Below are 57671 nucleotides of genomic sequence, written 5' to 3' on the forward strand. Positions count from 1 at the left end.
CGCAAAACTGACGACAGTGTGGCGCGCACTGCTGTCACGCGATGCGCGCGATGCAAACGACGCTGCCTGCCTGCAACGCATGGCATTGGACACGCCACGCGGCATCGGTGAGCGCATGCAGGCGCGGCTGCTGGCATATGCATTGCGCAAGACCAGATCGCACTGAGAGCGGCTTTGCCGGGATGTGCCGAGAAACGATGTCATGGCGCGTTTATCGCATTGTGACCCACGACGGCAACACTGCGGAAAGCGTTGCGTCAAATTTGGCCGGGATGATGGCGACCACCTTCTTTCCGGCTTCGGTGCATGCGCTTTCTACACGCTCTTTCGGCTTTGAATCCAGGCGACGACAGCAAAGCGAAGCCATCGCGCACCAAGCGAAGCAATACGAGACACGCTGCATTTTTCAGCGTGTTGATGATGGCCAGCGTCACTTCACATGCCGCACCTCGCCTCACCGATCTGCAGTACATCGGTAGCCACAACAGCTACCACGCCGGCTTCGCCCCCAGCGAAGCGGCACTGCTGAAACAACTGAGCCCGGAATTGTTCGCAGCACTGGATTATCGTCATCCAGCGCTGACGCAACAGTTGGACGATGGCGTCAGACAGCTAGAACTGGATGTGTTTGCCGACGCGAACGGCGGCCGCTACGCGCACCCGGCGATCGTCGCGCAGATCGCCAAGGCCGGGTTACCACCCGCACCGCCAAGCGCACCAGCTGGCGTGATGGACAAGCCCGGCTTCAAGGTCATGCATGTGCAGGATGTGGATCAGCGCAGCAACTGCCAACCCCTGATTGCCTGCCTGCAGGAAGTACGCGCGTGGTCGAAGCAGCACCCCAAGCATGTGCCGATCTTCATCCTGCTGGAAACCAAGCAGGCGCCGGTGCAGCTTGCCTTTCCGACCGTGCAGCCGGAGCCGTTCGATACAGCTGCGCTGGATGCGCTGGATGCCGAACTGCGCTCGGTATTTCAGCCCGGCGAGTACCTCAGCCCCGACCAGGTCCGTGGCACGGCAGCTACGCTCAACGCCGCTGTGCTCGCGCATGGCTGGCCATCCTTGCACGAAGCACGCGGCAAGGTCGTGTTCCTGCTCGACCAGCGCGCGGTCGGTGCCAGTTACCTGCCCGGGCATCCCTCGCTGCGTGGACGGATGTGCTTCACCAACGCCGTGCCGGGCGAAGACGATGCGGCGTTTACCGAACTCAACGATGGCCCCGTCGAGAAGATCAACCAGCTGGTGAAAGCAGGCTATCTGGTGCGCACGCGGACCGACGCAGACCTGAAGGAAGCGCTGCACAACGACACCACACGCCGCAACAGCATGCTGGCCAGTGGCGCGCAATTGCTCAGCACCGACTTCCCCGCACACGAGCCAGCCAGCAACGGTTACGTGGTGCGCTTCGACGGCGATGCGGTCGCACGCTGCAATCCGCAGCTTCCGCACGCGCATTGCAAGGGTGTCGACCTCACGCACTGAGTGGGGTCACGTCCGCAATCGCACCACCCACGCCAAACACACAGACCTGTCGCAATGGAAGGCGTCGGCGATGCACGCCTGCGCCCGCGTTATCGGGCCTGGCACCCCACGTTCTCCAACTACGCGAGCCAACTGCATGCAGCACCCCCGCACCTTCCATCGCCTGACCTGCGCCATTGCACTGGCGCTGTCCGCACCCGCGTTTGCCGAGACTCCCGAGCCCGCTACCACCACACTGGATTCGGTCAACGTACAGGCCAAGCACGCTGCCACACCGGGATCGCTCAACGAACAGCGCCTGTCCAGCAGCGTCAATAGTGTGATGAGCAAGCAGCAGATCGATGCCATTCCGTCGGGCGGCATCGCCGATGTCGTGTCGCACATGCCGGGCCTCTCGGCATACAGCGACATGCATCTGGGCCAGGCCACCACTGGCGAAAATGCCTACGTCAGCATCCGCGGCATGGATGCCAGCTACAACGCATATACGCTCAACGGCTTCGGCATGCCCGAGACCGATTCGTCCACGCGCGCCATCTCGTTGAACATGCTGGCACCGTTCGGCATCCAGTCGGTGCAGGTGTCGAAATCGCCCACACCCGATATGCCGGGCGATTCGATCGGCGGTGCGATCGACATGCGCACGCCCAACGCCTTCGACTTCGATCGCGACGTCTATGCCAAGACCACCGCGCAAGGTCAGTTCAACGCGCTGGCCTCCGACCTGGGCGGCAAGGACACCGGCGGCACCTTCCAGCAGGAGCTGGCCTGGAAGTTTGGCGACGGCCATGCCTTCGGCCTCTACGCCTCGGCCTATTACGGCAAGAACAACAACATGGCGCAGGCGCCGGCGCCCAACAGCAAGTACGTGCCGGCCGATCCTGCATTCGCCAGTGCAACGGACCTGCGCGATGTCGGTCCATTGATCAGCACCCGCTACAAGTACAGCCTCTACACCAGTCAGATCGAACGCTATGGCGGCAATCTCTCGCTCGATTGGCAGGGCGACAACAGCGCACTCTATGCGCGTGCCATCTACGGCAGCTACGGCGTGACCGGGCAGCAGGATCAGTCCAGCGCACGCCTGGAGACCTATCGCAACCAGCCTACCGCTGTACGCGGCGGCTACTTCAACACGCACGATATCGACGAGAAGCTGGCAACGCTGCAACTCGGCGGCCAGACCACGCTGGATCGCCTGCGCTTCGACTATGGCAGTTCGGTCGGTCGCGGCACCCGCAGCCGACCGGACTATGTGTCGGCCAGTCTGTATGGTTTTACGCCAGGCAGCTTCGCCTTCGACCTCAGCAACCCACGCTATCCGAGCATCGCGCCAAGCTCGCCTGCATTGAGGGACTTCTTCTACAACCTGGATTCGTCGCTGCTGTGGAAGGTGCAGGGGCATGACGCCGGCAGTCACGACAACCGCGTCAACGCACATACCGATATCACTTATCAGGTCGATGGCGATGTGCTGGACAGCGTCAAAGTCGGCTTGTCTGCCGATCACTCCGACCGCGGCGCCTACGATCATCCGTTCTTCCACAAGGACGGCAACTTCGTCACCAATGGGCCTTATTTTGGCGGGCCCAATTACGCGTTTCCCACTGCCGGCGGCCCGCCGCTGAGCGCGATCCCGGGACGTGTCACCAATAACGCGTTCGATGGCCGTTACGCAGGTCCCTTCAAACTGCTCGATCGCAACTGGATGCTCGCGCAGGCGTTGCCTTACAAGTACGTCAACGAGCCCAATGGCGCGGGCGTCTACACCGCCAACGACTACAACGCCAACACCACCTCCAGCACCGAGGCGATCTATTCCGGTTACGCAATGGCCGCGCTGCATATCGGCTCGGTGAGCGTGCTGCCCGGTGTGCGCTACGAGTTGACGCGCTACTCGGCCCAATCCTGGCAATCCAGCGGCGATGGCAGCACCGGCAGTTTCGTCGGCACCGGCAGTACCTATGGGCAAGTGTTGCCGGGCATCAGCGTCAACTATCGGCCAGACGATCTCACCGTGTATCGCGCGTCATTGCGCCGCAGTTTCAGCCGCCCGGCGTTCGGCCTGATTTCCGGCGAGACGGTGTACACCATCGACGACACCCAGCAGGTGGTCGGCATCTCCAAGCCCAATCCCGATCTGCATCCGAGCAAGGCCGACAACGCCGATCTCTCCGCCGAGTTTTACGACCACAACGGCGGCGTACTCAGTGCATCGACCTATTACAAGCGCATCACCGGCTTCATCTACACCTCGCAATCGGCGACCAGCAACGACAACACGCTGGGCGGCCTGGTACCGACCGGCACCACGTTCGAAAACGGCGTGCCGGTGACGATGCCGCAGAACGGCGGCACCGCCAAGCTCTATGGCCTGGAGTTGGCGGCGAGCAAGCGCCTGCAGGACTTGCCGGGCATCTGGAGCAATTTCGGCGTCACCGCCAACCTCACGCTGCAACACAGCCAGGCAGACAGCAAACGCAGCGATCAACCGGAAAAAACCTGGCTGCCGCGCGCACCGGAGCGCATCTACAACCTGGATCTGTTCTACGACGATACGCATCTGCGCACCGACCTGAGCTACAACTACACCGGCCTGCAATTGCTGGGCTTGACCAGCGACCGGCTCAACTACTACCTGCAACCGGTGAAGTCGTTGGACTTCAATGCGACCTACCATTTGCCGCACCATATCGATGTGGGGGTGTCGGCCAAGAACCTGCTCAATGCGGCAACGTTCTACGAAACGCAGGGCAAATCCAGACGCTACATGGCCTACGATCCCGGCGCCGATGGTGCGTATGTACAGACCGGCCGGGTGTACATGCTGACGTTGGGCTATACCTACTGACGGCAGACCTGCAGACAGATGCGGCGCGATGTCTGCAGCTGCAACGACCAGGTTTGCGCTGATCCAATCGATCGCCTGACGGACACACAGGCGATCGATTGTTGCGCGGTGCACGACTCCCTCCACCGCCCGGGTAGACGCATGAGCAGCCGGCGGACGCGTCGAATCGGCAACTGCGCGGAGGCGAGATAGCAGGTATCCACTTCTGACCCGCATCGATACCGCGTTCTCAGTCAGTCCCGGTGCAGCCATTTCACGCAGACCACGCAGGCAGCTCGGGCAAGGTGCGCGCATGCCTCTTTCGGACCTGCTCATGCCCTCACGTTCCCACGCTCGCGCCTGCCTGCTCGCTCTCGCCCTGGGCGCTTCACTGTCTGCACTGGCGCAAGCGCCGCAGCCGGCCGCTGCACCTGCAGCAACGCCTGCGGCGAATGTCGTGCCGAGCGGCCCGCGTTCGGATCTGCACGCGCAGGTACTGCTGGATCGCGCGCATTTTTCGCCGGGACAGATCGATGGCAAGCGCGGTTCCAATCAAAAGCGTGCCGTCTCCGGGTTTCAGGCCGCGCGCAACATCAAGGTGACCGGTGAGTTGGATGACGCGACCTGGCAGGCCTTGCAGGCCGACGCCACGCCGGCGTTGGTGCAATACACGCTCACCGCTGTCGATGTCGCCGGACCGTTCCAGCCGATTCCCAAGGGCCCGGCCGAGCAGGCCAAGCTGCCTTCGCTCGGCTACACCTCGGTGGATGAGGCACTGGGCGAGCGGTTTCATGCCGACCCCGAACTGCTACGCCAACTCAACCCCGGCGTGGACCTGAGCAAGGCCGGTAGCGTGATCCAGGTTCCCAACATCGACGGTGTCCCGCCATTGGCCAAGCCGGCCAAGCTGGTGGTCGACAAATCCGAGTCGACGCTGCGCCTGTTCGATGCCGACGGCAAGGTTTATGCGCAGTTCCCGGTGTCTTCCGGCAGCAAGCACGACCCGTTGCCGATCGGCCGCTGGAAGGTACTGGGCGTCGCGCGCGATCCGGTGTTCAAGTACAACCCCAAGCTGTTCTGGGACGCAAAAAAGGGCGATCAAAAGGCGACCTTGCCGTCGGGTCCGAACAATCCGGTCGGCCGCGTGTGGATCGACCTGTCCAAGCCGCATTACGGCCTGCACGGCACGCCGGAACCCGGCCATGTCGGCAAGACCGAATCGCATGGCTGCGTGCGCCTGACCAACTGGGACGTGGTCACTCTGGCCAGCGTGGTCGGCCCGTCCATGCCGGTGGTGATGCAGGAGTAAGCATGAAACTGCTGATGATGCTGGTGGTAGGTATGCTGCTGGGTGCAGCCGGCTATTGGTGGCTGGAACGTGAAGCGCCGCAGGCGGCAGTAGAGCCAGCGCCCACTGCTGCACCCGTGGCAACACAGCGCGACGCGGCGCATACCGAACTGGCAGCATCTGCTGCTCCGGCAGTCGCGCCCCTGCCAGCCGTTGCCGCTGCGCCGGTAGCCGATGCGGCGCCAGTCAATACGCCTGCGGCGGCAACGCCCGTGCCACCAGCTGACGCCGCAGTTTCAGGTGCTGGCTTGTTGATTCCGGTACAAGGCATCAGCAGCAGCCAGCTGCAGGACACTTTCACCGACGCACGCAGCGAAGGTCGCGTGCACGATGCCATCGACATCCTCGCACCGACCGGAACAGCGGTCCTCGCAGTGGCAGACGGCACCGTCGAGAAGCTCTTCAACAGCGAACGCGGCGGCCTGACGCTGTATCAGTTCGACCCGAGTGGCACGTATTGCTACTACTACGCACATCTGGAGCGCTACGCTGACGGTGTGGCGGAAAAACAGTCGATCAAGCGCGGCCAGATCATTGGCTATGTGGGCAGCACCGGTAACGCAGACCCTGCGGCACCGCATCTGCATTTCGAGATCCATCGCCTCGGGCCGGAAAAAGAATGGTGGAAGGGCGAAGTCGTGAATCCGTATCCCGTCTTGCATGGCGATCAGACACTGCAGTGATGCACTGACGCGGTGGCGTACACAAAGGCCTGCGCCTCATGCGCAGGCCTTTGTACTTAAGAGTGGCTAACAAAACGTAGCGAGCGGTCGTCAGGTGGGTGCGGGCGGCGCGCTCAGAACCGGAGTGTACGAGCGGTACATGAGGATTCCGAGCACCGACCGCGCCCGCCTGGCGGCTGCGCAGTAGGTTTGTTAGCCGCTCTAAATCAACATCCCACCAGACACCTCGATGCGCTGCGCATTGATCCAACCGGTGCCCGGCGCCAGCAACGCAGCCACCACCGGCCCGATATCGTCCGGCAGCCCAGGGCGGCCTAATGCAGTGACCGAGGAAACCATCGCGTTGACCTGCGCGTTGTCACGCACGCTGCCGCCATTGAAGTCGGTTTCGATCGCACCCGGCGCCAGCGTATTGGCACGGATGCCACGCGCGCCCAGCTCTTTGGCCAGATAGCGGGTGAACACTTCCACCCCGCCTTTCATCATCGCGTAGGCCGACGAACCGGGCAGCGCAAAACGTGCAAGGCCGCTGGACACGTTGAGGATGCGTCCTCCATCGGCAATCAGCGGCAGCAACGTCTGGGTCAGGAAGTACGGTCCCTTGAGATGGATGTTGAACAGCGCATCGAATTGCGTAGGCGTGGTCTCGGCAATGGGCGCATGCAAGCCGGTGCCGGCGTTGTTGACCAATGCATCGAAGTGGCTGCACCCCCAACTGGTCAACACTTCCTTCAGTTGAGCAGCAAATGCAGCGAAGCCCTCGACATTGGCAACATCCAGCTGCAAGGCATGCGCGCGGCGCCCCAGCGTCTGGATGTCTGCGACGACTGCAGCAGCCTCGCCTGCTTCGCTGCGATAGGTCAGCACAATGTCGCTGCCGTCGGCAGCGAGCGCGAGTGCGGCGTTGCGGCCCAGGCCGCGGCTGCCGCCGGTGATCAACGTGATGGGGGTGGTGTTCGGCATGCTGTACTCCGGGGGCGAGGGATGATGCCGAGAACGACCGCACGCCTGTACGGATGTCAGGCGCGTCGGTGCTTGGCATCGGTGTCTGCCAGTGATGTTGTAGCGCGCGTTTGCGCGCCAGCCTGCGACGGTATGGGTATCGCGTCGTTGTAAAGACTATTGCGCTTGCCGCGCCGCATAAATCAGCTCAGGCTGATTGCACCGTTCAAGAGTGTCGACCAATCGATGGACAGCATGGAGTCGTTGCGCGCATTCCTGCGTGTGGCCGAGCTCGGCAGTTTCACCCGCGCCGCCGAAACCTTGGGCCTGCCCAAGGCCAGCGTCTCCACTGCCGTGCAACGGCTTGAAGCGTCGCTCGGCACCCAGCTCTTGCATCGCACTACACGCCGTGTGCAACTCACTGGCGACGGCGCCGCGTTCTATCAGCGCGGCCGCGATTTGCTCGATGACATGGACGAGTTGCAAGGCATGTTTCAGCGCGACCGTAGCCAGTTGAGAGGGCGCTTGCGGGTGGACATGTCGTCCGGCATTGCGCGCAATTTCGTGATTCCCGCCTTGCCGGTATTTCTGGCACTGCATCCACAACTGGAAGTGGAGATCAGCGGCACCGACCGCCGCGTGGATGTGGTGCGCGAAGGCTTCGATTGCGTGTTGCGCGTGGGCACGCTCGAAGACACCAAACTGGTCGCGCGACCGCTCGGCGCGTTTCGCATCATCAACTGCGCCAGTGCGGATTACCTGACGCGGCGTGGCATACCGCGCTGTCTGGACGATCTGGCGCAGCACGATCTGGTGCATTACGTCACAACGCTGGGCCAGCGGTCGTCCGGCCTCGAGTACCACGACGGACAAGCCTACCAACTCCTTCCGATGCGCGGCCCGGTGACGGTCAACAACGGCGATGCCTATCTTGCTGCCGCATTGGCGGGCCTGGGCATCATCCAGGCGCCGGCCAGCCCGTTACGGGCGCACCTGGATAGCGGCGCCTTGATCGAGGTGCTGGCCGCCATCGCGCCCGAACCGATGCCGGTCACGCTGCTCTACGCGCAGCGTCGCCACCTGCCGCAACGCGTACGCGCGTTCATGGATTGGGTGGCAGAGGTGATGGCGCCGCATCTGGAACCGCTGTAGCCCTGGTCCACCGTCGATGCGATTGCCGGCACGTCTTCGCGTGTGCGTGTGCAGGTAAGCCTATGCAACGTGCCGACACGTGCGGGAAAGGCTTCCGCTTGCGCGCCAGGTCGGCACCACCGAAGCAAACTGATGTCAGCACGCAGCGCAGGCAGTAGAAAGCGCAGCAGATCTACGATCACCCAGAAGGAATGCAGACACAAAAAAACAGGCACCTTTTGCAAGGTGCCTGCAGCGTTGCAACAACAGGCCAGGCGCTGAAATCGCGCCCGACATGGTCTGCGATCAGAACGTGTAGTTGAAGGTCAGCATGCCATTACGCGATGCGCCCCATGCGCCATAGCCGCCGTTGAACTGCGAGTAATAGCGCTTGTCGAGCAGGTTGTCGACATTGAGCTGCACCGAAAACTGCGGCGACAACCGGTAGCGCGCGAATGCACTGACCAGCGCATAGGCACTTTGCTGGAAGGTGCCGTACACCGGGTCCACGTAGTACGAGCGGTTCTGCCAGTTGACGCCGCCGCCCACGGTGAGATCGCTCCACACGCCTTGCGGGGTGTAGCTGTTGAACAGCTTGATGGTGGTGCGCGGCAGATGCGTGTTGATCGAGGTGCCGTTATCGTCGCGGGCGGTGTAGTGCGAGGCGCCGAAGGTGGTGTTCCAGCTCTCGGTCACACGCCCGGAGATCTCGAAATCGAAGCCTTCGCTGACCACGCCATTTGCGGCCTCATAAGCAGACTCGCTGCTGCCCGGCACAAAGCCGCCGGTGGCCACGCCCAGGTTGTCCTGCTCGATGCGGAACACCGCCAGCGAAGCGTTGAGCTTGTCGTCGAACCATGCTGCCTTGACGCCGGCTTCGTAGCCCTTGCCGCTCAACGGATCCAGGTAGCCGCCATTGGCATCGCGCAGTGTCTGCGGGTTGAAGATTTCGGTGTAGCTGACGTATGTCGACCAGACATCGTTGATGTCGTAGACCAGGCCGGCGTACGGGGTGACTTCGGTCTGGGTGTCGGAGAACGGCACCAGGCCTTGCGTCGTCGAATCGAAGTTGCGGCCATCGATCTGCCAATCGGTATAGCGCGCTCCCACCAGCAACGTCAGCGGATCGGCCAGCGAGAAGCGCGCCGCCACGTAGGCGGCCTTCTGCTTGATGGTGCCGTCGCTCTGCACCGTGCGCGGGCTCCAGTTGGGCTCCGGGTACGCGCCGGTCCAGCCGAAGTAGCTGTCCAGCGGCGCCGGGAAATCGAAGGTGCCGTTATTGACGTACTCGCGGCGGTTGTAGCTGGCGCCGGCCACCAGCTGATGCTCGCGGCCGAACAGCTGGAACGGGCCTTCCGCATAGACATCGGCGCCATCGGCCTTGCGCTCGGTCTGGTAGTTGCCCGAGTACGGCACCACGCCGCCACCGGTGGCGCGGTCGAAGCCGAAGATCGTATAGAACGGGTAGAACAGGTGATTGGCCGCTTCGGTCTTCTCGTGGCTCACATTCGCCTTGAGATTCCAACCGTTGTCGAAGCTCTGCTGCAGGCTGGCGAAGGTGCGCTGCAGACGCGTATCCCAGAACGTCCAGTCGGCCGCCGGGTTGAACGAGCGGTCGTAGTTGGTGCGGGTGCCATCGCTGTAGAACAGCGGGAAGCCGCCCCAGGTGACATCGTTCGATTCCTTCTTCTGGTACTCGTAGCCCACGCTCAGCAAGGTGCTGTCGGTGAGGTCGGCATCGATGATCGCCGAGCCGATCTTCTTGCGCATGCTGTAGCGGTCCATATCCGACTCGCCATCCTGGTACACGCCGATCACGCGCGCGCGCACGGTGCCTTCCGGGCTCAGCGGCACGGTGACATCGGCCACGCTGCGGGTCTTGTTGAAATCGCCGCCGCCGACCGACACGGTGCCGGTGAAGTCACGGCTGAGCGCATGCTTGCGCACCAGATTGATCGAGGCCGACGGATTGCCCGAGCCGGTGAGCAGGCCGGTGGCGCCGCGTACCACTTCGATACGGTCGTACAGCGCCACGTCCAGCGCCGAGTCGCCGTAGCTCCAGGCCTGCTCCATGTAGGCCGGGATGCCGTCGAACTGGTAGTTGTCGATGTAGAAGCCGCGTGCGAAGAACTCCAGCCGCTCGCTGTCGCTCTGCGCCACCGAGATGCCGGTGACGTTGTTGAGCACGTCGGTGATGCTCTGCAGGTTCTGGTCGTCCATGCGGTCGCGGGTGATCACGGTGACCGACTGCGGAATCTCGCGCAGCGACAGGTTCATACGCGTGCCGGCGGTGGTCTTCTCCACCGTATAGCCCTTGGCCTGCTCGCCCTGCACGATCAGCCGGTCCAGGGTGGTGACCTCCGCATCGGCGGCGGCAACGGGCGTCTCGGCCAGCACCTGGCCGGCGGCCATCGTGCACAGCGCAGCGACCAGCGCACGCGGCAGGACATGGCGACGCGCGCCCACGGAAGCAAGACGCAATTCAGTACTACGGATCATCGGGGACTCCAACGCAGACGGACCAGACCACGCGCTGCGAAGACGCCGCGCCGGCAACAAGGGGGAGGAACGGTGTGCCGGACGACCGGCAGTGCGCCATTTTAATGGGAATGATTCACATTTTAAACAGCTGGATTGACATTTTTTTAGCATTCGCTTGACATAAGCGAGCGCTACCGCCTCTGACCCACAGATCGATCTGCACGACCGCAGTCCGCCATTCGCCATACTGTCCGGCCATTCAACGCGGCCAGGAGCTGGCCGTCGCGAAGGAGATCAGCAAGGCCTGTTTCGATGGATTGCCTGCGCAGACCAGGCAACTTCTGATACTGCCACGCAGCAGGCACGATCCCATCCCACCGATGCTGGGCGCACAGTGGCAAGTACTGGCCATCTCCGCGCATCGGCGCCGGCCAACGTCGCGCAATGGCACGCGCAAGGGGTCCGTTGCACGCTGACCCATCGCGCACGAGGCCCCACAAAAAAAGCCGGCTTCCGCCGGCTTTTTCTTTCAGACAACACGCAAGGCCTTACAGCGCCTTGGCAGCCGCAACCACATGCTCGGCGGTGATCTTGAAGTACGCATACAGCTGATCCGCCGGCGCCGAGGCACCGAAGGTGTCGATGCCGACCACATCGCCATCCAGGCCCACGTACTTGCGCCAGAAGCCGGTCACGCCCGCTTCCACCGCCACGCGCTTGCGCACCGCATTCGGCAGCACCGACTCGCGATAGGCCGCATCCTGGCGATCGAACACATCGGTCGACGGCATCGACACCACGCGCGCCTTCAACCCGGCCGCATCGAGCGTCTGCTTGGCTTCCACCGCCAATCCGACTTCCGAACCGGTGGCGATCAGGATCACATCGGGCGTGCCGCCTTCGGCATCGGCCAGCACATAGCCACCGCGTTCGATCAGCTTGATCTGCTCGTCGCTACGCGGCTGGTGCTGCAGGTTCTGGCGGCTGAACACCAGGCAGCTCGGGCCGTCCTTGCGGGTGATGGCGGCCTTCCAGCTCACCGCCGACTCCACCGCATCGCCCGGGCGCCACACGTCGTTGTTGGGGATGTAGCGCAGCGAGGCCAGGTGTTCCACCGGCTGATGGGTCGGGCCGTCTTCGCCCAGGCCGATCGAGTCGTGCGTATACACATGGATGGCATGCGCCGGATTCAACGCGCTCATGCGCACGCCGTTGCGCGCGTAATCGCTGAACACCAGGAAGGTGGCGTCGAACGGAATGAAGCCGCCATGCAGCGCCAGGCCGTTGGCAATGGCGGTCATGCCGAACTCGCGCACGCCGTAATACACGTAATTGGCATCCGGGTCGTCGGTGGCCACCGACTTGCTGGCCTTCCACAGGGTCAGGTTGGAATGCGCCAGATCGGCCGAGCCGCCGATCAGTTCCGGCAACAGCGGCGCGAACGCTTCGATCGCCAGCTGCGAGGCCTTGCGCGAGGCGATGGTCTGGCCGTCCTGCTGCGCCTTGGCGATGTAGGCATCGGCCTGGGCGATGAAGTCGGCCGGCAGCTCGGCGTGCGAGCGACGGGTCAGTTCGGCAGCTTCGGCCGCGTATTGCTTGCCGTACTTGTCGAACAACTGCTCCCACTCGGCCTGACGCAGGGTGCCGGTGCCTCCTGCACGCCAGCCGGCGTAGATCTCTTCGGGAATTTCGAACGGGCCGTACGGCCACTCCAGCGCCTTGCGCGCGCCTTCCAGTTCTTCCTTGCCCAGCGGCGCGCCGTGCGAGGATTCCTTGCCGGCCTTGCTGGGTGCACCGAAGCCGATCTTGGTGCGGCAGCAGATCAAAGTCGGCTTGTCGCTATTTTCCAGCGCCGCTTCAATCGCCGCCTTGATCTTGTCGGCGTCGTGCCCGTCAACATCGCGGATCACGTGCCAGCCATAGGCCTCGAAACGCGCCGGGGTGTTGTCGCTGAACCAGCCATCGGTATTGCCGTCGATGGAGATGTGGTTGTTGTCCCAGAACGCGACCAGCTTGCCCAGGCCCCAGGTACCGGCCAGCGAGGCGGCTTCATGCGAGATGCCTTCCATCATGCAGCCATCGCCCATGAACACCCAGGTGCGGTGGTCGACGATTTCCAGCTCCGGGCGGTTGTAACGCTGCGCCAGCAACTTCTCGGCCAGCGCGAACCCGACCGCATTGGCAAAGCCCTGCCCGAGCGGGCCGGTGGTGGTCTCCACCCCGGGGGTTTCGCTGCGCTCGGGGTGGCCGGCGGTCTTGCTGTGCAGCTGACGGAACTGCTTGAGCTGCTCGATCGGCAGGTCGTAACCGGACAGGTGCAGCAGCGCGTACTGCAGCATCGAGCCGTGGCCGTTGGACAGCACGAAACGGTCGCGGTTGAACCACTGCGGATTGTTCGGGTTGTGCCGGAAGAAATCGTTCCACAGCACTTCGGCAATATCGGCCATGCCCATCGGCATGCCGGGGTGGCCGGATTTGGCGGCTTCGACCGCATCGGCGGCGAGAAAACGGATGGCGTTGGCCAGCTGGCGGCGGGTGGGCTGGGTCATGGGCGTCTATGGAAGCGGAGGGGAACACCGCTGGAAGCGGAGCCGCTTATTCTCCCACAGAGCGCGTTAGGGAGCCGGGATTGGGGATTGGGGATTGGGGATTGGGGATTGGGGATTCGGAATTTGAGATTGGTGAAGCCGAGCCAGAGCCTCTGCAGCCTCGTCTGCTAGACAGCGGTGCAACTGGCGGCGCAAACGCGTTCGCAGCACCGCAAACCTGACCTGGCACCTGACGGTCGCAGCAGTCCGCTCTAACGAATCCCCAATCCCAACTCCCGAATCCCTACTCCTCGCCCTTGGCAACCAGGGTCGTCAGCGCCAGATCCCCAGTCACATTCAGCGCCGTCCGACACATATCCAGGAAGTGATTGACGCCCAGGATCATGCCGATACCGACCGGATTGACCCCGACCATCGCGCAGATCAGCGCCACCACCGGCAGCGAGCCCGACGGCACACCCGCGGTGCCGATGCCGCCCAGGATGCAGACCAGCATCACCATGAATTGCTGGCCGAGGCTCAGGTCCACATTGAAGAACTGCGCCAGGAAGATCACCGTCACGCCCTCGAACAACGCGGTGCCGTTCTGGTTGGCGGTGGCGCCCACGGTCAGCACGAAGCGAGACACCCGCGGCGGCAGGCCCATCTCGTCGGCCACGCGCAGGGCGGTCGGCAGGGTCGCGTTACTGGACGCGGTGGAGAACGCCATCATCGTGGCCTCCTGGGTCTGCCGGAAGAAGCCGATCGGCGAGCGCCCGGCGAACTTCACCGCCAGCCCGTAGCTGACCACCATGTGCAGGCCCAGCGCCAGCACCACCACACCCACGTAGGCGCCCAGGCGGATCAACAGATCGAAACCGAACAGCGCGGCCAGGTTGAACATGAAACAGGCCACCGCATACGGCGCCAGCCGGATCACCAGGCCGATCAAGGTCATCGAAATTTCGAAGATGCCTTCGATACCGCGCTTGAGCGTGGCCACCTTTTCATCGGCGGTGAGCACCATGCCCACGCCAAACATCACCGCAAAGAACATCAGCGACAGGATCGCGCCATTGCTGGACGCTGCGGCGATCACGTTGCTGGGCACGATCGACAACAGCATGTCCATGCCTTGCGGCTGGGTGCCGGAGCTGGAAATGATCTCGCGGGTGCGCTCGGCGTTTTCCTGGATCAACTGGTTGGCCAGTTGCGGATCCACGCCTGCGCCTGGTTTCAGCACGTTGACCAACACCAGCCCCAGCAACACCGCCACGCCGGACAGCACGATGGTGTAGCCCAAGGTGCGCCACCCCACGCGCCCGAGCGCGCGGATGTCGCCCATTTCGGAAATGCCCATCACCAATGCCGAGAACAGCAGCGGCACGATCAGCATGAAGATCAGATTGAGGAAGATCTGCGAGAACGGAGTGGTGACGTACTTGGTGACCACGCGCACCCAGTCGGCATCGCTGCCGGCCAGGTAGTAGACGGCCAGACCCAGCAGCAGGCCGACGGCGAAGCCAATGCCCATCTTCCAATGCAGGGGCAGGCCCGGGCGGCGTGTGGCTGAGGATGCAGTCATCTGGTCGGGCCTTGATCTGTACACAAAGGCCGGAGCTTAACAAACGCCATCGATGCGGCCACCTACCCGGCATGCCGCTACGCGCCTGCGCGAGGGTAGGTGTCCCTCTCGACGTCAGGTGATGCAGGCGCGGGAGCGGGAGCGGGCGAGAGTCCTGCAACCAGTCTGCTGCCCTAATCGCTCTGCAATTTGCGCATCCACATCATCTAATCAGCTTGAAGTGGCAAAGATTTCGAGTCTTGCCGTTGCTAGATGCAGCCAAAAGCCTGGTTGGTCGAGGGCACGGTGCCTTATTAGCTTTAGATCAAAAACCTGGTTGGTCGAGGGCGCGGTGCCCTCGCCGCTCGCGGGACACGCCGTGAATCCGTCCGTGGAGGCTCGGTGGCGGCATCCATGCCGCCACACGGTCCCGCAATCGGCGAGGACACCGCACCAGAGAGTCTGCAGGTTGCTTCGTTGAAAGCCTGCCTTCCGTTTGCCTTGCGTTGAAAAGCTGATCGGACAAGCCGTTATTGAACCAACGCACGTCTTGCCTGCTCGTAACCGTGCACACCGACCATCCCGACTGGTCCTTGCCCGCCTACCGTCGCGGGACCTTACGCGGCATGGATGCCGCGTAAGAGCCTACACGGACGTACTTGCGGCGTGTCCCGCGATGGTAGGCGGGCAAGGGCCCCTGCAGCAAAGCCGCAACCCCAGAGCTCTGCTTTCATCAACACGTCAGCAACCCACGTGTAACCGGAATCAACGAGTCGCAACGCTACACGGCCTGGCGACCATCCAAGAACCCGTTAGACACTGTCGCTGCAGCGCAGCCGATCAACGCGCCGGCGGATACAGCGGCGCCAATATCTCCGGTTCCGCAGCCGTTGCGTGGCGCCAACGCGGGCCTTTGGAAAACGCCTCGCGCAGTGCCGCACGCGCAGCGGCCACATCGCCATCGCCGCCCCAGCGCGCGCGCTGCATCTGCGCCACTGCTGCGCGCTGGGCCGGGTCGCTCAACGCGGCCAGCACGCTATCGATGTCGGCAACACCGGCCATGCCGCAGAGTACCGCCGCCACATCGTCCATCCCGCCGGTATCGAGCGCACGCCGCAATTCGGCCACACCATGGGTGGCACGCCGACCGGAGCCGGGTGCATCGCTGCCATTGGTCACCGGCGCACCGCGCGAACCGCCGCGACGCAGCAGCAACGCCCACGCAAGCGTGGCGATCCACAACAACGCGAAACCGATTGCCGCACCGATCCAGCCCCAAGGCCGTTGCGCAACGGCGGGTTGCTGCAGGCTCACCGTGCTGGGAGCTGGAGTTGGGGCAGCGTTATCCGGCGACGGATTGGCAACCGGCGCAGGCGCAGGCGCCGCAAACGCACCGCTACCCGCAGCCACATCCAATGTGAGATCCGGCAGCGATGCAGTCTTGGCCGCCGCCGCGTCCACATCCCACCACGCCACCTGCAAACCCGGCACCACCAGCGGACCGGCGCGGTTGGGCACGATCGAATAGCGCCGGGTCAGCCGCAGCTGCGGCGAACCGTCCAAGAAGCGTTCTTCATACTGCGCCGGCTCGGCGAACACCTGCGCGTCGGGCACGCTAGGAGTGGGCAGTTCAGGAAACTGCGCCTGGGTGGCGCCGCGTGCGCTGGCTTCCACCACGATCTGCGCCGCCTCGCCGGCAGTCGCGCGCTGCGGCGTGGTGGTGTAACGCAGTTGCAGACTGCGCAGCGGCAACCACGGTTGCGGCGCGTTGGCCGGCTGCGCACGCACCTGCAGTGGAATGCTGGCGCTGCGCGCGGTCAGCTCGCCATTACCGCGACCGAAGTAATCATCGAAAAACCCACCGACCGAACGCCCATTGAAACGCGCCGACGGCAACAGCAAGCGCCCACTGCGCTCGGGCACCAGCAAATAGCGCCGCTCCACCACGTTGTACTGACGATTGTTGACCAGCTTGACCGAACTGACGTCATCGCCAATGCGCTGCAACGATGCGCCATCGGGCGCTTCCAGATCCAGCTCGCCAGACGCAAGCTGCGTAGCGAAGTACAAACGCACCACCACGCCCACGCTTTGCTGCACGTAGGGCTGCGGGTCGTCCACCTGCGTTTCGACGAAGGCGTCTTCATTGCCCTGCGCCGCGCTCGGCCCGGCTGGCGCGCTGCCACCAGCGCTGCCGGTGCCCGCATTGTTTGCCGCCCCAACCACCTGCAACCGCAGCGGCTCGGTGCGCTCATTGCCGACGCGTATCGCCGGCACGATCAGCTCACCGCTCCTGCGCGGCGTCAACACCACGCCGAACAGCGCACGCATCGTCACCGATCCATTGGTCACCTGCATCTGCTGGTTGGCGCTCTTGGCACCCAGTGCGAAATCGTTGCGCAACGGCGTGTAATCCGGATCGACGCCGCGTTGATCGGTTTCGATATTCAACATCACCACGTCGCCGGCATTGGCGCTGTCGCGGTCCAGCCAGGCGCGCGTCACCGCACCGACGGGTGCGGAAGCGAGCATCACCATGCTGGCCAGCATCGCGATCGCCGCGCGGCGTAAGTGGTGTGTGCCAATCATCGTCCGTCCCGTTGCCTGCGTTCGTGTTCCAGCCTGAATTTGGTGCGCAGCAAGCTGCCCGGATCGTCCGGAACGCGCCGCAACCAGGCGTCCACCGCCTGCCGTTGCTCGCGCTGTTCCGGCGTCTCGCTGACGGCTGCAGCTTCCTGCTTGCCGTTTGCATCGGCGCTCTTCTCGCCGGCCTGCGCCATCGCCTGCTGCATCTTTTGCCGCTGCGCGGCATCGGCCTGCTGCTGCGCCTGCGCATCGGCCGATTGCGGCGGCGCGTCCTGCTTGCTCTGCTCGCCTTGCCCGCTCCTGGATTGCTGGTCTTGCGACTTTCCATCCTGCGGCGTCTGCGCCGGAGAGGGCTGATCCTTGCTGTCCTGTTTGCCTTGGGCGTCCTGCTTGCCCTGCCCGTCCTGGCCAGCGTTTTGGTTGTCTTGTTTGTTCTGTCCGGACTGATTTTGGCCGGGCTTGTTCTGACCGGATTGCTTCTGGTCTTTGGACTGGCCCTTGCCGTCCTGACTTTTGCCGTCCTTGTTGTTCTGCTGTTGACGCTTGCGCGCCGCATCCACCGCCGCACGATTGGCGATGGCGTCCTGCTGGTCGGGGTGTTGCTTCAACGCACGGTCGTACGCCGCAATCGCTTCGTCGTACTGCCCCTGCCGGGCCAGCGCGTTGCCAAGGTTGTACAGGCCCTCATCGGTGGGCACACCTTCAAACGCTTTCTGTGCCGCAGCGAAATCGCCTTTGCGATACGCCTGCACGCCTGCATCCAGACGTTGTTGTTGCACCTGATCGGCGCGTTGCCACAACGTACGTTCTGCTGCGTGCGCGGGCTGAGCCAACGGCAACACACACACCAACGCGAGTACCGCCACAACCGCACGACGTCGGAACGCCAGCAGCGCCAACAGCATCACCGGCAGCAGTAGCCAGTAGCCTTCGTCCAGCCAGGTCTTGCCGCCATTGGACTCGGCCGCTTCATCGGCCAAGGGCTGCTGCGTAGGATCGAGCACCCCCAGCGCACGCAAATCCGAATCATCCGCTGCAATGCGCGCATAACGCCCACCGCCCTGCCCGGCCAGATCGCGCAGGCTGGCTTCGTCCAGTTTCGCCTGTGCGATTTCGCCCGTATTGGTGCGATAGGCAGCGCCGCGCTCGCTACCCACACCGAGCGCAGACACGCTGAATCCACGCGAATGCGCCAGCCGTGCAGAACTGCCAGCCCCACGATCCGCACTATCGCCGACCAACAGAATGTCGCCTTGCTTGAAGCCCGCCTGCAGCAGCAACTGCGTGGCCGCATCGATCGCCGCATCGGCGCGCTTGCCATCCACCGGCATCACCGATGGCGACAACGCATCCAGAAACAACGCCACATTGGCCGTGTCTTCAGTGAGCGGTGCTACGGTGAAGGTTTCGCCTGCATAGACCAGCAGCGCGACTTCGCCACCGGCGCGCTTGCGCAACAGCGTGGCCAGTTTCGCGCGCGCCTGCAGCAAGCGCGATGGCGGCAAATCGGTGGCATTGATGCTGGACGACAGATCCAGCGCCACCACCAGCGGCATGCTGGAGTGATACACCGGCCGCTCGACCTGCCGCCAGCTCGGCCCGGTCATTGCCACCACCGCAAGCGCATACGTCAACGCAGCCAGCACGAAGCCGAGCCATCCGCGCTGACCACCGGAGACCAGTAATTTGGGCAGCAGATGCGCATCCACACTGTGCCGCCATACCTCCGCATTGCGTCGGCGCAGATGCCACAACAGCGCTGCCGGCACGATGGCCAGCAGCGCCCATAGCAAGGTCGGGCGCAGCAGATGCAACGACTGCAATGCCGCTGTCAGCTCGGCCAGCGCGTTCATCGCCATCTCCGCGGCAGCACGTAGGCCAGCAGCGCAATCACGATGGCAGCGCCCAACGGCCAGTAATAGCGCTCCACGCGCGGCTGCACCGACGGCCCCATTGCCTTTACCGGTTCCAGCCGATCCAGTTCGGCATAGATGCCGGCCAGTTCCTCGGTGTCGCGTGCGCGGAAGAAACGCCCGCCGGTCTGTTCGGCGATCTTGCGCAACCCGGCTTCATCGATATCGTCATTGCCACCGGCTGGAATCGGCACGCCGAACAACGAATACCCACCGCTGCCGCCGAACGCAATCGTGTGCACGCGTACGCCTTCGGCCTTGGCAAGTTCGGCGGCTTTCAGTGGATTGAGCACGCCAGCAGTGTTGACGCCATCGGTGAGCAGCACCACCACGCGTTGCCCCTGCTTCTGCTCGCGCAGCCGCTTGACCGACAATGCAATCGCATCGCCAATCGCGGTTTCGCGCCCGGCCAAGCCCACCACACTGTCGGCCAGCTGGTCGCGCACGGAGGTCAGATCCGCGGTCAACGGCGTCAGCGCATAGGCGCGTTGGCCAAATACCAGCAAGCCGACACGATCGCCTTCGCGGCGATCCAGAAAGTCCGACAACACCGCCTTGGCCGCCGTCAGGCGATCGACGACGCTGCCGCCGAGCACCATATCCGGCTCGCTCATGCTGCCGGACAGATCCACCGCCAGCATCATCTGTCGCGCCTCGCGCGGCGGCTGGATCACCTCGCCCAGTTGCTGCGGACGCGCAAGCGCCGCACATAACAAGAACCAGCCCAACCATGCCAACCAGCGCGGCATCCGCAACGCCGGTAAACGTTGCGCCTGTGCAACCGCCCGCAATTGATCGGCGTATGGCACGCGCAGCGCAGCCGCATCGGCACGCCCCTGCGGCCAGAACCACATCAGTAACGGCAGCGGCATCAACCACCATGCCCACGGCCACGCGCAGTGCGCGAGCGCATCCTGCCATTGCGACCACTGCAGCCAGTTCATCGCTTGCCCCGCATCAGACTCAGAAAACGCTGTCGCGCCAGTGTCTGCACCGCATCCAGATCGGCCACCGCCGGCGCGCGTTGAAATCCGCCATCCAGCACGGCGCGGCCCGGCCCTTGCGAAAATGCATGGGTCTTGCTTTTGCGGCCATCCAGAAACTGCAACCACGCCTCGCCCTGCAACCGATCGGCCTGCGCATCGACGCTGCGCGCCGCACGCCGCAACAACACCGACAGCGTCGCCAATCGCTGCGCGGGAGTTGTCGCGCTCTGTAGTTCGGCATCGAATGCCGCCAACCAACGGCGCTGCTGACGGCGACGACGCCACCACCAGAACCATGCGGTGCCGAGCACCAGCACCACTGCGGCGATCACCAACCACCAACCCATCGCCAACGGCCACCACGGCGGCGGGGGCGGCAGATGGACATCGCGTAGCGGGAGCGATTGCGGCGCCATCGTCATCGACCCCGCACGGCGTTACTGCCGCCCAACCAGGCATCGCTGGCATCGTCGGTGGACAGGCGATGCAAGCGCACACCGCGTGCCTGCAATACCGACGTCAGTTGCTCCAGCGGCGCCACGAATTCGGCCTGCCAGCGCGCACGTCCGGCCTGCGTGGAGAGATCGATCGCAATACGCTCGCCACGCACATCGAAGGTGAGTGCACGTGCAGGTGGTGACAATTCCAACGGGTCGACCAGCACGATCACCACGACCTCGTGATGCAATGCCAAGCCCGACCAGCGCGCCGCGGAGATCTTGCTGGCGCTACGTGCATCGGCCAATACGGTCAGCCGCGCGCCGGGGCGCAGCAAGCGTGCAGCATGATCCAATGCGACATCCAGCCCGGCATCGCCCGACGGCGGCTGCGCGTACCAGCGCGCCAATGCGTCCAGCACCGGCAACACACCGCGCTGGCCCGAACGCGGCGCGATCGGTGCCTCACTGGCGGTGCCACGTAGTGCGGCAATGCGGTCGCCCTGCCGCTGCGCCAACCACGCCGCAACCGCGCCGGCACGCGCCGCCTGCACCGATTTGTAGCGCACCCGCGTGCCGAAAAAGAGCGATGGCGCGGTGTCGGCCACGATCAGGCTCAAGCGTTCGCGCTCGGCCTGGAAGAGTTTGGTATGCGCTCGCCCGGTGCGTGCGGTGACGCGCCAGTCGATATGCCGCGCATCGTCGCCGGCGACGTACTCGCGCGATTCGGCGTATTCCATCCCACGCCCGCGCGTTGCCGCCGGCACCGGCCCCACCAAGCCATGCCGGCCACGGCCTGGCTGACCGCGATGGGTCACGGTACCGCGCAGCGCGATCAACTCCGCAAGCGTCGGGCGCAGGCCATCGCCGGCGACGGACGACGGAACAATTGCAGAGGGCGGAGACGGCATCGAAGACATCGGATTCTGGCGAGAGGGCGGCATACCTCAGCGACACGCTACCCGATCAGGGCAGCGGAATCTTTTCCAGCAAAGCGGCGACCAGGCGTTCGCCATCCCAGCCTTCGGCGGTGGCTTCGTAGCTGGGCAGCACGCGGTGGCGAAGCACGTCCGGCGCAATCGCGCGGATATCGTCCGGCGTCACGTAGTCGCGCCCCGCCAGCCACGCACGCGCACGCGCGCAGCGCTCCAGCGCGATCGAACCGCGTGGGCTCGCGCCCCAGGCAATCCGCCGCGCCAATGCCGGGTCGTAGCGCTGCGCATCGCGCGAAGCCAGCACGATCTCGATCAGATAGCGCTCAAGCTGCGGCGCCAGATGCACATCCAGCACCACACGTCGCGCAGCGAAGACGTCTTCCAGCGGAATCTTGTCGGGCACCGTCTCGTGCTTTTCCAGCGTATCGCGTGCGGCCTCGCGCGCCAGGCGCAGAATCTCCGCCTCGGCATCGGCCTGCGGATAGCCGATACGCACATGCATCAGGAAGCGATCCAGCTGCGCCTCGGGCAACGGGAACGTGCCCTCCTGCTCGATCGGGTTCTGCGTTGCCATCACCAGGAACAGCTGCGGCAGCGCATAGGTGTGCCGGCCCACAGTGACCTGGCGCTCGCCCATCGCCTCCAGCAGCGCCGACTGCACCTTGGCCGGCGCGCGGTTGATCTCGTCGGCCAGCAAAATCGGATGGAAGATCGGCCCCGGCATGAACTCAAACCGGCTGTCCTGCGGCCGCCAGATCTCGGTACCGGTCAGATCGGAAGGCAGCAGATCCGGGGTGAACTGCACCCGCGCGAAATCCGCTTCCAGCCGCGAGGCCAGCGCCCGGATCGCGGTGGTCTTGGCCAACCCGGGAGCGCCTTCGACCAGCAAATGACCATCGGCCAGCAAAGCGATCAGCAGCCGTTCGACCAGCGCAGACTGGCCCACGATGCGCTGCGTCAGCGACTCGCGCAGCAAGGTGAATTGACGATGCAGCCGGTCCTCGGTGGGCGCGGCGGCGGCTTCTGGGGGTAGCAGCGGCGGTGCGTTCATAGGCTCAGTGTGACCGATTCGAGCGCGATTGGTTCACTGAAGGGCATCGCGATGTTCAGTGAATGCCGCCAGGCATGACAGGCGTCACCAACCCGGCAGGAAGCGCCAGCTGATCGGATCGAACACTTCGGCAGCGCAACGAGGTCTCAGGCTTGGTCAATCTTTGACATCAAAGAACCTAGAGACCGACAGCAGCCGGAGCTCGGCAAATCGCTTGTGATTGTTGGCGGTGCACTCCCCCACCGCAAAAAGACAAGGCCGCTTTCGCGGCCTTGTCTGTATCGATTGTATCTTACGGAGTGGCGCTAGCCACACGCAGTACCTTCGGAGTCACGAAGACCAGCAACTCGGCCTTCTCCTTGCTACGCCCACGCTTCTTGAACAAGTTACCGAGGAACGGGATGTCGCCCAGGAACGGAACCTTCGCAATGCTCTCTCGATCAGTAAATTCGTAAACGCCACCGATCACCACAGTCTCGCCATCTCCAACAAGAACGGCAGTATTGACTTCCCGTCGATTGATTTCCGGCACGGTGCCATAACCCTGCAGCACAATAAACCGTGCCACTTCATCCTTCTTCACATTCATATTCAAAAAAACACGATTGTCATTGGTGATCGTCGGCGTGACCTTCAGCTCTAGCAGGACTTCTTTGAACTGAACGTTTGCCTGAGCCTGACCACCGTTACTCGAGCCACTGATTGTCACATAGCCGATTTCACGGCCCTGCTTAATTACGCCTTCACGTTGATTCGCAGTCACGATCCGCGGGTTGGAAACAACCTCGCCGCGCCCCTCCTCCTGCATTGCCGACAATTCCATGTCGAGAGCAAAATTCCGCCCTAGCAAGGTATACGCAATTGAACCCGCAGTACTGGTCGTGAATGTCCCGGCAGGAAGATTAAAGTTCAGTCCCGCCGGTACGTTGTGCAAACCGTCATTGATAATGGATACGTTGTTCGTCGTACTACCGCTGATAACGCCAGTGTTGTCACCATACTGACGACGGCCCGCAATACCAAACCGAGCTCCAAGATCCCGCGCGAACGTATCGGTCGCGATCACGATGCGACTTTCAATCAAAACCTGATCCACCGGACGGTCGATATGCGAGATCAGCTCGCGCATCTGCGCGACCTTCTTCGGGATATCGCTGATCATCAACGTATTGGTGCGCTCATCGGCCACAAGCCGACCGCGAGGAGACAGAAAACCGTTGTCCTGCTGCCCTGCACCACCGCTACCACCCTGACCGCCACCACCACCACCGATTCCCTTGGCCTCGGTCAACGCCTTAAAAATGGCAGTTGCATTGTGGTAATTGATCTGCACGTAATCGGTAATCAGGTCCTCGCGATTCTCGATCGCGATGCGGGCGTCTTCTTTATCCTGCTCGAACTTGGCCAGCTCCGGCTGCGGTGCGACCCACACCACGCCGCCGTCGCGGCGCTTGTCCAGGCCCTTGGCGCGCAGCACGATGTCCAGCGCTTGGTCCCACGGCACGTTCATCAGGCGCAGCGTGACATTGCCCTGCACGGTGTCGGAGGCGACGATGTTGAGGTTGGACTCCTCGGCGATCAGCTGCAGCACGGTACGCACCGGCACGTCCTGAAAGTTGAACGTCACCGGGCGGCCGCTGTAGCCGCGCGCAGCGATCTGCGCTGCTGCCTGGGTGACCGCTGCGGGGCTCACGCCACCAACCGCCGGCTGGCCTTTGCGTGGGGTGATCTCGACCACGTATTCGTTGCCGGTCTGATAGGCCAGCGAATCGAACGCGCCCTTGGTCGACAGCACCAGCTGCGAACCGGAACCAGACGGCTTCACTTCAACGCGCTGCACCGGCGTTGCGAAGTCGGTGACGTTGAGCGGGCGCTGCAGTTCGGCAGGCAACCGGGCGTTACTGATGTCCACCAGCACGCTGTCGCCCTGCGTGCGCAGATCCGGGCTGGCGCCCTGGCCGTCGAACTGCAGGATCAGACGGCCAGAACCATCTTCGCCACGTTTGAAATCGATCTTGGACACCGCCAGACTCGCCGGAGCGACTTTGGCCGGATCCTGCGCAGGCTGCTTCAGCGCCGCCGCTGCGAACGCGCTGCCGCTCGCCACTGCCAGCGCGAACCCCAACGCACAGGCCTGGAACATCGCGTGGCGTCGAACCGGACGCAGCCGCCGGGCATTGGAAAACGTCATCGTGCTATCCCCTATCACTTTATTGATCATCCAATGCGAGTGCGGCCGGCCGTTCAAGCCATCCACCCGCACCGTCCGGCACAAGTTCAATCAGCTCGATGCGGTCTTCGTAGACCCCGGTCACCCGGCCATCGCTCTGTCCCAGATACACACCCGGCCGCACCCGGTAAGTCACCTTGTCAGGCGCCATCACCAGCGCGATCAGGCCCGACCCACCGCCAATGGTCCCCACCATGTCGAGGGCGTCGAGCGGATAGGCTTCCAACGGTTCCTTGCGCCGGTTCGGATCCGGACGCGTACCGTTGCTGCCTTCCGCAGTGACCCAGGCATCGCTGAACGGGTCGCGCATCACCTGCGCGGCGTATTCGAATGTCTCGAACTGCTGCATCACCGGCAATGGCTCCAACGGCGGTGCCGGACGTGCGCGCACCTCGGCAACCCAGGCTTCCAGATTCGGCGCATCGCCCGGTGTGCTGGTCACACCGCGCGTGCACGCCGGCAATACAGCAATTAACGCCACGCAGGACAGGATCTTGAGCAGTTTCATGGTCATTGGCCGCCCTTCTTCGCAGCGTCGGCCGCAGCCTTCTCCTGCTCTGCCATTTCCTCATCGTCCAGATAACGATAGGTCTTGACCGTGCCGGAAAGTTCCAGAGCCCCGCGCGGGGTGATACCGGCCTTGGGGTCCTTCGGCTTGAGGTTGATGTCGTGCATGGTCAGGATCACCACGCGCGGCAGCGAGGCGACACCGCTGACGAAGGCACCGAACTGGTGGTAACTGCCCACCATGCGCAGCGCGATCGGCTTCTCGGCGTAAAACTCCTTCGGCGATTCCGGACCCGGCTGGAACAGCTCGTTGGACAGGCCGCTGGACAACGCGGTCTGCGAGATGTCGATGATCAGGTCCGGCATTTCGGTCTTGCTGGGCAGCTGACGCAGCATCTGCTGCAGCACCTGTTCCATCTGTGCGAGCTGCTGCTTGAGCGGCTCCAGATTCACCGCGCGTCCCTGCTGGGTCTCGAACTCGGTGCGCAGCTGTGTTTCGGTGCCTTCCAGGCCTTCGAGTTCATCGCGCTTGCCGCTGATCAACAGGAACCAGGCCAGCACCAGAATGAACAGACCAACCACCACGCAGAACACGATGCGTGCCTGCTGCGGCCAGCCGCCGATGTTGTTGAAGTCCAGATCGCTGAGCTTGAAGGATTTCTTACTCATGACGCTGCCCCCTGCTGCGGCCGATTGGCGGGCGCCGGCGCCGGCTGCGGTGCTGCCGCAGGTGCGCTCGGCGGCGTTGCAGGCGCAGCAGGCGTGGCACCAGCCGGCGTTGCGCCCGGTGCAGCGGTACCCGGCGCAGCCGGATCCACCACCGCGGGCGCGGCGCCGTTCTTGTCGGCCTCGTTCGGATTGGCCAACTTGACCTTGAGCGTGAACACGTACGGCAGCGCCTTGGTTTCCATCGACGATCCCGCAGGTTGCCCGGCCTTGTCCTGGCTCTTGGCCTCGATGATCGACAGATCAGGATTGGTCATCCAGCCCGAGCCTTCCAGGTTGCGCATGTAGGCACTGACACGCGCATTGGATTGCGAGCGGCCTTCCAGGGTCAGGATGTCGCCGTCCTGCTTGATGTTGGTCAGCGCCACGCCATCGGGAATGGTGCGCACCAGCGAATCGAACAGATGCACCATCTGCGAGCGATTGGCCTGCAGTTCCTCGATGACCTTCTTGCGCGCAAGCAGGCGGTCCTTCTTCTTGTCGAGTTCCTTGATCTCTTCGTTCTGTGCCTTGACCTTGTCGATCTCGGTGGTCAGGAACGCATTGCGTTCGGTCTGGCCACTGATCTGCGCGTCGTAGTAGAACCAGATCAGTCCGGACAGCAGCACGCCAGCAAGCGCTGCGAAGCCGAGCATCGAATAGAACTCACGCTCACGCGCCTTCCGGCGCTCGGCGCGCCAGGGCAATAGATTGATTCTTGCCATCAGTCAAAGCTCCTCAGGGCCAGGCCGGTGGCAATCATCAATGCAGGCGCATCCAGCGCCAGCGCATGGGCCTGAACCTTCGGGCCGAGCGTCATCTGTGCAAGCGGGTTGGCGACCACGGTGGTCACGCCGAGCTGCTCTTCCACCATCTCCGGCAGGCGCGACAGCGCGGCGCAACCGCCGGCCAGCACGATGCAGTCGACGCGATTGAATTCGCTGCCCGCGTAGAAGAACTGCAACAAGCGGCTGATCTGTTGCACCGTCGCCTCTTTGAACGGCTCCAGCACTTCGACCTCGTAGCTCTCCGGCAAACCGCCCTGACGCTTGGCCAGGCCGGCTTCTTCATAGGTCAGGCCGTAACGGCGCATCACTTCATCGGTGAGCTGCTTGCCGCCGAACACCTGCTCGCGGCTATACAGACTGCGACCGGAACGCAGCACGCTCAGCGTGGTCATGGTCGCGCCGATGTCCACCAGCGCAACCACTGCATCGGCGGCCACCGGCAGCTCGCTGGCGACCAGGGCAAACGCGTTTTCGACCGCAAAGGCCTCCACGTCCATCACCTTGGCAACCAGGCCACCGAGTTCCAGCGCGGACTGGCGCAGTTCCACATTCTCCGAACGCGAGGCAGCCAGCAGCACCTGGACCATGTCCGGGCTGTTGGGCATCGGGCCGAGCACTTCGAAATCGAGATTCACTTCCTCGATCGGGTACGGAATGTAATTGGTGGCCTCTAGTTCGACCTGGGCTTCCATATCGCTGTCGTCCAGATCGGCCGGCATCGGGATCAACTTGGTGATCACCGCCGACCCGGCCACGGCCGCAGCCGCGTTCTTGGCCTTGCTGCCGGAACGATTGATGGCGCGGCGAATGGCTTCGCCCACCGCCTCCACTTCGACGATGTTCTTTTCAACGACCGCGTTCGGCGGCAACGGTTCCACCGCGTAATGATCCACGCGAAAACGATTCCCGCTACGTGACAGCTGCAAGAGCTTGACCGCAGTGGAACTGATATCGACACCAATCAGTGGCGATTGACTCTTGGGTAGAAGCCCCACGGAAACTCCCCTGCCGACGGGCACTTGGACGCATGTCTGCGCCCTCGTATTAATAATCAAATTTTAACAGTTGACAAGCCCTTCACGCGCAAAGCAATCGCCCCACGACGTAATCCCCAGCGCGGTCTTCTGCGATCCCCAGAGTTCGGCCCCAGCCAAACCCGGCGTCATCTATACTCTGTGACCAAGAAATCTGCAATCGGAATCTCTCTTACATGCCCCGTATTCGCCGTTGGTTGGGCTGGATCCTGGCCACGCTCGTCGTGCTCGCACTGCTTGGCGCTATTGCTGCCGGCGGCCTGTATTACGCCATTTCCTCGAAGTTGCCGGACGTGCAGTCGCTCAAGCAGGTCGAGCTGCAGGAGCCGATGTACGTCTATGCCAGCGACGGCCGCCTGATGGCCGTGTATGGCGAGACCCGGCGCTACCCGATCCAGATGAAGGACGTGCCGCTGCGCCTCAAGCAGGCCTTCCTGGCCACCGAGGATGCGCGCTTCTATCAACATGGCGGTGTGGACTACAAAGGCATCGGCCGTGCGGTCTGGCTGCTGGCAACCACCGACGCCAAACGCGTGCCGGGTGGCTCGACCATCACCCAGCAGGTGGCGCGCCAGTTCTTCCTCAGTTCCGAGTACAGCTACACCCGCAAGCTCGCCGAGATCCTGTTGGCGCGCAAGATCGAGAGTGAACTGAGCAAGGACGAGATCTTCGAGCTGTATCTCAACAAGAGCTTCTTCGGTAACCGCGCCTACGGCGTGGGTGCCGCGGCCGAGTACTACTACGGCAAGAAGATGAGCGAGTTGAGCCTGGATGAGATGGCTTCGCTGGCCGGTATCCCCAAGTTCCCCTCCAGCGGCAACCCGATCAGCAACCCGGAGCGTGCGCAGGAACGGCGCGATTACTATGTGCTGCAACGCATGGCCGAGCTGGGCTTTGTCACCCAGGCCGAAGCCGATGCCGCCAAGGCGGTGCCGATGCACGCCAAGCCGCACGAGCCGCCGGTCGAGGTGTACGCGCCTTACGTGGCCGAGTTGGTGCGTCAGGAAATGATCGCCAAGTACGGTGGCGACGTGCTCAACAAGGGCTACCACGTCACCACCACCATCGACGCGACGTTGCAGACCGGCGCCGATGCGGCGATCGCAGAAGGCCTGCGCCTGTACGACCACCGGCATGGCTGGCACGGCGTGGAACAGCATTTCGATGTCGCCGCCGATGCGGATGCACCGGCCCTGGCCAAGCATCTGGCCGGCGCGTTCACCCAGGGCGGCCTGCGCGCGGTGATCGTGGCACGCACCAATGCCGACGGCGGCGTGACCGTGGTGCAGAGCGACAAGACCGAGTTGACCTTGCCCGCGAGCGCCAGCCGCTGGACCAACAAGACGCCGGCCAAGCTGCTGACGCGCGGCGACCTGACCCGCATCCGCGCCGGTGAGAAAGACGGCGAGTGGATCATCGACCAGTTGCCGCGCGGCCAGGCCGCGCTGGTGTCGCTGGACGCCAACAGCGGTGCGCTGCGCGCACTGGTCGGCGGTTTCAGCTTTGCCGGCAACAAGTTCAATCGCGCCACCCAGGCACGTCGCCAGCCGGGCTCGAGCTTCAAGCCGTTCGTGTATGCGGCCGCGTTCGAGAAGGGCTTCAATCCGGCCTCGATCGTGCTGGATGCGCCGGTGGTGTTCCGCGACCGCCGCGGCAAGACCTGGTCGCCGCAGAACGACGGCGGCGGTTTCCGCGGCCCGATGCGCCTGCGCGAGGCATTGGTGCAATCGCGCAATCTGGTGTCGGTGCGGCTTTTGGACGCAATCAGCGTCGATTTCGCACGCAAATACATCAGCCAGTTCGGTTTCCAGGAAGCGGAGCTGCCGCCCAACCTGTCGATGTCGCTGGGCACCGCATCGCTGACGCCGCTCTCGGTCGCGCGTGGCTATGCGGTGTTCGCCAACGGCGGCTCACGGGTGGAGACCTGGATCGTGGACGAGGTCAAGGACCGCGACGGCAACGTCATCTTCAAGGAAGTGCCGGCCGTGGCCTGCCGCACCTGCGCGACGCAGGGCGGCACCGCCGCACCGGTGAGTCAGGTGGTGGACGGCTTCAACTTCGGCGCGCCGGCGTTGCCCAAGTCGATCGAACCGGCTACCGCAGCGCCGGCCACACCAGCGGAGACCACCCCGGCAGCCGTTGCCGAAACCAAGATCGCGCCGCGCGCCATCGACGAGCGCACTGCGTATCAGTTGGTCTCGATGATGCGCGACGTGGTCCAGCGCGGCACCGGCACTGCGGCCAAGGTGCTGGGGCGCGAGGACGTGGGCGGCAAGACCGGCTCGACCAACGATCACCGCGACGCCTGGTTCTCCGGTTTCGGGGGCCCCTACGCCACGACGGTGTGGGTGGGTCGCGACGATTTCCGCTCGCTCGGCTATCGCGAGTACGGCGGCAAGGCCGCACTGCCGATCTGGATCGAGTACATGCGCGTGGCGCTGAAGGACAAGCCCATCGCCGCCAACGACCCGCCCGACGGCATGACCCAGGCCACCATCAATGGCGCGGTGGAATGGGTGAAGAACGAAGATCTGGATCGTCTGCAGGATTACGACTACGGCCTGCAGGAACAGCAGGACGAGAAGGCATTCGATATTTTTTGAGTGCCGGGATTGGGGATTCGGGATTGGGGAATCGCAACAGCATCGCCAGTTCGGTTCCCCGATCGGCTTAGCGGCATCGACTGTCTCCAGTCGCAGTAGAGGGCACTGGGCAATCACCTTAGCGTGATTGCCCTTCAAGGGAAGACAGACCGCATTCGCCACGCCGTCATGCGGCTGTTGTAGAGTCGAACCAGGTTCATTAGGGGAGCCCGGTCATGCACCACGCGCGCGAGCACGCCGATACGCGAACCCGAGAGCGTCGCCATCGATTGGCGCACGAAGCCGCCCGGCTGATGGCCGAAGGCGGCATCCGCGATTTTCATCAAGCCAAGCTCAAGGCGGCCAGCCGATTGGGCATCCATGACGATGCATCGCTGCCACGCAACCGTGAGATCGAAGACGCATTGCGCGAATATCAACGCCTGTTTGCCGGCCCAGCGCATGGCGTGCGACTGCGCCAGCGGCGCGAAGCCGCATTGCGTGCACTGGAGTTTCTCGGCCCGTTCCAGCCGCGACTGACTGGCCCGGTGCTCGATGGCACCGCCGACGCCAATGCGCCTGTGCAATTGCAGCTGCACAGCGACGATGCCGACGCAGTGCAGCGGTTTCTCGAAGAACACCGCATTCCGGCCGAATTGCGCACGCGCCGGCTGCGCCTGGATCGCGAACGCAGTGGCGAGTTCCCGGTGTGGCTGTTCAGTGCCGAGGATCTGACCTTCGACCTGACCGTGCTGCCTTACGACGCGCTGCGCCAGGCACCGCTATCGCAGCTGGACGAAAAACCGATGCCGCGTGCATCGGCCGCGCAAGTACGTCAGCTGCTGGCCGACGAGGACGGCCGCAACTCTTTGCAACAGCTGCGCTGACCGCAGCTCGCCGTAACCACCGGCGACCGATGGCAACGCCCCAACCATCAAAGCAAACGCCCCGCAATGCGGGGCGCTGGTTCAAGCAGACAACTGCAAGCGCTTAGCGCTGGCCGGCATCCTTGTAATCGCGCTGGTCGTAGCCGGTGTAGATCTGGCGCGGACGGCCGATCTTCATTTCCGGATCGACCTGCTGCTCCAGCCAATGCGACACCCAGCCGGCGGTGCGTGCGATGGCGAACATCACGGTGAACATTTCCACCGGGATATTCAGCGCCTTGTAGATCAGGCCCGAGTAGAAGTCCACGTTCGGGTACAGCTTGCGCTGCACGAAGTAGTCGTCCTTCAGCGCGGCTTCTTCCAGCTTCAGCGCCACTTCCAGCAGCGGGTCGTTGACGCCCAGCTCGCCCAGCACCTTGTGGGTCATCTCGCGGATGATCTTGGCGCGCGGGTCGAAGTTCTTGTAGACGCGGTGACCGAAGCCCATCAGACGGAACGAGGAGTTCTTGTCCTTGGCCTTGGCCACGGCGGACTCGACGTTGTCGGCGGTGCCGATCTCTTCCAGCATCTTCAGCACGGCTTCGTTGGCGCCACCATGTGCCGGGCCCCACAGCGCGGTGATGCCCGCTGCGACCGAGGCATACGGATTGGCACCGGTCGAACCGACCAGGCGCACGGTCGAGGTCGAGGCGTTCTGCTCGTGATCGGCATGCAGGATGAACAGCAGATCCAGCGCCTTGGCCACCACCGGATTGATCTCCAGCGGCTCGCTCGGCACTTCGAACATCATGTGCAGGAAGCGGTCGACGTAGTTGAGGTTGTTGCGCGGGTAGCGGATCGGCCAGCCGATCGAATAGCGATACGCAGCAGCAGCCAGGGTCGGCACCTTGGCGATCAGACGGATGGCGGCCTGACGGCGCTGCTCCGGATCGTTGAGGTCCAGGGTGTCGTGATAGAACGCCGACAGCGAGGCGACCGAACCGGCCAGCATGGCCATCGGATGGGCGTCATGACGGAAACCACCGAGGAAGTTCTTCAGCGACTCGTGCATCATCGTGTGATGCGTGACTTCGTGGTCGAACTTCTGGAATTCGTCTGCCGTCGGCAGTTCGCCGTTCATCAGCAGATACGACACTTCCAGGAAGCTGGACTTCTCGGCCAACTGTTCGATCGGGTAGCCGCGATACAACAACACGCCGTTGTCGCCATCGATGTAGGTGATGGCCGACTTGCAGCTGGCGGTGGCGGTGAAGCCCGAGTCGTAAGTGAACAGACCGGTTTCTTTGGTCAGCTTTGAAATATCGACGCAATCATTGCCAAGCGTGGGCTTGAGTACCGGCAGAACAACCGACGTGTCGCCGGCGTTGAGCGTGACCTGATCAAGATCGGACACTGTGTACGCTCCTTCAGTGGAAGGCGCCTGTCACCAGATGGGCAGGCACGTGATGGAAGTCCAGGGCATCGCCCCGGATCACGTCATTATCGCACAGCAACATTTTGGCCGTCGCTTGGACAGAAGTCGTAGACGCGCCCGTCCGGGGCGCAAAAACGAAGCTTTCACGGCACAAAAAACAACGGCCGCGCAATGCGCGGCCGTTGCCGGTACAGCCCGTCCTGCAAGTTCAGCGCGCGTAGCGCTTCTGGAACTTGTCGATACGGCCGCCGGTGTCGATCACCTTGTGCTTGCCGGTATAGAACGGGTGCGATGCGGAGGAAATATCCACCTTGATCAGCGGATAATCCTGGCCGTCTTCCCACTTCACGGTCTCTTTCGAGCTCATGGTGGAACGGGTCAGAATCTTGAAATCGGACGTCACGTCGTGGAAGACGACGTCGTTGTAGCTGGGATGAACGTTATCTTTCATGGACTTGGCGCCGGGCTGCCTGGATAAGCCGGTCATTATAGCGGCCTACCTTTGCCCGGCGCAAGCTGCGTCCTAACCCGCTGCCAACGCCGCCTCGACCAGGCCGTAGAAATGCTGGCGGTCGTACTCCAGCAGCAGGCTGGCGTTGTCGGGCGCGCCACCCTGCCGGTTCCAATCCACCAGGGTCATGCCGCGGGTGTGGGTGCCGGTCAGCTCGATGTGCACCGGCCGCTGCTCCAACCGCTGCGCGCCTTCCGGATGCAGCGCGAAGGCCATCGCCAGCGCATCGGCGGCGTACCAGTGCTCGCCACGGCTGTCTTCGGACCACAAGCGGGTCTTGCGCGAGATCTCTTCGTAGAACGTCGCGCGCGCCGAGTCGGCCGCCAGCCATTGCTCGACATCCCGATGCAGCAGGCCGTGCGCGATGGTGGCCTCCCAGTCGGCGACATCGAACTGCGGAAAGCCGCGGAACACGATATGCGCCGCTTCCGGGTCGAAGCCGATATTGAACTCGGCCGCCGCAGTGATGTTGCCGTGCCCGGTCAGCGCCCCGCCCATTACCACCAGCCGCGCCACGCGTTGCGGCAGGGTCGGGTCCAGCGTGAGTGCCAGGGCAAGGTTGGTCAGCGGGCCGAGCGCAACCAGCAACAGCTTGCCCGCGTGCTCATGCGACAGGCGCAGGATGGCCAGCGCGGCATGCTCGGCCTCGGCAGTGCGCCTGGCCGGCGCCAGGCCGACATCGCCAAAGCCGTCGATGCCATGCACATGCGCCGCATCCACAGAAGGGTGCAGCAGCGGCTGCGGGCAGCCGGCGTAGACCGGCACATCGTCGCGGCCCGCAATCTCGCAGACTTTCAAGGCGTTGCGCACGGTATGTTCCAGGCCCACGTTGCCGGCGGCGATGGTCAGGCCGACCACCTCATGACGCGTGTCGTTGAACGCCATCAGCAGCGCCAGCGCGTCGTCCACGCCCGGGTCGGTGTCGATCAGCAGCGGTATCTTTTTGGTCATGGGATTGGAGATTGGTCATTCGGGATTCGTTGCCGCATCTTCGCAAGGATCGGCGAGGCATGCGAATTCGTTACACACCCACATAGCAGCGACCTAGGCTTTACCAATCCCCACTCCCGAATCACCAATCCCCGCCGCTCACGCGGCGGCGTAACGCACCGCACTGCCGATCCAACGCGCAACCACACGATCGGCGATCTCCGGCGCTTCGGCCAGCAGGCGTTCGGCAAGCACCTGCACGCGCGGCAGCAGCCCGGCATCACGGGCCAGATCGGCAATGCGAAAACTCGCCAGGCCGGTCTGCCGGGTACCCAGCAATTCGCCCGGGCCACGCAACTCCAGATCCTTTTCGGCGATCACGAAGCCGTCGTTGGTCTGGCGCATGGTTTCCAGACGCTGGCGCGCCATCATCGACAACGGCGCCTGATACAGCAGCACGCAACTGGACGCGGCGGCGCCGCGCCCGACCCGGCCACGCAGCTGATGCAACTGGGCAAGACCCAGACGCTCGGCATTTTCGATGATCATCAGCGAGGCGTTGGGGACGTCCACGCCCACTTCGATCACAGTGGTAGCGACCAGCAGATCGGTTTGGCCCTGCTTGAAATCCAGCATGGCTTTTTGTTTTTCGGCCGGCTTCATGCGGCCGTGCACCAGCGCCACGCGCACGCCCGGCAACTGCGCAGACAAGGCTTCATAGGTGACTTCGGCGGCTTGCGCTTCGATCTTTGGCGGGCCAGGCGGCGCGCCTTTGCCGGGCTCTTCGCTTTCTTCGATCAAGGTGCACACCCAGTACGCCTGACGCCCTTCGGCGCAGGCGGCGCGGATGCGCTCTACCAGATCCGGGCGACGTTCTGCGCTCAAGACAATCGTCTGTACCGGCGTGCGCCCGGGTGGCAGCTCGTCGATAGCCGAAACATCCAGATCCGCATAGGTCGACATCGCCAGGGTGCGCGGGATCGGCGTGGCGGTCACCACCAACTGATGCGGCACGCTGCCGGCAGCCGCACCCTTGTCGCGCAGGGCAAGCCGCTGATGCACACCGAAGCGGTGCTGCTCATCGATGATGGCCAGCGCGAGGTCGTAAAAGACCACCGCCTCCTGCATCAATGCATGCGTGCCGACAACGACCTGCGCCTGGCCGGAGGCCACCTCGGCCATCGCCGCAGCACGCGCCTTGCCGGTGACCTTGCCGGCCAGCCAGACGATGCGCACGCCCAGCGGTTCCAGCCAGCCACGCAGGTTGGTGAGGTGCTGCTCGGCCAGCAGTTCGGTCGGCGCGGCCAGCGCCACCTGCTTGCCCTGCTCCACCGCCAGCATCGCCGCCAACGCGGCGACCACGGTTTTACCGCTGCCGACATCGCCCTGCACCAGCCGTAGCATCGGCGATGGCTTGGCAAGATCGCGCGCAATCTGCTCGAACACGCGCTGCTGCGCGCCGGTGAGCTGGAACGGCAATGCCGCGCGCAGTTGCTGCACGAGGTTCCCCGTGCCGGGCAGCGTGGGCGCATGAAAGCGCTGCAAGGCGATGCGTTGGCGGCGCAGGCTGAGTTGATGCGCCAGCAGTTCCTCGATCGCCAGGCGTTGCTGGGCCGGATGACCGCCCGCGAGCAGTTGCTGCGGGTCGGTATTGACCGGCGGGCGATGCATGGTCAACAGCGCTTCGCGTAACGAGGGCAGTTGTTCGTCCTGCAGCCAATGCGGGGGCAGCAATTCCAGCGCGGCCTCGGGCGGCAACCGCTCCAGCGCCTGGCCGATGAGCTTGCGCAGCGTGGCCGGCCCGACGCCCTCCAACACCGGATAGACCGGGTCCAGGCTATCGCCCAGCCCGGCGTCTTCGCCCTCCGCCAGCACACGGTAACTGGGGTGCACGATTTCCCAACCGTTCTGTCCCGGCTTGGGTGTGCCGAACACCCGCACCCGCGTGCCCGGCGCGAACTGCGCCACCTGGGCCGCGCGGAAGTGGAAGAAGCGCAGCACCAAAGTGCCGTGCGAGTCGTCCGACACCGCTACCCGCAGCACCGGCCGGAAGCGGAAGCCGCGCTCCATCGCATCGACGCGGCCTTCGATCTGGGCCGGCACGCCGCCCTGCAACTGCGCGATCGTGGTCAGCCGCGTGCGGTCTTCGTAACGCAGCGGCAGATGCAGCCACAGATCCTGCAAGGTAAAAATGCCACGCGCAGCGAACTTCTCGGCCACTTTCGGGCCGACCCCGGGCAGGCTGGACAGCGACGCCTGGCCTGCGACGTCCAGGCTCGGCGTGACGGTGAGCGCGCGTGGCACGGCAGATCGAATCGGATCAGTCGAACTGGATCACTCGAGCACCATCACCGCATCGACTTCGAAACCGGCGCCCTTGGGCAGACCGGAGACTTCGATGGTGGAACGCGCGGGGAACGGCGCCTGGAAATACTCCTGCATCACCGCGTTGACGGCGGCGAACTGGCCGAGATCGGTCAGGTACAGGCCCAGGCGCACGATCTTGTCGAGCGAGCCGCCGGCTGCTTCGGCCACCGCCTTGAGGTTGTCGAAGCAGCGACGCGCCTGCGCACCGATGTCGCCCGGCACGATCTCGCCGGTGGCCGGATCCAGCGGGATCTGCCCGGAGAAATACACCGTGTTGCCGGCACGCACGGCCTGCGAATACGGGCCAATGGCGGCAGGCGCCTGGTCGGTATGGATGATCTGGGACATGGAGACTCCGCTGCAAAGGTGTGTGCAGCAGTTTAGGCGTTTGTGCGGATTTGCTCGACTGTTGCGCGCGTTTTAGAGCGGCTGACGAAACGTAGCGAGCGGTCGCCAGGTGGGTGTGGACGGCGCGCAGGAACCGGAGTGTACGAGTGGTACATGCCGATTCCGAGCACCGACCGCCTGGCGGTGAGCACAGCAGTTTTGTCAGCTGCTCTTATTGACGGCCGACGCTTTGCACCACATGCAAGCGCCGCAGCCGACGCATCACTTCGGCCAGATGGCGGCGGTCGCGGACCTGGATATTGAAACGCAGCACCGCCGCATTGAAATCGCGGTCCAGGTAATCCACACGCTCGATGTTGGACTGGCTCTGCGCGATCGCTGCGGCAAGCTGCGCCAGCACGCCGGTGCGGTTTTCCACCTCGACCACCAATGCGGTGTCGTAATCGCCGGTGACGCCCGAATCCCAATCGATCGGCACCCAGCGTTCGGGCGATTTGCGCAGTTCGGCCAGGTTGGTGCAATCCAGCCGGTGCACCACGATGCCCTTGCCGGCGGTGTGGTAGCCCATGATTTCGTCGCCGGGAATCGGCTGACAACAGTTGGCGAAGCTGATCACGCCACGCTCGCTGCCGTCGATCAGGATCTTTTCGTGCGAATGCTTGGAATGCCCGCCGCCGCGCAGTTCGGCGTAGGCCATCAAGGCCTGCGCGGCCTGGTTGGGCATCCAGTTACCCAGCGCCACGTCGGCCAGCAAGGCTTCCAGACGCGGATAACGGTGCTCGCTGAGGAAGGCGTCCAGGCGGCCCTTGGGCAGCCGTTCCAGCGAACTGTCCATCGCTTCCAGCGCGCGGTCGAGCATGCGGTGACCGAGCTGCACGGCATCTTCGTGTTCGAGCTGCTTGAGCTGGTGGCGGATCGCAGTGCGCGCCTTGCTGCTGACCACAAATTCCAGCCACTGCGGTTTGGGCGTGGCCGAACGCGCGGTGATGATTTCCACCGCCTGCCCGCTGACCAGCTTGGTGCGCAAGGGCACCAGCTTCTTGTCCACGCGCGAGGCGACCGCGCGGTTGCCCACGTCGGTATGCACCGCGTAGGCAAAATCCAGCGCGGTGGAATTGCGCGGCAACGCCAGGATCTTGCCCTTGGGCGTGAACAGGTAGACCTCGTCCGGAAACAGGTCGACCTTGACGTTGTCCAGAAACTCCAGCGACGAACCGGCAGCGCGCTGCGAATCGATCAGCTCCACGATCCAGTCGTGCGCGCGGCTCTGCGCGCTGTTGGGCGAGGTGGAACCGACCTTGTAGGTCCAGTGCGCGGCCACGCCGCGTTCGGCGATCAAATCCATTTCTTCAGTGCGGATCTGTACTTCGATCGGCGAGCCGTACGGGCCGAACAACACGGTGTGCAGCGACTGGTAGCCGTTGGCCTTCGGGATCGCGATGAAATCGCGAAAGCGCCCGTCCAGCGGCTTGAACGTGGCATGCACCGCGCCCAGGGCGTGATAGCAATCGGCCACCGAACGCACCACCAGACGGAAGCCGAATACATCCATCACCTGGTCAAAGGATTTGTTCTCTTCGTGCATCTTGGAATAGATGCTCCAGGGCGTCTTGATGCGACTGACCAGCCGATGTTCAAGCCCTTCCTTGGCCAGCCGCTGCGACAGCTGCACTTCCACCTGCGCCATCGATTCGCGCCGCACCACCGGCTGGCTGCGAATGTGTTTTTCGATGATGGCGTGACGCCACGGATACAGCGCGCGAAAGCCCAGGTTCTGCAACTCGGACTTGATCAGGCTCATGCCCAGGCGCTGTGCGATGGGCGCATAGATTTCCAGCGTTTCGCGCGCGATGCGGCTGCGCGCCTCGCTGCTCTGCGCGCCGAGTGTGCGCATGTTGTGCAGGCGGTCGGCGAGTTTGATCATGATCACGCGCAAGTCGCGCGACATCGCCAGCAGCATCTTGCGGAAACTTTCCGCCGCCGCTTCCTGGCGGTCGCGGAACTTGAGCTTGTCCAGCTTGGTGACACCATCGACCAGTTCGGCCACCGCTTCGCCGAACTCGGCCGCCAGCTCTTCGCGGGTCAGCGGGGTGTCTTCGATGGTGTCGTGCAGGATCGCGGCGATCAGCGATTCCATGTCCAGGCCGAGTTCGGCGAGTACGCCGGCCACGGCGACGGGATGGGTGATGTAAGGCTCGCCCGACTTGCGGGTCTGGCCGGCATGCGCGGTGGCACCCACTTCCCAGGCACGGCGCAGGATCGGCAGCTGCTCCTTGGGAAGGTAGCTGGCAGCGCGTTCGAGGTGCAGGACGTAATCGGGGATGGCCGGGTCGGGAGACGAGGACGTCACGACGGTCGCCTGGGCAGTGGGGCCTGGGTTCATGGCGGAAGACTATGCCAGCGGCGCAGTCACGGCAAACGTTTGCGCACTACGCGCGCGAAAGCGGCCCGCAAACGAAAACAGCCCGCACAAGGCGGGCTGTTCGGATCGATCGCAGCGATGCGAGCAATCAATCGTCGTTCTTGGACATGTCTTCGTCGGCGACCACTTCGGCGGCGGCCCATTCCAGCGCTTCGCGCTCGGCACGCTCGCGCTCGGCCTTCTCGACTTCATCGATCAGCGCGTTGTCGATCCGGCGTGCGGCGATCTCGCGCAGTGCCATCACGGTGGGCTTGTCGCTGGCGTCGGCATTTTCGATCAGCGGCTGCACGCCGTTGGCGAGCTGACGGGCACGCTTGGAGGCCATCATGACCAGCTCAAAACGGTTGTTCACGACTTCCAGGCAATCTTCTACGGTAATGCGGGCCATGCGGGCTCCCGGCGACCAGCAACGGCCGCGCATCGAATGAGGGAAAGGGGGCGGAGTGTACGCCGGGGCCACTGGGCGGGCAACCGGCTTTCATTCAGTTTGCTTTGGAATCAGCCACTTGGACAAATCGATCAAGACGCAGCGCCGTCCTGGTGCGCAGAACAGCCCCGCACGCCTGGCCGGCCGTTTCCCCCAAGCCGCAGCGACATGCCGGGCAGAATGCCGATCTTCAGCTGCGGCGTCGTCGCGCCGTGACACCCAGGATCGCCACTCCACCCACCACACCAGGAACTCAGTCAAGCAGCGCCTGGATCAGGCCGGCATGCCGCTGCTGCTGCGCCTGCCGACGCAGCCGGCTGGCGGTGAAGATCGCGCACATCTCCGACACCGCCGTCTCGAAGGTCTCGTTGATGATGACGTAATCGAATTCTTCGAAGTGCAGCATCTCTTCGCGTGCGGCGGCCAGGCGCTGCGCCATCACGTCCTCGCTGTCCTGACCGCGCTTGCGCATACGCTCGTCCAGCGCCTGGCGCGAAGGCGGCAGGATGAACACACTGACCGCGTCGGGGACTTTCTGGCGCACCTGGCGCGCGCCCTGCCAGTCGATTTCCAGCAGCACATCGTGGCCGGCAGCCAGCTGCGGCTCCACCGACTGCCGCGCGGTGCCCTTCCAATCGCCATGCACCAGCGCATATTCGAAGAAGTCGCCCGCTTCGATCATGCCCTGGAACTCGTCGGCGGAGACGAAGTGGTAGTGCTCGGCATGCCGCTCGCCCGGCCGCGGCGCGCGCGAGGTGAACGAGATCGACAAGGCAATCTTGGGATCACGCGCCAGGGTGGCGTTGACGATGCTGCTCTTGCCGGCGCCGGAGGGGGCCGCAACGATATAGAGGGTGCCGCGCATAGGTCGGGGATTCGTGATTGGGGGAGTCGGGATTCGCAAACGGGTTGCGGGCCGGTGCCACCGGGGTCGATATGCTACCGGGATTGGCCGCAGCACGCCGACGCATGCCAGTTGCCATCAGCCAATCCCGAATCCCCAATGCCAAATCCCGGCTATTCGATGTTCTGCACCTGCTCGCGGATCTGGTCGATCAGCACCTTCAGATCCACCGCCGCGTTGGACGTGCGGCTGTCCACCGACTTGGAGCCCAGCGTATTGGCTTCGCGGTTGAATTCCTGCAGCAGGAAGTCCAATCGACGGCCGACTGGTTCGCGCTGCTTGAGCACACGGCGGATCTCGGAAATATGGCTGGACAGGCGATCCAGTTCCTCGTCCACGTCCAGCTTCTGCAGCCACAGCACCAGTTCCTGCTCGGCGCGCCCCGGGTCCACCGGATGCGGCAGATCGGCCAGGCGTGCGGCGAGCTTGGCGCGCTGACCTTCGCGAATGGCCGGAATCAGCGTGCGCACTTCGGCGGCGATACGTTCGATGGCATCCACCCGCTCGCTGATCGCCTCGGCCAGCTTGCCGCCTTCACGCTCGCGCGCGGCGACGAAACTGTCTACCACCTCATCGAGCAATGCCAGGGCCTGCGCCTGCAGCGCCGGTGCGTCCACGTCCTGCACCTGCAGCACGCCGGGTAGCTGCAACAGATCGGTAAATCCGACCTGCAACTTGGGAAACACACCGTCGAGCCGCGTGGCCAGTGCGCCCAGTTCCTGCAGCAGGGATTCGTTGACGGACAGGGTCTGCGCGTTGTCCGGCGCGCGCAGGCGCAGCGCCAGATCCAGCTTGCCGCGGCTGTTTTTTGCCGCCACACGTTCGCGCAGCATCGGCTCCAGCGCACGCAGTTCTTCGGGCAGGCGCACGCCCACTTCCAGAAACCGGTGGTTGACCGAGCGCAGCTCGCAACCGAGCGTGCCCCAGGGCGTGATGCGTTCGCCGCCAGCAAACGCGGTCATGCTTCGAATCATCGTCAGTCCCGTACCTTCAAAGCGCGAATGGTACCCTAGCCGCCCGCGCTGGCTGACCGCCTCGCCACGCGCTGACCCAGACCCACCTCCCGACTTCCGGACTCATCGCATGACCTTTTCCCGTCCCAGCGGCCGCACGGCCGACCAGCTGCGCCCGGTGCGCATCGAACGCGCTTTCACCCGTCACGCCGAAGGCTCGGTGCTGGTCAGCTTCGGCGACACCCGCGTGCTGTGCACCGCCAGCGTGGAAAACCGCGTGCCGGGGTTCCTGCGCGGCAAGGGCGAAGGCTGGGTGACCGCCGAATACGGCATGCTGCCGCGCTCCACCCACACCCGCTCCGACCGCGAAGCCGCACGTGGCAAGCAGGGCGGGCGCACGCTGGAAATCCAGCGTCTGATCGGCCGCGCACTGCGCGCCTGTGTGGACCGCAATGCCCTGGGAGAGCGCACCATCACCCTGGACTGCGACGTGCTGCAGGCCGATGGCGGCACCCGCACCGCTGCGATCACCGGCGCTTACGTGGCGCTGGCCGATGCGGTGAACCTGCTGCTCAAGCGCGGGGACATCAAGAAGCATCCGCTGATCGGCGCGGTGGCCGCAGTGTCGGTAGGCATCTATCGCGGCGAGCCGGTGCTGGATCTGGACTACCCCGAAGACAGCGACTGCGACACCGACATGAATGTGGTGATGAACGATGGCGGCGGTTTCATCGAGCTGCAGGGCACCGCCGAAGGCCACGCGTTCCGCCGCGACGAACTCAACGCGCTGCTCGCCCTCGCCGAACAAGGCATGAGCGAGCTGTTTGCCCTGCAACGCGCTGCGCTTGCCGGATGAGCCGACGCATTGCCCTGACCACCTTGCTGGTCGCCGATTACGACGCGGCCATTGCCTGGTACACCGGTGCGCTGGGTTTCCAGGTGCTGCAGGATCGCGCACTTGGCGACGGCAAGCGCTGGATCGTCATCGGCCCGGGCAGCGCGCAGGAGGCCGCGCTGCTGCTCGCGCAGCCGGGCGACGACGCGCAGCGCGCGCGCATCGGCGACCAGACCGGTGGGCGGGTGGATCATTTTCTCTACACCGACGACTTCTGGCGCGACCACGCGGCGATGCAGGCGTTCGGCGTGGAATTCCTGGAAACCCCGCGCGAGGAACCGTACGGCACGGTCGTGGTGTTCCGCGATCTGTACGGCACCAAGTGGGACCTGCTGGAGCCCAAGCAATGAAACAACTGGTCCTGGCCAGCGGCAATGCCGGCAAGCTGGAAGAACTGCGCGCCATGCTGGCCGACCTGCCGCTGCACATCGTGGCGCAAGGCGAGCTCGGTGTGGAAGACGTGCCGGAAACCGGCCTGACCTTCGTCGAGAACGCTTTGATCAAGGCGCGTCATGCCAGCGCGGTCACCGGCCTGCCGGCACTGGCCGACGACTCCGGCCTGATCGTCGATGCGCTCGGCGGCGCGCCCGGCTTGTACAGCGCGCGCTACGCCGGCAGCCCGACCGATGCACAGGCCAACAACGCCAAGTTGCTCGATGCCCTGCGCGACGTGCCGGCCGAGCGCCGCAGTGCGCGGTTCTACGCGGTGATCGTGCTGCTGCGTCACCCGGAAGATCCGCAGCCGCTGATCGCCGAAGGCAGCTGGGAAGGGGTGATCACCACCGAACCGCGCGGCGATGGCGGCTTCGGCTACAACCCGGTATTTCTGGATCCGATGCATGGCCTCACCGCTGCGGAAATGGACACCGCGTTGAAGAACCGGCTGAGTCACCGTGCGGTGGCATTGGCCACGTTGCAGCACAAGCTGCACGCCCTGTCGCTGTGAACGATGGCCTGATGCAGTGTCCGACCTGATTCCACCGCCGTTGTCGCTGTACGTGCACCTGCCCTGGTGCGTGCGTAAATGCCCGTACTGCGATTTCAACTCGCATGCGGCCAAGGGCGTGCTGCCGTTCGAGGAGTACGTGGATGCGTTGATCCGCGATCTGGACAACGATTTGCCGCTGGTGTGGGGCCGCGTGGTGCATTCGGTGTTCTTCGGCGGTGGCACGCCCAGCCTGTTTCCGCCCGAGGCGATCGATCGCTTTCTGCAAGCCGCGGCTGCGCGGCTGCGCTTCGCACCGAATCTGGAGATCACCCTGGAAACCAATCCAGGCACCGCCGAGCATGGCCGCTTCGATGGTTATCGCGCCGCTGGCGTGAACCGCCTGAGCTTCGGGGTGCAGACCTTCGACGATGTGGCGCTGCAGCGGCTCGGTCGCATCCACGACAGTGCCGAAGCCGAGCGCGCGATCAAGCTGGCGCAGGATGCCGGTTACGACAATTTCAATATCGACCTGATGTACGCGCTGCCCGAGCAGACCCTGGCGCAGGCCGAGCGCGATCTCGAACGCGCCTTCGCGTTGCAGCCCACGCACATGTCGCATTACCAGCTCACGCTGGAGCCGAACACGGTGTTCTTCGCGCGGCCGCCCAAGGGCATTCCCGATGACGACGCGGCCTGGGACATCCAGGAACATTGCCAACGCCTGCTGGCCGAGGCCGGCTACGCGCAGTACGAGGTGAGCGCCTACGCCAAGCCCGGGCGGCAATGCGCGCACAACCTCAATTACTGGCGCTTTGGCGATTATCTGGGCATTGGCGCCGGTGCGCACGGCAAGATCAGTTCCGGCGCCGAGCAGCACGTACTGCGGCGGTGGAAGCACAAACATCCGCAGAGTTATCTGGCCAGCGCCGGCAATGCGGCATCGATCGGCGGCGATGAGGTCGTGCCGCGCGCCCGGCTGTCGTTCGAATACATGCTCAATGTATTGCGCCTGCACGAAGGCTTCCGGCTGAGCGATTTCGAAGCCTCTACCGGTCTGGCGGCGTCCGAGATCGCAGCGCCGTTGGCGCGCGCGGTCGCGCAGGGCTGGATGACCGAGCAGGACGGACGCGTGATACCGACCGAACTGGGCCGCCGCTTCACCAACGATGTGGTCGAGTTGTTCCTGATCTGACGCTGGCCAGCAAACCCTAGCGAGCGCCAGTCATCCGCGCGTGATCGGCACGGCAGGTCTGGAGTGTTCGAGGGGTCCATCGCACCGAGCAATGGCCGCGCCTGGCCGCTCCAATGTCGCGCGGCAACGCGGAAAACATGCTACATAGCTCACGCTTCGAACCGAGCACACCTCCACGGATGTCCACGCCCGCCTCTTCCCTGCAGCACACACTCAGCGGCCCGATTGCCGATGCGCCGGTGTCCGCGCGCGGCCGGCATCTGCTCGCGGCACTGCATGCGCACTGCGTGCAGGCGCTCAGCGGGCCGCTGCGGCTGACCATCGTCGAGCTGGAACGCGAGTTGCTGCATCAGGCCGAACATGCGCGCAACAGCCAGATCCAGGCCGAAACCTACGCGCAGACGCGTGGCCTGCGCGATCATATCGATCGGTTTCCGCAAGCCTTTCTGCAGCAGCTGGCGCAGGATCTGGCCAACCTGCGCCAGCGCCCGTCGCTGACACCGCTGGCCGATGCGCCGGCGCATCCGCAGATGCTCACGCTGGTGGAAGACACCGATATCGACCGCGACATCGTGCTCAGCGAGATCGCACGCCGCGAAACCTCGCGCCGTGCCGATGCGCTGCAATTGCTGGCGCAACGGTTGGCGGTGATCGGCGTGGTTGCCGAATTCGAACTCGAAGAAGTCCCGCTCGGTCCGTACGCGCTGTGCCGCCTGCTGCGCCAATGCGGCGAAACGCTGGGGCTGAGCCTGGATGGGCAACTCACGCTGTACCGCGTGTTCGAGCGTCAGCTGATCGAGCGTTTGAACGATCTGTACGAGCGTGTCAACAGCGTCCTCGCACAGGAAGGCATCCTGCCGGGGCTGATCTACCACCCGTATCTGGTCAAGCCCACGCAGGTGCAGGCGCGGCGTGCGCTGCCTGCATCGGCCACTGCATCGAAGGATGCTGCACCCACCAACGCGCGCGCGATGCCGCCGCGTGGCGGACAACCGGCGACCGGCTGGAGCGGGCAGTCCGCACCGACACCGTGGCAGAGCGCCTTGCTGGATCCGTCCGATTTTCCGATGACACTGGCTGCAGCTACATACGGTGAGCAGGCAACACCTGCATTGAGCGATGCAATGCAGGCGCTTGGCGGCCTGATGTCGTCGGCACGTCAGTCGCAGGCGGCCGGCAACGCAGGCCCATCTGCGCATCACAGTTCATCGAATCACAACTCTGCGCATCACGGCGCAGCGCCCGCAACAGGCTCGCAGGCAACACCTGAAAGAGCATTTCCCCAGCTTGCTTCCACGGCAGTGCCCAAAGCTGCGCTCAGCGACGCGCTGGCCAGCCTGCAAGGCGCGTTAGCCGCGCAATCAACTGCAGCGGCCGGCATCGATGCGGTGCAGCGGCAGGTGCTGGAACTGCTGCGCGCCCAGCACGGCCCGGACGCGGCGCTATCGCCGCAAGACACCGACACCTTCGACCTGCTCGGCCTGCTCTACGCGCAGATGCAACGCGAAGTGCGCGAGCAGACCCCGGCGCAGACCTTGCTTGCCAAGTTGCAGGTGCCGGTCGTGCGCGCGGCATTGGCCGACACGCATTTTTTCGTGCGCGATCAGCACCCGGTGCGCGAATTGCTCAACACCGTGGCCGAGTCCGGTGCGGTGTGGCTGGGCGAGGACGATGTCGACCCGCAGTTGCTGCACAAGCTGGGCAATGCGGTCGACAAGATCGTCAACGACTATCACGGCGACGAAAGCGTCTTCGCTGCGGCCAACGACGAGATCCAGACGCATCTACGCGCACTGGCGCGCAAGGCCGAGGTCGCCGAGCGGCGCCATGTGGATGCCGCACGCGGCAAGGAACGGCTGGAATCTGCCAAGCAGCAGGCCGCCGAGCGCATCGAGGATCTGTGCGAGCAGAGCGCGCCACCGCGTTTCGTGCAATCGCTGCTGCGCCAGGCGTGGTCGGACGTACTCACGCTCACGCTGCTGCGGCAAGGCGAGCAATCGCCCGAATGGGATGAGCGCCAGGCGCTGACGGCGCGTATCGCCGAGGTCACCTGTCTGAGCAAGGGTCAGCCCACCGACACCGCGCTCGGTGGCGATGTCCAAACCGCACTGCTGCAGATCGGCTATCACCAGGACGAAGCGGCGGCGATCGCGCGGCGCCTGTCCACGCCCGGTGGCGAAGACGAGATGACCTCGCGCACCGAACTCACCGCCAAACTCAGGGCGCGCACGCGGCTGGGCGACCAGGGCGACAACGCCCCGCGCAAGGACATCGCCACACCGCGCTCGCCGGCCGAAGAGGCGTGTTACACGCAGTTGCGCAGCCTGCCATTCGGCACCTGGTTCGAATTCGTGGTCAACCAGCAGGGCGACCTGCGTCGGCAACGGCTGTCCTGGTACAGCCCGATGACCGACAACGCGTTGTTCGTCAATCAGCGTGGGCAAAAGATCGGCGAGCAGTCGCTGGATGGTCTGGCGCGGCTGATGACCGGCGGCCAGGCGCGCCTGCTGGTCGAAGAAAAATCGCGTCTGATCGACCGCGCCTGGCATGCCACCGTGCGCACGTTACGTCACCTTGCCGGCCAGTCGCCTGCTGCAGAGGTCGCCCCATGATCCAGGACACCCGTCGCGCACCGCGCCGTCAACCGACCGATCTGGTGCCGGTCACCGACATGCTCAGCGAGGCGCAGATCGGCCGGGTCGGCAATGTGTCGGAAACCGGCATGCTGCTGCTGGCTTCGGTTCCGCTGCATGACGACGCCTTGTATCAACTGCGCTTCACCCTGCCCGAGCGCGTGGGCCGCGCCACCGAGATCGATGTCGGCGTGCACCTGCTGTGGTCCGAAGCCGCGCACGCCCCCGGACAGGCCTGGGCCGGTTTCCGCTTTCTGACCATGTCGGAGCCACATCGGCGACGCCTGCGCGCCTGGATCGCCGAGGAACACATGGCCGGCTGAAGGCACAGCGCCGCTGCCAGGATTGCGGCAAAATTGCGCATTGCCTTTGCATTGCCGATCGAGCCCCGCATGACCCAGCTGTCCTTGAGCCACCTGTATTCCGACCACCTGCGCACGCTGACCGCGCGCGCCGATCAGGCGCTGCAGCGCGGCGGCTTCGATCATCTGGTCGTGCCCAGCGGCAGCCTGCATTACCAGATATTCGACGACCGCGATTACCCATATGCGGTCAACCCGCAATTCAAGGCCTGGGTGCCGCTGACGCGAGTGCCCAACAGCTGGCTGATCTACACCCCGGGCAAGCGCCCGACGGTGATCTTCTACCAGCCGTTCGACTACTGGCATGTGGTGCCCGACGCCCCCAGCGGCTGGTGGGTGGAGCACTGCGACATCCACATCATCCGCACCCCGGACGCGGCCTTGGCGCTGCTGCCCAAACAGCCCGAGCGCTGCGCGATTCTTGGCGAGGCACAGAGTGCGCTCGGCGCCTATGTGCCCAACAATCCGCAGCCGGTGATCGATTATCTGGACTACCAGCGCGCCTTCAAGACCCCATACGAACTCGCACTGCTACGCATTGCCCAGCAGCTGGCAGTGCGCGGCCATCGCGCCGCCGAAGCGGCATTCCGTGCAGGCCAGAGCGAGTTCGGCATCCACATGGCGTATTGCGCAGCCGTGGGCCAGGACGCCAACGAACTGCCGTACGGCAACATCATCGCGCTCAACGAACACGGCGCAGTGCTGCACTACACCGAACTCGGCCAGCAGCCGCCGCAACCGCTGCGCAGCTTTTTGATCGATGCCGGCGCTTCGGCCTACGGCTACGCCAGCGACATCACCCGCACCCATGCCGCCGACCCGGGCAGCGAATTCCAGGCACTGATCGATGCAGTCGACGCCGCACAGATCCGCATGGGCCAGAACGTGCGCGCGGGCGTGGATTACAAGCAGCTGCATGTGGAGGCGCATCTGGCGTTGATGGGCATCCTCAAGGACTTCGGCATTCTCACCGTGTCGCCGGAAGCCGCGCTCGCCACCGGTGTCAGCGCCGCGTTCTTCCCGCACGGGCTGGGCCATCTGATCGGCTTGCAGGTGCACGATGTCGCCGGCTTCGCAGCCAGCGACCGCGGCGGCCGCATCGAGCGCCCCGCCGGTCACCCGTATCTACGCCTGACCCGCGTGCTCGAACCGGGCATGGTGGTCACCATCGAGCCGGGCGTGTACTTCATCGACATGCTGCTGGACGAAGTGAAGAAGAACGGCCACGCCGCCAGCATCGACTGGCAGCGCGTCGACCAGTTCAAACCCTACGGCGGCATCCGCATCGAAGACGAAGTGGTGTGCACCGATGGCACTCCGGAAAACCTGACCCGCCCGGTCTTCGCCGCAGCATGAATCATCGCGCACAGCACGGAGCATCGCCATGAACGATCCACGCCAACCCTCGCACCCCGACCATCCGATGTATCAGCAGATCGAACGCGGTGTGCACGCGATCGATGCCGCACACGGGCGCGAGCCCGACCAGACCAGCGCACGGCTTACCGCCGCGTTGCTGCCGCTGGCCAAGGAAGGCGGCCTGTCGCGCGTGGATCACGTGCTGATGAGCGAGGCGAACGACAAAGGCGTGCACGGTGGCGAGAACGTCTTCGTGGTGCAAGGCGACCCGGCCAACCCGGCGCATCTACGCGCGCATATGAAGACCGAACAGGCATTGAGCACGCCGGAAGAGCAGTCGTTTGCGCGCGCACAGCAGCTTGCATCGCCAGCTGAGCAGGTTCAGCCACCCGAACCCACTCAGACACCGCGGTTGGGGCAGTAAGATCGGCTAATAAAACGACTGAGCGGATGCCTGACAGTGCGCGCAGGGTTTTGTCAGCCGCATCTTGGTGATTGCCGTCAGAAGTCCAGGTCAACCGCTGAGTCGGTCGAGGGCGCGGTGCCCTCGCCGCTCGCGGGACACGCCGCAAGTACGTCCATGTAGGCTCGGTGGCGGCATCCATGCCGCCACACGGTCCCGCAATCGGCGAGGGCACCGCACCAGAAAGATTGCTGGTCGCTTTGTTTAAAGCCATGCACACCGACCACCTCGACTGGTCCTTGCCCGCCCACCGTCGCGGGACCTTACGCGGCATGGATGCCGCGTAAGAGCTTACATGGACGTACTTGCAGCGTGTCCCGCGACGGTGGGCGGGCAAGGGCCCTGCAGCCAGGCCGCAGATCAGCCGCCCCGCAGTAGGCCAGCATGAAGTCGTTCTGTCAGCTGTTCTAAGTAAGGCGATAAACCGGATTCGACGCGTCGTCGATGCGACACGCATTGGACGCAACATTACGCAACGCTGCCGGCCATCTCCGCTTCGATCTCGTCGGCACTGCGCGCCAGCGCATCGGTCAACACGCGATGGCCTTCGGCGGTGATCAGCACGTTGTCTTCGGTGCGGATGCCGATGCCGCGCCACCTGGCCTCCACCGTGGTGTCGTCGGCGCTGATGTACAGCCCCGGTTCGATGGTGAATACCATGCCCGGTTCGAGCAGGCGCGAGTCGCCCGCCAGCCGGTAGTCGCCCACGTCGTGCACATCCAGGCCCAACCAGTGGCCGGTCTTGTGCCGATAAAAGCGCTTGTAATGGCCGTCGGCGATGTTGCGCTCCAGCGTGCCCTTCAGTAGCCCCAGGCGCAGCAATCCTTCGGTCAGGGTTTCCACTGCGGCCAGATGCCCGGCTTCGTACGCTACGCCGGGGCGCGCCTGCGCGAGTGCTGCAGCCTGCGACGCGCCAACCAGATCGTGCAGCGCGCGCTGTGCCGGCGTGAAGCGGCCATTGACCGGGAAGGTGCGGGTGATATCGGCCGCATAGCCGCGATATTCGGCGCCGGCATCGATCAGCACCAGCTCGCCGTCGCGGCTGCGCGCGTTGTTGGCGCGATAGTGCAGCACACAGGCATTGCTGCCGGTGCCGACGATACTGCCGTACGCCGGCCACGCATCGGCAGCGCGAAATTCGCGCTCGACCTCGGCCTGAAATTCGTACTCATGCACGCCCGGCCGCGCCAGCCGCATCGCGGCGCGATGCGCACGTACGCTAATGTCGGCGGCCTGCTGCATCAACGCGATTTCATCGCGCGATTTGAACAGCCGCTGCTCGTGCAGCAGATGTCCCAATTCCAGGAATTCGTGCGGCGGTTGCGCGCCATGACGCACCTGCTCACGCACGCGCTTGAGCCAGCCGATCAACTTGAGATCGAAATCGACATCGCGCCCGAAATGGTAGTAGACGCGGCTACGCCCTTCCAGCAACCCCGGCAGGATCTCGTCGACATCGTCGATGGGATACGCATCGTCCATGCCGTAATGCGCCACCGCGCCTTCCTGACCTTCGCGCGGGCCATCCCAGGCTTCGCGCTCGGCATTGCGCTCGCGGCAGAACAGGATCGCCTCGCCATGCTTGCGCCCGGGCACCAGCACCAGCACCGCTTCGGGCTCCGGAAAGCCGCTCAGGTACCAGAAATCCGAGTCCTGCCGGTACGGGTAATGGGTGTCGTGGCTGCGCACCCGCTCGGGTGCGGCCGGCAGGATCAGAATCGCCTGCTCGCCGGCCATCTGCATCAACTGCTTGCGCCGGCGCGCGTATTCGGCCGCGCCGATCCCGGTGAGCTTTTTCATGTCGGTCGTGCGGTCAGTTCAAACGTTGGCGGAAACGCGGCCCCATCACGCAGTCGCCATGCAGCAGCAGCACCGCCACGCGCACGAACTCTTCGATCTCGGCCAGCGCGGTGTCGTCTTCGTCTGCGGCATCGAAATCGTCGCTGGAGGCCTGCGCCAGCCGCGCCAGGTCCTGCAGCGCTTCTTCGCCCTCTTCGGTCAGTACCGGGCGCTGCTTTGCAGCCAGACCGAACCCGCCCAGGAAGGCACGACACCAGTCGAACAAGGCATCCGTGCGCGCCGCCAGCGGTGCGCCGTCGTCGATCAACAGGAGCTCGAAGGCGAAATCGCGGTCTTCCAGCTGCGCCACCGTGGCCTGCCGCATCTGGTCCAGGGCGCCGCCCTGCTTGGGCGGCACCTGCGCCACATCGGCCAGCACGTGCCCCAGCCAGTCGCCGCTGTCGGCGCCACCACCGGAGAGCCACCCGCACAGCCCACCGTGCAACTCCGCCGCAGAGGACGCCAGCGCCAACTGGCGACTCTCGTTTTGCACAGCGGTTACGTCAGGCAGATCCATCAGGTCATCCAGGCGAAGAACAGAAGGGGCCGGCACACCGGCCGGCGATCAGACTTCCCAGTGTATCAAGGCACCCCGCCCCGGCTGCTACTGCCGCGTTCCATGCAGCGTTCCACGCGCACGGGGCAGGCTCGGCTCGAGTCAGCGACAGCCCTTGTCGGGATTGGCCTGACGGCGGGTGAGCGGGCCGTGATCGCACGCTTGACCGCCGCGCGCACGCGCCCCTATCGTGAGCGCATGGACAACGCTGCCGCCCTCGCCCAACTCCGCGCACTTGCCGCCCGCGTGGAGGCGTTGGTCGAGCGCACCCAACGGTTGACCGACGAGAACCGCAGTCTGCGTCATCAGCAGGAGCAGTTGATCGGCGAGCGTGCGCAGTTGTTGACCAAGAACGAACAGGCGCGCTCGCGCGTGGAAGCGATGATCGTGCGCTTGAAGTCACTGGAGCAACATACGTGAGCAACAACGAGCCGGTGAGCGTGCGTATTCTGGATCGTGAATACACGGTTGGCGTCACCGCAGACGAACGCGAGAGTCTCACTGCGGCGGCGCGTCTGCTGGATCTGCGCATGCGCGAGATCCGCGGCAGCAATCGCATGGCGGCGGTGGATCGCGTTGCAGTGCTGGCCGCGCTCAATCTGGCGCACGAATTGCAACAACTGCGCGAACAGCAAGCGCTCTACGAGCGTGAATTGGCGAACACGCTGGACAACTTGAATCGTCGTCTCGACAGCGTGGCCGACACACCGCGTTGAGTGCAATTCGCACTGTCGTCGCAAATATGAATTTTCAATCGTGCCGACGGACGAATGGGCTAGCCATCGCGCAGCAGAGGTCTATACTTCACCTGCGTTCTCTGCTGTAAACGACAGCGTGCAAAACATTCGCCTTGTCCCTTAATTACGACCACGGGGGCGCGACGAAGCCGGGAGTGCAAGTCCGCCTTGTAGCGGGAAGCCCGATGGCTTCACAACGTCCCCACTTGAACCCCGGGTTCAAGGTCGTTTCGCCCGCATCGTTCATGGCGGAGAATGCAAATCTGAAACGGCGCCTTCGGGCGTCGTTTCTTTTTGTGGGTCTGGACTGTCCATCGTCCCTGCAACACCGACGTCCGCGCAGTGCGGTGGCAAAGCGCCGCTAGGCACGCGCCGGCTTGGCATCGACAATGCGTCACCTGTTCCACTGCGAGATGCCGATGACCGACGACCGAGATGGATGGCGCCAGCAGTTGCGTGCGCTGCGCCGCAGCCTGCCGGCGACGCAGCGGCTGTCTGCGGCCGATGCCTTGGCCGAGCGTTTGCTGGCGCTCCCTTTCGCGCCGCGCAGCGGCGCCGTGGCCGGTTACTGGGCCATGGACGGCGAAATCGCATTGCATCGGTGGCAACTGACCCTGCCCGAGGGGCTGCGTTATTGTCTGCCGGTGCTGGATGGCCGCGCACTGCGCTTTGCGCCGTGGCGGCCGGGGCAGGCTCTGGTCAGCAATCGCTACGGCATTCCCGAACCGGACGTGGCCCGTGCCGACACGCTCGCACCGGAAGAGATGGCGCTGGTGATCACGCCGCTGACCGGCTTCGATGCGCAGTGCCGCCGGCTGGGCATGGGGGGCGGCTGGTATGATCGCAGCTTCGCGTTTCGGCATCGCCAGGCGCCGCCGCCCTGGCTGGTCGGCGTCGGCTTCGCTGCGCAACAGGTTCCCGCCTTGCCCGCCGAATCCTGGGACGTGGCGGTGGATGCCGTCTGCACCGAACGCGCCACCCTCCTGAAAGACGACACCGTGTCCGTATGACTGCCCGCAAGCGCTATTGGTTGATGAAATCCGAGCCGGACACGTTTTCCATCGATGATCTGGAGCGCGTCGGCACCGAGCCGTGGAACGGCGTGCGCAATTACCAGGCGCGCAATTTCATGCGCGACGGCATGCATGTGGGCGATGGGGTGTTCTTCTACCACTCCAACTGCAAGGTGCCGGGCATTGTCGGCATCGCCAAGGTCGCCAGCGCGGCCTACCCGGACGACACCCAGTTCGATCCCAAATCCGATTACCACGACCCCAAGGCCAGCCGCGAAGATCCGCGCTGGATGCTGGTGGACGTGGCCTTCGAGCGCAAACTCAAGCGCACGATCGCACTCGACGAAATCAAGCAGCAGGCCGACGCACTGGGCGAAGGCTTCCCGCTGATCGCCCGCGGCAACCGCCTGTCGATCCTGCCGGTGACCGCCGCGCAGTGGAAATTGTTGCTGGCGATGGAATAGCCGGGAGCAGAGATTTCGGGATTTGCGATTCGCAAATCCCGACGCAGCCCATCCGCTTTTGCGATTCCCGATTCCCGATTCCCGATTCCCGATTCCCCAATCCCGAGCTCCCAAATGTCCGAAGCAAAACGCCTGGCTGCCGAAAAAGCGATCGATTACGTGGAAGACGGCATGATCGTCGGTGTCGGCACCGGTTCGACCGTGGCCTATTTCATCGACGCACTGGGCCGCATCGCCCATCGCATCAAGGGGGCGGTGTCCAGCTCCGAGCAGAGCAGCGCGCAGCTCAAGCGCCACGGCATCGAGGTGCTGGATCTCAATCACACCGGCAACCTGTCGCTGTATGTGGACGGCGCCGACGAGTGCGACCCGAACCGCTGCCTGATCAAGGGCGGCGGTGCGGCGTTGACGCGCGAGAAGATCATCGCCGAGGCCAGCGAGCGCTTCATCTGCATCGTCGACCCGAGCAAGCAGGTGCCGGTCCTGGGCACTTTCCCGCTGCCGGTGGAAGTCATTCCGATGGCGCGCAGTTTGGTGGCCCGTCAGATCCTGGCGCTCACCGGCGGCCAGCCGGTGTGGCGCGATAACGTGATCACCGACAACGGCAATGTGGTGCTGGACGTGCACAACCTGCAGATCACCGACCCGGTGGCGCTGGAGCGCAGCTTGAACCAGATTCCCGGCGTAGTCTGCGTGGGCCTGTTCGCGCGTCGCCCCGCCGATGTGGTGATCGTCGGTGGCGAACCGCCGCGCGTGATCTGAGCGGTGACCTGCGTGCGTTCGCGCGCGCATTTCCGGCCTGCGGCGCGAAGCCACTGCGGGCCGGCCACCTACTGCACGCAATGACCGGCCCCATCCACCACGCCGGCTTGACGCACGCGGCCGCTTGGCAGATGGTGCGCCATTCCCGTCCGTTGGTACGCCGCATGCGCCATTTTCGCTTTCTCGCCCTCGCCTGCCTGATCCTGCTGAGCGGCTGCGCAAGCGCCGGTAGCGCGTGGGTGGAACTGGCCGGCACGCGTTACCAGGTGGAACTGGCGCAGAACGATGCCGACCGCGCCAAGGGGCTGATGTTCCGCGATGCCATGGCCGACGATCACGGCATGCTGTTCATCCACGACCGCCAGGAGCCGCTGGCGTACTGGATGAAGAACACCAAGATCGCGCTGGATATCCTGTATTTCGACAACCAGCGCCGGCTGGTGTCGCAGCAACGCGACGTGCCGCCGTGTTCGGCCGGCGATGCCTGCCCGCCCTACCCCAGCAAGCAGCCCGCCCGTTACGTGCTGGAGCTCAATGCCGGCCAGGCCGCCAAGCTCAATCTGCAGGACGGCGCCACGCTGAACTTCAGCCCGGACATCCCGAAGCTCAAGTAAATCTCACACCACAGGCCATTCCTGTCAGGAAGTACCGGACTTGAACCACGCGCCGCTTGCCGACACTCTTGGCAGCATGGTCGACATGCTCCCACTTCCCCATTGGACCGCGCTCGCCAGCCTGGACGACGACGCGGTGCCGTTGATGTCCACCGCGCTGCTGATCGCACGCGACGAGTATCCGCAGCTGGATGCCGAGCTGTACGACACGCTGGTGCAGAGCCACGTGGAGCATCTGCGCCGTGAGGTGGAGGCGATCGATCTGTGGCCGCTGAAGATGGCCGCGGTGAATCGCTATCTGTTCGACGAGCTAGGGTACTCGGGCAATCACGACGAGTATTACGACCCGCGCAACAGCTACCTCAATCAGGTTTTCGAGCGCCGCCTGGGCAACCCGATCTCGCTGGCGATGGTGCAGATCGAAGTCGCGCGCCGGCTGGGCATTCCGCTGGCGGGGGTGTCGTTTCCCGGGCATTTTCTGGTGCGTTTGCCGGTGGACGATGGCGTGCTGGTGATGGACCCGTTCAACGGCGGCCGCCCGCTCGGTGTGGACGAATTACGCGAGCGTGCGCGTCCGCATCTGGGTGGCGAGGTTCCCGACGACCGCGCCCTGGCGCAGATTCTCGACCCGGCGCCGCACCGCGCGATCCTGATCCGCATCCTGCGCAATCTGCACGGCGTGTACGCCGATGCCGAGCACTGGGACCGCGCCGCCCGTAGTGCCGACCGCATTCTGAAGCTGGTGCCGGATCAGCCCGAAGCGCTGCGCGACCGCGGCATGGCCTATCTGCATCTGGGCCACCGCAACGGCGCCCGCCACGATCTGTCGCGCTATCTGGTGCTCAATCCCGGCGCGCAGGATGCGGGCAATCTGCATGAGCATCTGGTCGAACTGAACGGTCAGCGCGCGCACGCGCACTGAAATCACCGCCAGCTGCGCGTTCGTCGGCGTCGCGCTAGCCGGCGCAGGCGAGGTTCTGGCGCGAAAAACGCAGTAACCCAGTGGGGCAGCCAGGGCCTCAGTCGATCTCGACCATCTCGAAATCGTCCTTGGTCACGCCGCAATCGGGGCAGATCCAGGTCTCCGGGACGTCTTGCCAGCTGGTGCCCGGGGCGATGCCTTCTTTGGGGATGCCGTCGGCCTCGTGGTAGAGAAACCCGCAGACGACGCACATCCAGGTGCGGTAGGTGGTCGTGGATGTCTCGCTCATCGGATAATCGCGGTCACGCAACGTTGGGACTGCATTGTCCCATCCCACCCACCGCTTCCGGAAGCGCTGCCATGCCCGACTTGCACAACGCCCGCGGCGTCTACCTGATCACTCCAGACGAGCCCGACACTGCGCGCCTGCTCGCGCGTACGCGACCGCTGCTGCCTGCCGTCACCTGGCTGCAGTACCGCAACAAGCAGGCCACCGCGCCGCTGCGATTGGAACAGGCCAGCGCGCTGCGCGAGGCCTGCGCCGCGCACGGTGTGCCGTTGATCATCAACGACGATGCGCAGTTGGCGTTGCAGGTGGGCGCGCAGGGCGTGCATCTGGGCGAGGACGATGGCGAGGTGGCGGCGGCACGCGCGCTGTTGGGCGCGCAAGCCGTCATCGGGGTGTCGTGCTATGACGAGATCGCGCGTGCGCAGGCGGCGGTGGCGGCCGGTGCGAGCTATGTGGCCTTCGGTGCGTTCTTCCCGACCACGACCAAAGTGACGACACGTCGCGCCTCGCCTGCGCTGTTGCAGCAGGCCGCTGCGCTGGGAGTGCCGCGCGTGGCGATCGGCGGCATCGCGGCTGCGCAGGTGCCGGAGTTGGTAGCAGCAGGCGCCGAGTTGATTGCGGTGGTCAGTGGCGTGTACGCCGCGCCGGATCCGGTCGCAGCAGTGCAGGCATATCGGGCCGGGTTTGCGCAGTAGCGCTGCTCGCAGACGATGGAGTTGCCGGCGACACGTGCTGTC

The 57671-nt window shown here is 64.4% G+C and carries 51 protein-coding genes, 3 other RNA genes and 1 pseudogene (1 of these 55 cut by a window edge); 25 read left to right on the forward strand and 30 right to left on the reverse strand.

The window, feature by feature from the left end; translation table 11 throughout:
* From NYR97_RS03055 to NYR97_RS03075, 5 genes are all read left to right on the forward strand, one after another.
* Window positions 1–166, forward strand: partial view of an acetyl-CoA hydrolase/transferase C-terminal domain-containing protein gene (locus NYR97_RS03055; RefSeq protein ID WP_316696657.1) — the final stretch only. Its footprint begins 1793 nt before the window's first position; only the last 166 of its 1959 coding nucleotides appear in the window; its start codon lies beyond the left edge, outside the window; its stop codon occupies window positions 164–166.
* A 140-nt stretch (window positions 167–306) separates the two neighbouring features.
* Complete coding sequence (locus NYR97_RS03060; RefSeq protein WP_316696658.1) at window positions 307–1482, forward strand: phosphatidylinositol-specific phospholipase C1-like protein; 1176 nt, start codon at window positions 307–309, stop codon at window positions 1480–1482.
* A gap of 136 nt (window positions 1483–1618) precedes the next feature.
* Window positions 1619–4333, forward strand: a complete 2715-nt coding sequence (locus NYR97_RS03065) for a TonB-dependent receptor (protein ID WP_316696659.1) — start codon at window positions 1619–1621, stop codon at window positions 4331–4333.
* 313 nt (window positions 4334–4646) lie between these two features.
* Window positions 4647–5621, forward strand: a complete 975-nt coding sequence (locus NYR97_RS03070) for a L,D-transpeptidase family protein (protein ID WP_316696660.1) — start codon at window positions 4647–4649, stop codon at window positions 5619–5621.
* A gap of 2 nt (window positions 5622–5623) precedes the next feature.
* Window positions 5624–6343, forward strand: a complete 720-nt coding sequence (locus NYR97_RS03075; protein ID WP_316696661.1) for a peptidoglycan DD-metalloendopeptidase family protein — start codon at window positions 5624–5626, stop codon at window positions 6341–6343.
* Window positions 6344–6407: 64 nt separating this feature from the next.
* Here the strand turns inward: NYR97_RS03075 and NYR97_RS03080 are convergent.
* Window positions 6408–6484: non-coding RNA, sX9 sRNA (locus tag NYR97_RS03080), on the reverse strand.
* A 60-nt stretch (window positions 6485–6544) separates the two neighbouring features.
* Window positions 6545–7306, reverse strand: a complete 762-nt coding sequence (locus NYR97_RS03085; RefSeq protein ID WP_316696662.1) for an SDR family NAD(P)-dependent oxidoreductase — start codon at window positions 7304–7306, stop codon at window positions 6545–6547.
* 159 nt (window positions 7307–7465) lie between these two features.
* On the opposite strand from NYR97_RS03085, the gene NYR97_RS03090 reads away from it, so the two are divergent.
* On the forward strand, window positions 7466–8437 hold the full coding sequence (locus NYR97_RS03090) for a LysR family transcriptional regulator (protein ID WP_316696663.1): 972 nt from the start codon (window positions 7466–7468) through the stop codon (window positions 8435–8437).
* Window positions 8438–8722: 285 nt separating this feature from the next.
* On the opposite strand, the gene fhuE is transcribed toward NYR97_RS03090, so the two are convergent.
* The 14 genes from fhuE to NYR97_RS03160 all read right to left on the reverse strand — a co-directional run bounded on the left by fhuE (window position 8723) and on the right by NYR97_RS03160 (window position 28122).
* A complete protein-coding gene (gene fhuE / locus NYR97_RS03095; protein WP_316696664.1) occupies window positions 8723–10915 on the reverse strand; it encodes a ferric-rhodotorulic acid/ferric-coprogen receptor FhuE in 2193 nt (730 codons plus the stop codon).
* A 530-nt stretch (window positions 10916–11445) separates the two neighbouring features.
* On the reverse strand, window positions 11446–13446 hold the full coding sequence (tkt, locus tag NYR97_RS03100; protein WP_316696665.1) for a transketolase: 2001 nt from the start codon (window positions 13444–13446) through the stop codon (window positions 11446–11448).
* A 283-nt stretch (window positions 13447–13729) separates the two neighbouring features.
* Window positions 13730–15010, reverse strand: a complete 1281-nt coding sequence (locus NYR97_RS03105; protein ID WP_205393856.1) for a dicarboxylate/amino acid:cation symporter — start codon at window positions 15008–15010, stop codon at window positions 13730–13732.
* Between the two features lie 819 nt (window positions 15011–15829).
* Window positions 15830–17578 (reverse strand): BatD family protein, encoded by a 1749-nt coding sequence (locus NYR97_RS03110; protein ID WP_316696666.1) that lies wholly within the window; start codon window positions 17576–17578, stop codon window positions 15830–15832.
* Complete coding sequence (locus NYR97_RS03115) at window positions 17575–19428, reverse strand: tetratricopeptide repeat protein (protein ID WP_316696667.1); 1854 nt, start codon at window positions 19426–19428, stop codon at window positions 17575–17577. Before NYR97_RS03115 ends, NYR97_RS03110 begins: the two co-directional genes overlap by 4 nt.
* Entirely contained in the window at window positions 19425–20432 is a 1008-nt protein-coding gene (locus NYR97_RS03120; RefSeq protein ID WP_205393853.1) for a vWA domain-containing protein, read from the reverse strand. The genes NYR97_RS03115 and NYR97_RS03120 overlap by 4 nt, the downstream gene beginning before the upstream one ends.
* Entirely contained in the window at window positions 20429–20890 is a 462-nt protein-coding gene (locus NYR97_RS03125) for a DUF4381 domain-containing protein (protein ID WP_316697984.1), read from the reverse strand. Before NYR97_RS03125 ends, NYR97_RS03120 begins: the two co-directional genes overlap by 4 nt.
* 2 nt (window positions 20891–20892) lie before the next feature.
* On the reverse strand, window positions 20893–21855 hold the full coding sequence (locus tag NYR97_RS03130; protein WP_316696668.1) for a DUF58 domain-containing protein: 963 nt from the start codon (window positions 21853–21855) through the stop codon (window positions 20893–20895).
* 22 nt (window positions 21856–21877) lie between these two features.
* Entirely contained in the window at window positions 21878–22897 is a 1020-nt protein-coding gene (locus NYR97_RS03135) for an AAA family ATPase (protein WP_023902584.1), read from the reverse strand.
* 292 nt (window positions 22898–23189) lie between these two features.
* Window positions 23190–25088: a type IV pilus secretin PilQ gene (locus NYR97_RS03140; protein WP_316696669.1), complete on the reverse strand. Its 1899-nt coding sequence runs from the start codon at window positions 25086–25088 to the stop codon at window positions 23190–23192.
* Between the two features lie 19 nt (window positions 25089–25107).
* Complete coding sequence (locus NYR97_RS03145) at window positions 25108–25641, reverse strand: pilus assembly protein PilP (RefSeq protein ID WP_006451353.1); 534 nt, start codon at window positions 25639–25641, stop codon at window positions 25108–25110.
* A complete protein-coding gene (locus NYR97_RS03150) occupies window positions 25638–26303 on the reverse strand; it encodes a type IV pilus inner membrane component PilO (protein ID WP_006451354.1) in 666 nt (221 codons plus the stop codon). Before NYR97_RS03150 ends, NYR97_RS03145 begins: the two co-directional genes overlap by 4 nt.
* Window positions 26300–27064, reverse strand: a complete 765-nt coding sequence (locus NYR97_RS03155) for a PilN domain-containing protein (RefSeq protein ID WP_316696670.1) — start codon at window positions 27062–27064, stop codon at window positions 26300–26302. The genes NYR97_RS03150 and NYR97_RS03155 overlap by 4 nt, the downstream gene beginning before the upstream one ends.
* Entirely contained in the window at window positions 27064–28122 is a 1059-nt protein-coding gene (locus NYR97_RS03160) for a pilus assembly protein PilM (RefSeq protein WP_043909467.1), read from the reverse strand. Before NYR97_RS03160 ends, NYR97_RS03155 begins: the two co-directional genes overlap by 1 nt.
* A 215-nt stretch (window positions 28123–28337) precedes the next feature.
* Here NYR97_RS03160 and NYR97_RS03165 point away from each other — a divergent pair, with 215 nt between their 5' ends.
* Window positions 28338–30764 carry a penicillin-binding protein 1A gene (locus NYR97_RS03165; protein WP_316696671.1) on the forward strand — a complete coding sequence of 809 codons (2427 nt, stop codon included), beginning with the start codon at window positions 28338–28340 and terminating at the stop codon, window positions 30762–30764.
* A 215-nt stretch (window positions 30765–30979) separates the two neighbouring features.
* Window positions 30980–31630: a hypothetical protein gene (locus NYR97_RS03170; RefSeq protein WP_316696672.1), complete on the forward strand. Its 651-nt coding sequence runs from the start codon at window positions 30980–30982 to the stop codon at window positions 31628–31630.
* 103 nt (window positions 31631–31733) lie between these two features.
* Here NYR97_RS03170 and NYR97_RS03175 read toward each other — a convergent pair whose 3' ends face one another.
* From NYR97_RS03175 to NYR97_RS03220, 10 genes are all read right to left on the reverse strand, one after another.
* A complete protein-coding gene (locus NYR97_RS03175; protein ID WP_006451360.1) occupies window positions 31734–33023 on the reverse strand; it encodes a citrate synthase in 1290 nt (429 codons plus the stop codon).
* 229 nt (window positions 33024–33252) lie between these two features.
* A complete protein-coding gene (locus NYR97_RS03180) occupies window positions 33253–33495 on the reverse strand; it encodes a type B 50S ribosomal protein L31 (RefSeq protein WP_043889669.1) in 243 nt (80 codons plus the stop codon).
* A gap of 72 nt (window positions 33496–33567) precedes the next feature.
* Window positions 33568–34506: a nucleoside hydrolase gene (locus NYR97_RS03185; RefSeq protein ID WP_316696673.1), complete on the reverse strand. Its 939-nt coding sequence runs from the start codon at window positions 34504–34506 to the stop codon at window positions 33568–33570.
* 138 nt (window positions 34507–34644) lie between these two features.
* Complete coding sequence (gene recG / locus NYR97_RS03190) at window positions 34645–36789, reverse strand: ATP-dependent DNA helicase RecG (RefSeq protein ID WP_316696674.1); 2145 nt, start codon at window positions 36787–36789, stop codon at window positions 34645–34647.
* A gap of 30 nt (window positions 36790–36819) precedes the next feature.
* Window positions 36820–37200 (reverse strand): RidA family protein, encoded by a 381-nt coding sequence (locus NYR97_RS03195; protein ID WP_006451364.1) that lies wholly within the window; start codon window positions 37198–37200, stop codon window positions 36820–36822.
* A gap of 79 nt (window positions 37201–37279) precedes the next feature.
* Window positions 37280–37355: non-coding RNA, sX9 sRNA (locus NYR97_RS03200), on the reverse strand.
* 56 nt (window positions 37356–37411) lie between these two features.
* Complete coding sequence (locus NYR97_RS03205; protein WP_205393843.1) at window positions 37412–39583, reverse strand: RelA/SpoT family protein; 2172 nt, start codon at window positions 39581–39583, stop codon at window positions 37412–37414.
* A 127-nt stretch (window positions 39584–39710) separates the two neighbouring features.
* Complete coding sequence (rpoZ, locus tag NYR97_RS03210) at window positions 39711–40010, reverse strand: DNA-directed RNA polymerase subunit omega (protein WP_002812428.1); 300 nt, start codon at window positions 40008–40010, stop codon at window positions 39711–39713.
* A gap of 292 nt (window positions 40011–40302) precedes the next feature.
* Entirely contained in the window at window positions 40303–40914 is a 612-nt protein-coding gene (gmk, locus tag NYR97_RS03215; protein WP_043888920.1) for a guanylate kinase, read from the reverse strand.
* Window positions 40915–41066: 152 nt separating this feature from the next.
* Entirely contained in the window at window positions 41067–41927 is an 861-nt protein-coding gene (locus NYR97_RS03220; RefSeq protein WP_316696676.1) for a YicC/YloC family endoribonuclease, read from the reverse strand.
* A gap of 109 nt (window positions 41928–42036) precedes the next feature.
* On the opposite strand from NYR97_RS03220, the gene rph reads away from it, so the two are divergent.
* The 8 genes from rph to NYR97_RS03260 all read left to right on the forward strand — a co-directional run bounded on the left by rph (window position 42037) and on the right by NYR97_RS03260 (window position 49699).
* The gene (gene rph / locus NYR97_RS03225; protein WP_024938119.1) at window positions 42037–42762 is read left to right on the forward strand and encodes a ribonuclease PH; all 726 of its coding nucleotides are present in this window, start codon (window positions 42037–42039) and stop codon (window positions 42760–42762) included.
* Window positions 42759–43151: a VOC family protein gene (locus NYR97_RS03230; protein WP_316696677.1), complete on the forward strand. Its 393-nt coding sequence runs from the start codon at window positions 42759–42761 to the stop codon at window positions 43149–43151. The genes rph and NYR97_RS03230 overlap by 4 nt, the downstream gene beginning before the upstream one ends.
* Window positions 43148–43747, forward strand: coding sequence for an RdgB/HAM1 family non-canonical purine NTP pyrophosphatase (rdgB, locus tag NYR97_RS03235; RefSeq protein WP_316696678.1), 600 nt, complete (start codon window positions 43148–43150; stop codon window positions 43745–43747). Before NYR97_RS03230 ends, rdgB begins: the two co-directional genes overlap by 4 nt.
* Before the next feature lie 16 nt (window positions 43748–43763).
* Complete coding sequence (gene hemW, locus NYR97_RS03240; protein WP_316696679.1) at window positions 43764–44921, forward strand: radical SAM family heme chaperone HemW; 1158 nt, start codon at window positions 43764–43766, stop codon at window positions 44919–44921.
* Window positions 44922–45100: 179 nt separating this feature from the next.
* A complete protein-coding gene (locus tag NYR97_RS03245; protein WP_316696681.1) occupies window positions 45101–47533 on the forward strand; it encodes a DUF1631 domain-containing protein in 2433 nt (810 codons plus the stop codon).
* Complete coding sequence (locus NYR97_RS03250) at window positions 47530–47877, forward strand: PilZ domain-containing protein (protein WP_006451372.1); 348 nt, start codon at window positions 47530–47532, stop codon at window positions 47875–47877. Before NYR97_RS03245 ends, NYR97_RS03250 begins: the two co-directional genes overlap by 4 nt.
* A gap of 69 nt (window positions 47878–47946) precedes the next feature.
* A complete protein-coding gene (gene pepQ / locus NYR97_RS03255; protein WP_316696682.1) occupies window positions 47947–49272 on the forward strand; it encodes a Xaa-Pro dipeptidase in 1326 nt (441 codons plus the stop codon).
* Between the two features lie 28 nt (window positions 49273–49300).
* A complete protein-coding gene (locus NYR97_RS03260) occupies window positions 49301–49699 on the forward strand; it encodes an XVIPCD domain-containing protein (RefSeq protein WP_316696683.1) in 399 nt (132 codons plus the stop codon).
* A 90-nt stretch (window positions 49700–49789) separates the two neighbouring features.
* On the opposite strand, the pseudogene NYR97_RS03265 reads toward NYR97_RS03260, so the two are convergent.
* The 3 genes and pseudogenes from NYR97_RS03265 to NYR97_RS03275 form a co-directional block, all read right to left on the reverse strand.
* A pseudogene (locus tag NYR97_RS03265) lies at window positions 49790–50001 on the reverse strand (hypothetical protein); the annotation flags it as partial.
* A gap of 205 nt (window positions 50002–50206) precedes the next feature.
* The gene (locus NYR97_RS03270) at window positions 50207–51538 is read right to left on the reverse strand and encodes an aminopeptidase P N-terminal domain-containing protein (protein ID WP_316696684.1); all 1332 of its coding nucleotides are present in this window, start codon (window positions 51536–51538) and stop codon (window positions 50207–50209) included.
* Window positions 51539–51551: 13 nt separating this feature from the next.
* Entirely contained in the window at window positions 51552–52094 is a 543-nt protein-coding gene (locus NYR97_RS03275; RefSeq protein ID WP_316696685.1) for a YecA/YgfB family protein, read from the reverse strand.
* A gap of 237 nt (window positions 52095–52331) precedes the next feature.
* On the opposite strand from NYR97_RS03275, the gene NYR97_RS03280 reads away from it, so the two are divergent.
* From NYR97_RS03280 to NYR97_RS03315, 8 genes are all read left to right on the forward strand, one after another.
* Window positions 52332–52553, forward strand: coding sequence for a TIGR02449 family protein (locus NYR97_RS03280; protein WP_011038363.1), 222 nt, complete (start codon window positions 52332–52334; stop codon window positions 52551–52553).
* Entirely contained in the window at window positions 52550–52849 is a 300-nt protein-coding gene (locus NYR97_RS03285; protein WP_006451377.1) for a cell division protein ZapA, read from the forward strand. The genes NYR97_RS03280 and NYR97_RS03285 overlap by 4 nt, the downstream gene beginning before the upstream one ends.
* A 95-nt stretch (window positions 52850–52944) precedes the next feature.
* Window positions 52945–53129: non-coding RNA, 6S RNA (gene ssrS / locus NYR97_RS03290), on the forward strand.
* Between the two features lie 160 nt (window positions 53130–53289).
* Window positions 53290–53880, forward strand: coding sequence for a 5-formyltetrahydrofolate cyclo-ligase (locus NYR97_RS03295; protein WP_316696686.1), 591 nt, complete (start codon window positions 53290–53292; stop codon window positions 53878–53880).
* Window positions 53877–54347, forward strand: coding sequence for an EVE domain-containing protein (locus tag NYR97_RS03300; RefSeq protein ID WP_316696687.1), 471 nt, complete (start codon window positions 53877–53879; stop codon window positions 54345–54347). The genes NYR97_RS03295 and NYR97_RS03300 overlap by 4 nt, the downstream gene beginning before the upstream one ends.
* A 114-nt stretch (window positions 54348–54461) precedes the next feature.
* Window positions 54462–55109 carry a ribose-5-phosphate isomerase RpiA gene (gene rpiA, locus NYR97_RS03305; RefSeq protein WP_074058190.1) on the forward strand — a complete coding sequence of 216 codons (648 nt, stop codon included), beginning with the start codon at window positions 54462–54464 and terminating at the stop codon, window positions 55107–55109.
* Between the two features lie 164 nt (window positions 55110–55273).
* Window positions 55274–55723, forward strand: a complete 450-nt coding sequence (locus NYR97_RS03310; RefSeq protein WP_316697989.1) for a DUF192 domain-containing protein — start codon at window positions 55274–55276, stop codon at window positions 55721–55723.
* Between the two features lie 40 nt (window positions 55724–55763).
* Window positions 55764–56645 (forward strand): SirB1 family protein, encoded by an 882-nt coding sequence (locus tag NYR97_RS03315; RefSeq protein ID WP_023904979.1) that lies wholly within the window; start codon window positions 55764–55766, stop codon window positions 56643–56645.
* Window positions 56646–56742: 97 nt separating this feature from the next.
* Here NYR97_RS03315 and NYR97_RS03320 read toward each other — a convergent pair whose 3' ends face one another.
* Window positions 56743–56982, reverse strand: coding sequence for a rubredoxin (locus NYR97_RS03320; protein ID WP_316696688.1), 240 nt, complete (start codon window positions 56980–56982; stop codon window positions 56743–56745).
* A gap of 23 nt (window positions 56983–57005) precedes the next feature.
* Here NYR97_RS03320 and thiE point away from each other — a divergent pair, with 23 nt between their 5' ends.
* Window positions 57006–57629, forward strand: coding sequence for a thiamine phosphate synthase (thiE, locus tag NYR97_RS03325; protein WP_316696689.1), 624 nt, complete (start codon window positions 57006–57008; stop codon window positions 57627–57629).
* Window positions 57630–57671 lie beyond the last annotated feature (42 nt).

The sequence above is a fragment of the Xanthomonas hydrangeae genome (assembly GCF_032697525.1).
Classification (GTDB): Bacteria; Pseudomonadota; Gammaproteobacteria; order Xanthomonadales; family Xanthomonadaceae; genus Xanthomonas; species Xanthomonas hydrangeae.

Excerpts from the sequence above, each read along its gene's own strand:
- NYR97_RS03060 (WP_316696658.1), top strand. The coding sequence starts at position 307 with ATGCGCTTTCTACACGCTCTTTCGGCTTTGAATCCAGGCGACGACAGC.
- NYR97_RS03065 (WP_316696659.1), top strand. The coding sequence starts at position 1,619 with ATGCAGCACCCCCGCACCTTCCATCGCCTGACCTGCGCCATTGCACTG.
- NYR97_RS03070 (WP_316696660.1), top strand. The coding sequence starts at position 4,647 with ATGCCCTCACGTTCCCACGCTCGCGCCTGCCTGCTCGCTCTCGCCCTG.
- NYR97_RS03075 (WP_316696661.1), top strand. The coding sequence starts at position 5,624 with ATGAAACTGCTGATGATGCTGGTGGTAGGTATGCTGCTGGGTGCAGCC.
- NYR97_RS03085 (WP_316696662.1), bottom strand. The coding sequence starts at position 7,306 with ATGCCGAACACCACCCCCATCACGTTGATCACCGGCGGCAGCCGCGGC.
- fhuE (WP_316696664.1), bottom strand. The coding sequence starts at position 10,915 with ATGATCCGTAGTACTGAATTGCGTCTTGCTTCCGTGGGCGCGCGTCGC.
- tkt (WP_316696665.1), bottom strand. The coding sequence starts at position 13,446 with ATGACCCAGCCCACCCGCCGCCAGCTGGCCAACGCCATCCGTTTTCTC.
- NYR97_RS03105 (WP_205393856.1), bottom strand. The coding sequence starts at position 15,010 with ATGACTGCATCCTCAGCCACACGCCGCCCGGGCCTGCCCCTGCATTGG.
- NYR97_RS03110 (WP_316696666.1), bottom strand. The coding sequence starts at position 17,578 with ATGATTGGCACACACCACTTACGCCGCGCGGCGATCGCGATGCTGGCC.
- NYR97_RS03115 (WP_316696667.1), bottom strand. The coding sequence starts at position 19,428 with ATGAACGCGCTGGCCGAGCTGACAGCGGCATTGCAGTCGTTGCATCTG.
- NYR97_RS03120 (WP_205393853.1), bottom strand. The coding sequence starts at position 20,432 with ATGAACTGGCTGCAGTGGTCGCAATGGCAGGATGCGCTCGCGCACTGC.
- NYR97_RS03125 (WP_316697984.1), bottom strand. The coding sequence starts at position 20,890 with ATGGCGCCGCAATCGCTCCCGCTACGCGATGTCCATCTGCCGCCCCCG.
- NYR97_RS03130 (WP_316696668.1), bottom strand. The coding sequence starts at position 21,855 with ATGCCGCCCTCTCGCCAGAATCCGATGTCTTCGATGCCGTCTCCGCCC.
- NYR97_RS03135 (WP_023902584.1), bottom strand. The coding sequence starts at position 22,897 with ATGAACGCACCGCCGCTGCTACCCCCAGAAGCCGCCGCCGCGCCCACC.
- NYR97_RS03140 (WP_316696669.1), bottom strand. The coding sequence starts at position 25,088 with ATGACGTTTTCCAATGCCCGGCGGCTGCGTCCGGTTCGACGCCACGCG.
- NYR97_RS03145 (WP_006451353.1), bottom strand. The coding sequence starts at position 25,641 with ATGACCATGAAACTGCTCAAGATCCTGTCCTGCGTGGCGTTAATTGCT.
- NYR97_RS03150 (WP_006451354.1), bottom strand. The coding sequence starts at position 26,303 with ATGAGTAAGAAATCCTTCAAGCTCAGCGATCTGGACTTCAACAACATC.
- NYR97_RS03155 (WP_316696670.1), bottom strand. The coding sequence starts at position 27,064 with ATGGCAAGAATCAATCTATTGCCCTGGCGCGCCGAGCGCCGGAAGGCG.
- NYR97_RS03165 (WP_316696671.1), top strand. The coding sequence starts at position 28,338 with ATGCCCCGTATTCGCCGTTGGTTGGGCTGGATCCTGGCCACGCTCGTC.
- NYR97_RS03170 (WP_316696672.1), top strand. The coding sequence starts at position 30,980 with ATGCACCACGCGCGCGAGCACGCCGATACGCGAACCCGAGAGCGTCGC.
- NYR97_RS03180 (WP_043889669.1), bottom strand. The coding sequence starts at position 33,495 with ATGAAAGATAACGTTCATCCCAGCTACAACGACGTCGTCTTCCACGAC.
- NYR97_RS03185 (WP_316696673.1), bottom strand. The coding sequence starts at position 34,506 with ATGACCAAAAAGATACCGCTGCTGATCGACACCGACCCGGGCGTGGAC.
- NYR97_RS03195 (WP_006451364.1), bottom strand. The coding sequence starts at position 37,200 with ATGTCCCAGATCATCCATACCGACCAGGCGCCTGCCGCCATTGGCCCG.
- NYR97_RS03205 (WP_205393843.1), bottom strand. The coding sequence starts at position 39,583 with ATGAACCCAGGCCCCACTGCCCAGGCGACCGTCGTGACGTCCTCGTCT.
- rpoZ (WP_002812428.1), bottom strand. The coding sequence starts at position 40,010 with ATGGCCCGCATTACCGTAGAAGATTGCCTGGAAGTCGTGAACAACCGT.
- gmk (WP_043888920.1), bottom strand. The coding sequence starts at position 40,914 with ATGCGCGGCACCCTCTATATCGTTGCGGCCCCCTCCGGCGCCGGCAAG.
- NYR97_RS03220 (WP_316696676.1), bottom strand. The coding sequence starts at position 41,927 with ATGATTCGAAGCATGACCGCGTTTGCTGGCGGCGAACGCATCACGCCC.
- rph (WP_024938119.1), top strand. The coding sequence starts at position 42,037 with ATGACCTTTTCCCGTCCCAGCGGCCGCACGGCCGACCAGCTGCGCCCG.
- NYR97_RS03230 (WP_316696677.1), top strand. The coding sequence starts at position 42,759 with ATGAGCCGACGCATTGCCCTGACCACCTTGCTGGTCGCCGATTACGAC.
- rdgB (WP_316696678.1), top strand. The coding sequence starts at position 43,148 with ATGAAACAACTGGTCCTGGCCAGCGGCAATGCCGGCAAGCTGGAAGAA.
- NYR97_RS03245 (WP_316696681.1), top strand. The coding sequence starts at position 45,101 with ATGTCCACGCCCGCCTCTTCCCTGCAGCACACACTCAGCGGCCCGATT.
- NYR97_RS03250 (WP_006451372.1), top strand. The coding sequence starts at position 47,530 with ATGATCCAGGACACCCGTCGCGCACCGCGCCGTCAACCGACCGATCTG.
- pepQ (WP_316696682.1), top strand. The coding sequence starts at position 47,947 with ATGACCCAGCTGTCCTTGAGCCACCTGTATTCCGACCACCTGCGCACG.
- NYR97_RS03260 (WP_316696683.1), top strand. The coding sequence starts at position 49,301 with ATGAACGATCCACGCCAACCCTCGCACCCCGACCATCCGATGTATCAG.
- NYR97_RS03270 (WP_316696684.1), bottom strand. The coding sequence starts at position 51,538 with ATGAAAAAGCTCACCGGGATCGGCGCGGCCGAATACGCGCGCCGGCGC.
- NYR97_RS03275 (WP_316696685.1), bottom strand. The coding sequence starts at position 52,094 with ATGGATCTGCCTGACGTAACCGCTGTGCAAAACGAGAGTCGCCAGTTG.
- NYR97_RS03280 (WP_011038363.1), top strand. The coding sequence starts at position 52,332 with ATGGACAACGCTGCCGCCCTCGCCCAACTCCGCGCACTTGCCGCCCGC.
- NYR97_RS03295 (WP_316696686.1), top strand. The coding sequence starts at position 53,290 with ATGACCGACGACCGAGATGGATGGCGCCAGCAGTTGCGTGCGCTGCGC.
- NYR97_RS03300 (WP_316696687.1), top strand. The coding sequence starts at position 53,877 with ATGACTGCCCGCAAGCGCTATTGGTTGATGAAATCCGAGCCGGACACG.
- rpiA (WP_074058190.1), top strand. The coding sequence starts at position 54,462 with ATGTCCGAAGCAAAACGCCTGGCTGCCGAAAAAGCGATCGATTACGTG.
- NYR97_RS03310 (WP_316697989.1), top strand. The coding sequence starts at position 55,274 with ATGCGCCATTTTCGCTTTCTCGCCCTCGCCTGCCTGATCCTGCTGAGC.
- thiE (WP_316696689.1), top strand. The coding sequence starts at position 57,006 with ATGCCCGACTTGCACAACGCCCGCGGCGTCTACCTGATCACTCCAGAC.